Annotated in this window: 45 protein-coding genes (2 of these 45 running past the window's edge); 31 read left to right on the top strand and 14 right to left on the bottom strand. The window is 56.3% G+C overall.

The window, feature by feature from the left end; all coding sequences use genetic code 11:
• Together yhhY and BWI76_RS26260 are read right to left on the bottom strand one after the other, a co-directional pair.
• Positions 1–259, bottom strand: the 5' portion of a protein-coding gene (yhhY, locus tag BWI76_RS26270) for an N-acetyltransferase (RefSeq protein WP_004870206.1). 233 nt of this gene lie to the left of the window's left edge; the window shows 259 of its 492 coding nt (coding positions 1–259); the start codon lies at positions 257–259; its stop codon lies beyond the left edge, outside the window.
• A gap of 247 nt (positions 260–506) precedes the next feature.
• A complete protein-coding gene (locus BWI76_RS26260) occupies positions 507–1145 on the bottom strand; it encodes a bactofilin family protein (protein WP_004870209.1) in 639 nt (212 codons plus the stop codon).
• Between the two features lie 232 nt (positions 1146–1377).
• Between BWI76_RS26260 and BWI76_RS26255 the strand changes: the two genes are divergently transcribed.
• From BWI76_RS26255 to glgP, 13 genes are all read left to right on the top strand, one after another.
• On the top strand, positions 1378–2415 hold the full coding sequence (locus BWI76_RS26255; RefSeq protein ID WP_004870212.1) for an oxidoreductase: 1038 nt from the start codon (positions 1378–1380) through the stop codon (positions 2413–2415).
• Between the two features lie 121 nt (positions 2416–2536).
• Positions 2537–3232 (top strand): pirin family protein, encoded by a 696-nt coding sequence (locus BWI76_RS26250; protein WP_049087563.1) that lies wholly within the window; start codon positions 2537–2539, stop codon positions 3230–3232.
• Positions 3233–3346: 114 nt separating this feature from the next.
• Entirely contained in the window at positions 3347–4342 is a 996-nt protein-coding gene (gene gntR / locus BWI76_RS26245) for a gluconate operon transcriptional repressor GntR (RefSeq protein ID WP_004106498.1), read from the top strand.
• A 180-nt stretch (positions 4343–4522) separates the two neighbouring features.
• Positions 4523–5053, top strand: a complete 531-nt coding sequence (gene gntK / locus BWI76_RS26240; RefSeq protein WP_004126110.1) for a gluconokinase — start codon at positions 4523–4525, stop codon at positions 5051–5053.
• Positions 5053–6393, top strand: a complete 1341-nt coding sequence (gene gntU, locus BWI76_RS26235; RefSeq protein WP_004126107.1) for a gluconate transporter — start codon at positions 5053–5055, stop codon at positions 6391–6393. Before gntK ends, gntU begins: the two co-directional genes overlap by 1 nt.
• A 144-nt stretch (positions 6394–6537) precedes the next feature.
• On the top strand, positions 6538–8637 hold the full coding sequence (locus BWI76_RS26230) for a RecQ family ATP-dependent DNA helicase (RefSeq protein ID WP_004870224.1): 2100 nt from the start codon (positions 6538–6540) through the stop codon (positions 8635–8637).
• Positions 8634–9839, top strand: coding sequence for a DNA-processing protein DprA (locus BWI76_RS26225; protein ID WP_049099268.1), 1206 nt, complete (start codon positions 8634–8636; stop codon positions 9837–9839). The genes BWI76_RS26230 and BWI76_RS26225 overlap by 4 nt, the downstream gene beginning before the upstream one ends.
• A 358-nt stretch (positions 9840–10197) precedes the next feature.
• Positions 10198–11304 (top strand): aspartate-semialdehyde dehydrogenase, encoded by a 1107-nt coding sequence (asd, locus tag BWI76_RS26220; RefSeq protein ID WP_004126104.1) that lies wholly within the window; start codon positions 10198–10200, stop codon positions 11302–11304.
• 247 nt (positions 11305–11551) lie between these two features.
• Positions 11552–13738, top strand: a complete 2187-nt coding sequence (glgB, locus tag BWI76_RS26215; RefSeq protein WP_004870234.1) for a 1,4-alpha-glucan branching enzyme — start codon at positions 11552–11554, stop codon at positions 13736–13738.
• Positions 13735–15711 (top strand): glycogen debranching protein GlgX, encoded by a 1977-nt coding sequence (gene glgX / locus BWI76_RS26210; RefSeq protein ID WP_004870237.1) that lies wholly within the window; start codon positions 13735–13737, stop codon positions 15709–15711. The genes glgB and glgX overlap by 4 nt, the downstream gene beginning before the upstream one ends.
• An 80-nt stretch (positions 15712–15791) precedes the next feature.
• The gene (gene glgC, locus BWI76_RS26205) at positions 15792–17087 is read left to right on the top strand and encodes a glucose-1-phosphate adenylyltransferase (RefSeq protein ID WP_004126094.1); all 1296 of its coding nucleotides are present in this window, start codon (positions 15792–15794) and stop codon (positions 17085–17087) included.
• Positions 17087–18520, top strand: a complete 1434-nt coding sequence (glgA, locus tag BWI76_RS26200; protein ID WP_004126091.1) for a glycogen synthase GlgA — start codon at positions 17087–17089, stop codon at positions 18518–18520. The genes glgC and glgA overlap by 1 nt, the downstream gene beginning before the upstream one ends.
• A gap of 15 nt (positions 18521–18535) precedes the next feature.
• Positions 18536–20983 carry a glycogen phosphorylase gene (gene glgP / locus BWI76_RS26195; protein ID WP_049087561.1) on the top strand — a complete coding sequence of 816 codons (2448 nt, stop codon included), beginning with the start codon at positions 18536–18538 and terminating at the stop codon, positions 20981–20983.
• 52 nt (positions 20984–21035) lie between these two features.
• Here glgP and glpD read toward each other — a convergent pair whose 3' ends face one another.
• Positions 21036–22544, bottom strand: coding sequence for a glycerol-3-phosphate dehydrogenase (gene glpD / locus BWI76_RS26190; protein WP_064371549.1), 1509 nt, complete (start codon positions 22542–22544; stop codon positions 21036–21038).
• 212 nt (positions 22545–22756) lie between these two features.
• Here glpD and glpE point away from each other — a divergent pair, with 212 nt between their 5' ends.
• From glpE to BWI76_RS26175, 3 genes are read left to right on the top strand one after another with little or no spacing between them, the layout of a single operon-like run.
• Positions 22757–23086: a thiosulfate sulfurtransferase GlpE gene (glpE, locus tag BWI76_RS26185; protein WP_004126086.1), complete on the top strand. Its 330-nt coding sequence runs from the start codon at positions 22757–22759 to the stop codon at positions 23084–23086.
• Positions 23087–23145: 59 nt separating this feature from the next.
• Positions 23146–23976, top strand: coding sequence for a rhomboid family intramembrane serine protease GlpG (glpG, locus tag BWI76_RS26180; protein ID WP_004870249.1), 831 nt, complete (start codon positions 23146–23148; stop codon positions 23974–23976).
• Positions 23977–23995: 19 nt separating this feature from the next.
• Positions 23996–24754 carry a DeoR/GlpR family transcriptional regulator gene (locus tag BWI76_RS26175; RefSeq protein WP_024359827.1) on the top strand — a complete coding sequence of 253 codons (759 nt, stop codon included), beginning with the start codon at positions 23996–23998 and terminating at the stop codon, positions 24752–24754.
• 168 nt (positions 24755–24922) lie between these two features.
• Here BWI76_RS26175 and malT read toward each other — a convergent pair whose 3' ends face one another.
• Positions 24923–27628 (bottom strand): HTH-type transcriptional regulator MalT, encoded by a 2706-nt coding sequence (malT, locus tag BWI76_RS26170; RefSeq protein ID WP_004870255.1) that lies wholly within the window; start codon positions 27626–27628, stop codon positions 24923–24925.
• Between the two features lie 619 nt (positions 27629–28247).
• Here malT and malP point away from each other — a divergent pair.
• Positions 28248–30638, top strand: coding sequence for a maltodextrin phosphorylase (gene malP, locus BWI76_RS26165; RefSeq protein ID WP_004870258.1), 2391 nt, complete (start codon positions 28248–28250; stop codon positions 30636–30638).
• Between the two features lie 10 nt (positions 30639–30648).
• The gene (gene malQ / locus BWI76_RS26160; protein WP_049087559.1) at positions 30649–32742 is read left to right on the top strand and encodes a 4-alpha-glucanotransferase; all 2094 of its coding nucleotides are present in this window, start codon (positions 30649–30651) and stop codon (positions 32740–32742) included.
• 58 nt (positions 32743–32800) lie between these two features.
• Here malQ and pckA read toward each other — a convergent pair whose 3' ends face one another.
• The 5 genes from pckA to BWI76_RS26135 form a co-directional block, all read right to left on the bottom strand.
• Positions 32801–34423 carry a phosphoenolpyruvate carboxykinase (ATP) gene (gene pckA, locus BWI76_RS26155; RefSeq protein WP_004870264.1) on the bottom strand — a complete coding sequence of 541 codons (1623 nt, stop codon included), beginning with the start codon at positions 34421–34423 and terminating at the stop codon, positions 32801–32803.
• Between the two features lie 347 nt (positions 34424–34770).
• Positions 34771–35655, bottom strand: coding sequence for an Hsp33 family molecular chaperone HslO (hslO, locus tag BWI76_RS26150; protein ID WP_162685354.1), 885 nt, complete (start codon positions 35653–35655; stop codon positions 34771–34773).
• Positions 35656–35673: 18 nt separating this feature from the next.
• A complete protein-coding gene (gene hslR / locus BWI76_RS26145; RefSeq protein WP_004126060.1) occupies positions 35674–36075 on the bottom strand; it encodes a ribosome-associated heat shock protein Hsp15 in 402 nt (133 codons plus the stop codon).
• On the bottom strand, positions 36072–36755 hold the full coding sequence (yrfG, locus tag BWI76_RS26140; RefSeq protein ID WP_004126058.1) for a GMP/IMP nucleotidase: 684 nt from the start codon (positions 36753–36755) through the stop codon (positions 36072–36074). The genes hslR and yrfG overlap by 4 nt, the downstream gene beginning before the upstream one ends.
• Before the next feature lie 62 nt (positions 36756–36817).
• Positions 36818–38947, bottom strand: coding sequence for an intracellular growth attenuator family protein (locus BWI76_RS26135; RefSeq protein WP_064371550.1), 2130 nt, complete (start codon positions 38945–38947; stop codon positions 36818–36820).
• 331 nt (positions 38948–39278) lie between these two features.
• On the opposite strand from BWI76_RS26135, the gene nudE reads away from it, so the two are divergent.
• Positions 39279–39839, top strand: coding sequence for an ADP compounds hydrolase NudE (gene nudE / locus BWI76_RS26130; protein WP_004854946.1), 561 nt, complete (start codon positions 39279–39281; stop codon positions 39837–39839).
• 44 nt (positions 39840–39883) lie between these two features.
• On the opposite strand, the gene mrcA is transcribed toward nudE, so the two are convergent.
• Positions 39884–42442, bottom strand: a complete 2559-nt coding sequence (gene mrcA, locus BWI76_RS26125) for a peptidoglycan glycosyltransferase/peptidoglycan DD-transpeptidase MrcA (RefSeq protein WP_064371551.1) — start codon at positions 42440–42442, stop codon at positions 39884–39886.
• Between the two features lie 117 nt (positions 42443–42559).
• On the opposite strand from mrcA, the gene BWI76_RS26120 reads away from it, so the two are divergent.
• The 12 genes from BWI76_RS26120 (at position 42560) to trpS (ending at position 52546) form a co-directional block, all read left to right on the top strand.
• Complete coding sequence (locus BWI76_RS26120; protein ID WP_024359833.1) at positions 42560–43351, top strand: hypothetical protein; 792 nt, start codon at positions 42560–42562, stop codon at positions 43349–43351.
• Entirely contained in the window at positions 43348–43881 is a 534-nt protein-coding gene (locus BWI76_RS26115) for a PilN domain-containing protein (RefSeq protein WP_064371552.1), read from the top strand. Before BWI76_RS26120 ends, BWI76_RS26115 begins: the two co-directional genes overlap by 4 nt.
• Positions 43871–44311 (top strand): hypothetical protein, encoded by a 441-nt coding sequence (locus tag BWI76_RS26110; protein WP_004132255.1) that lies wholly within the window; start codon positions 43871–43873, stop codon positions 44309–44311. Before BWI76_RS26115 ends, BWI76_RS26110 begins: the two co-directional genes overlap by 11 nt.
• Positions 44301–44708 carry a HofP DNA utilization family protein gene (locus tag BWI76_RS26105; RefSeq protein ID WP_004132254.1) on the top strand — a complete coding sequence of 136 codons (408 nt, stop codon included), beginning with the start codon at positions 44301–44303 and terminating at the stop codon, positions 44706–44708. The genes BWI76_RS26110 and BWI76_RS26105 overlap by 11 nt, the downstream gene beginning before the upstream one ends.
• The gene (hofQ, locus tag BWI76_RS26100; RefSeq protein ID WP_049087555.1) at positions 44617–45858 is read left to right on the top strand and encodes a DNA uptake porin HofQ; all 1242 of its coding nucleotides are present in this window, start codon (positions 44617–44619) and stop codon (positions 45856–45858) included. The genes BWI76_RS26105 and hofQ overlap by 92 nt, the downstream gene beginning before the upstream one ends.
• A 268-nt stretch (positions 45859–46126) precedes the next feature.
• Positions 46127–46648: a shikimate kinase AroK gene (aroK, locus tag BWI76_RS26090; RefSeq protein WP_004106441.1), complete on the top strand. Its 522-nt coding sequence runs from the start codon at positions 46127–46129 to the stop codon at positions 46646–46648.
• Between the two features lie 54 nt (positions 46649–46702).
• Entirely contained in the window at positions 46703–47797 is a 1095-nt protein-coding gene (gene aroB / locus BWI76_RS26085; protein WP_004132253.1) for a 3-dehydroquinate synthase, read from the top strand.
• An 84-nt stretch (positions 47798–47881) separates the two neighbouring features.
• Complete coding sequence (damX, locus tag BWI76_RS26080; protein WP_004132252.1) at positions 47882–49195, top strand: cell division protein DamX; 1314 nt, start codon at positions 47882–47884, stop codon at positions 49193–49195.
• 78 nt (positions 49196–49273) lie between these two features.
• Positions 49274–50101, top strand: a complete 828-nt coding sequence (gene dam, locus BWI76_RS26075; protein WP_004132251.1) for an adenine-specific DNA-methyltransferase — start codon at positions 49274–49276, stop codon at positions 50099–50101.
• A gap of 17 nt (positions 50102–50118) precedes the next feature.
• Positions 50119–50796: a ribulose-phosphate 3-epimerase gene (gene rpe / locus BWI76_RS26070; RefSeq protein WP_004126039.1), complete on the top strand. Its 678-nt coding sequence runs from the start codon at positions 50119–50121 to the stop codon at positions 50794–50796.
• Entirely contained in the window at positions 50789–51538 is a 750-nt protein-coding gene (gene gph / locus BWI76_RS26065; RefSeq protein WP_004132250.1) for a phosphoglycolate phosphatase, read from the top strand. The genes rpe and gph overlap by 8 nt, the downstream gene beginning before the upstream one ends.
• Before the next feature lie 3 nt (positions 51539–51541).
• Positions 51542–52546, top strand: a complete 1005-nt coding sequence (gene trpS, locus BWI76_RS26060) for a tryptophan--tRNA ligase (RefSeq protein WP_004132248.1) — start codon at positions 51542–51544, stop codon at positions 52544–52546.
• Positions 52547–52635: 89 nt separating this feature from the next.
• On the opposite strand, the gene cysG is transcribed toward trpS, so the two are convergent.
• From cysG to nirB, 4 genes are all read right to left on the bottom strand, one after another.
• Positions 52636–54009 (bottom strand): siroheme synthase CysG, encoded by a 1374-nt coding sequence (gene cysG, locus BWI76_RS26055; RefSeq protein ID WP_024359838.1) that lies wholly within the window; start codon positions 54007–54009, stop codon positions 52636–52638.
• An 11-nt stretch (positions 54010–54020) separates the two neighbouring features.
• A complete protein-coding gene (nirC, locus tag BWI76_RS26050) occupies positions 54021–54830 on the bottom strand; it encodes a nitrite transporter NirC (RefSeq protein WP_004132246.1) in 810 nt (269 codons plus the stop codon).
• A 67-nt stretch (positions 54831–54897) separates the two neighbouring features.
• Entirely contained in the window at positions 54898–55224 is a 327-nt protein-coding gene (gene nirD, locus BWI76_RS26045; protein WP_004132244.1) for a nitrite reductase small subunit NirD, read from the bottom strand.
• On the bottom strand, positions 55221–57671 hold the 3' portion of the coding sequence (gene nirB / locus BWI76_RS26040; RefSeq protein WP_049087553.1) for an NADPH-nitrite reductase large subunit. Its footprint extends 93 nt past the window's final position; 2451 of the gene's 2544 nt are visible here — the last part of the coding sequence; the start codon falls outside the window, past its right edge — the gene reads right to left on this strand; it ends in the stop codon at positions 55221–55223. The genes nirD and nirB overlap by 4 nt, the downstream gene beginning before the upstream one ends.

Genomic DNA, 57671 nt, shown 5'->3' with positions numbered 1-57671 from the left:
CAACGCTAACGCCGAAGGTCGCGACGTGACTGCGGCGAGGATTGGGCTCCACGCTGAGCTTAAGATGGCCCACCACCTGTTCGTCGATTGTCGCGACCAGATGACGGCTACCGGGTTTCGGTTGCAGGCGTTCCTGCCACATTTCCATAGAAGGATGAGGAAGCTGTAGCGTGTCGTGATAGACCTCCGGAAGCGCAGTCATCTGGCGTAAAGGTTCCGCATCCCGTGGCTCGGCGTGGCGTATCACTATGTCGCTCATTCTTCATTTTCCTTTTTGGGTTAATCGTCCCTTTAAACATCACTGACTTTAAAAAAGGGATCAACGACTATTTTTTGCAAAAAGGAGTAGACAAGTGCGAATGAGAATGATTATTATTGCTCTGCATTCAGGGAGACCCTTGCGGAAAGCCTGAAAGCACGACATTGCTCACATTGCTTCCAGTATTACTTTAGCCAGCCGGGTGCTGGCTTTTTTTTGCTTTTTTTCCGCCGCGCCCGGATGGCTGCTACTGCGCCTCAATCTTATCTTTAGTTTCAATAGCGGTATCCGCGATAAACCCCACGACGTTGCTCTTATCTGCCGCCGGCAGCAGTTCTGCCTGGCCGGAAAAAACACCGCCCTTTTTGATGGTCAGCGTGCGGTAGGCCAACGTGCCGGTAACGTTGCCGTTCTTATCGATTTCAATCGTCTCGCTGCGGCACTGGCCGATGACGCAGCCGTCGATAACCAGCTCGCGGCAGGTGATATTCCCCTCTACCAGACCGCCGGTCATGATCTTAATTTGACTCTCGCGCGCGTCGATATTGCCGCTTACGGTGCCGTAAATATCGACGTCTCCCTCGGCGATAATGTTTCCGTCAAAGCGGATACCGCTGGCGATAACCGTGGTGGCCGGTTTTCGGGCCACGGCGGATGGAGATTCACCGTTGAGTACCGCTGTATTCACCGCCGGTGGCGTAGCTTCAATGATTTTGTTTTTTTTAAACATATGGTTAATCCGCTGATATTGAAAATGAAAAACGAAGGAGGATAAGGAGAAAGAGCCCGATAGCCAGGCCAGATACGTGGATTCGAAGCACCAGGCCATCAGGCCAAGCAGCCAAAAGAGAAGGGCGCTATTTAAGGCGATATATTTGCTTTCCATGCGAACGAGATGGCTACTCCTTTAGTCATCGTATTTTGGGAAACGGTGGGCGCGCTGGATAAAAAACGTTCTTTTCCCGAGGGGTCCTCTTATCCAGAATTTAGCCTGCAGGGTCAATAAATTTGCGCGCTAAATTTAACATTTAAGAATTTGTCACACTCATTGAAGGGGTTAAGTTTGCAGCCAGCTTGCGCTATGGTTAACAGCAGAGACCTTAAATAAGGATAGCGTTATGACTTTGCACTGCGCATTTATTGGATTTGGCAAAAGCACCACCCGCTACCATCTTCCCTATGTCCTGCATCGAAAAGACCGCTGGCACGTGGCGCATATCTATCGCCGCAGCGCAAAGCCGGAAGAACAGGCACCGCAGTATTCGCACATCCACTTCACCAGCGACCTCGACGAAGTGCTTAACGACCCGCAGGTCAAACTGGTGATTGTCTGCACCCACGCGGACAGCCATTTTGCCTATGCGAAACGAGCGCTGGAGGCGGGCAAAAATGTGCTGGTTGAAAAGCCCTTTACCCCGACGCTTGAGGAGGCAAAAACGCTATTCGCCCTGGCGAAAAGCAAGGGACTGACGGTCACGCCGTACCAGAATCGTCGTTTCGACTCCTGCTTCCTGACCACTAAGAAAGTGATTGAGAGCGGAAAGCTTGGCGAGATCGTCGAGATTGAAAACCATTTCGACAACTATCGTCCGGTAGATGGAGGGAAGCCCGGGCTGCCTCAGGACGGCACGTTTTACGGCCTGGGCGTCCATACCCTGGACCAAATTATCTCCCTGTTCGGTCGCCCGCACCATGTCTCTTACGACATCCGTAGCCTGCGCAACAAAGCCAACCCGGACGATACCTTTGAGGCCCAGCTGTTCTACGGCAACCTGAAGGCGATTGTCAAAACCAGCCATCTGGTGAAGCTGCCCTACCCAAAATTCATCGTCCATGGCCATAAAGGTTCGTTTATTAAATACGGTATCGACCAGCAGGAGACCAGCCTGAAGGCCAATATTATGCCGGGCGAGCCGGGATTCGGCGCGGATGAGACGGTTGGCCTGCTGGAGTACGTCAATGAGGCGGGTGAAACCGTACGGGAAGAGATCCCGCTTGAAAGCGGCGACTATGGGCGGGTCTATGATTCGCTGTATGAAACCCTGGTTAACGGTCAGCCAAATTTCGTCAAGGAATCTGAAGTTCTCACAAACCTGGAGATCCTCGAACGCGGCTTTGAACAGCCATCACCTGCCACAATTACCCTTAGCCGATAAGCCATCATGGCTCCTCTGTACTCATTCATATTTTTTGAACAGAGGAGTCAATTTTCACCCTCTATGATCGTTTGGCGATTGGGTCCACACTGAGTCCATCGAAAACATACGGGGGTGCAACATGATCTATTTACGCAAAGCTAACGAACGCGGCCACGCTAACCACGGCTGGCTGGATTCCTGGCATACTTTCTCTTTCGCGAACTATTACGACCCTAACTTTATGGGCTTCTCGGCGCTGCGGGTAATCAATGACGACGTGATTGATGCCGGCCAGGGCTTCGGTACCCATCCGCACAAGGACATGGAAATCCTGACCTACGTGCTGGAAGGCGCCGTTGAGCACAAGGACAGCATGGGGAATAAAGAGCAGGTGCCGGCGGGCGAGTTCCAGATCATGAGTGCGGGTACCGGAGTTCGTCACTCTGAGTACAACCCAAGCGCCACGGAAAAACTGCATCTGTACCAGATCTGGATTATGCCGGAAAAAAATGGCATCACGCCGCGCTACGAACAGCGCCGCTTTGACGCCGCGCAGGGCAAACAGCTGGTACTGTCGCCGGATGCTCGTGAAGGTTCGCTGAAGGTGTACCAGGATATGGAGCTGTACCGCTGGGCGCTGCTGAAAGATGAGCAGTCGGTGCACCAGATTGCCGCTGAACGTCGGGTGTGGATCCAGGTGGTGAAAGGTGAAGTCACCATCAACGGAACGAAAGCCACCACCAGCGATGGCCTGGCAATTTGGGACGAGCAGGCGATTTCCGTACACGCCGACAGCGATAGCGAAATTCTGCTGTTCGATCTGCCGCCCGTCTGATCGTTCTCCGATCGGGTCTAAATAAATTGCGCAACCTTCCCGGATGTTAGGGAAGGTTGCGCTTTGTCCGTGATAAACTGGGAAAATGTTTCCCCGTTGATCGCAGTCAGGACGATGAAAAAGAAAAGACCCGTACTTCAGGATGTAGCCGATCTTGTCGGCGTGACCAAAATGACGGTCAGTCGCTATTTACGTAACCCGGAACAGGTTTCCGAAGCGCTGCGTGGCAAGATAGCCGTTGCTCTCGATGAACTGGGTTATATTCCTAATCGCGCCCCTGACATCCTCTCTAATGCCACCAGCCGCGCCATTGGCGTGTTGTTGCCCTCGTTAACCAACCAGGTTTTCTCAGAAGTGCTGCGCGGTATTGAAAGCGTGACTGACTCTTTCGGTTACCAGACGATGCTGGCGCACTACGGCTATAAGCCGGAAATGGAAGAAAAACGTCTGGAATCCATGCTCTCCTGGAACATTGACGGCCTGATCCTCACCGAACGAACCCACACGCCGCGCACCCTGAAGATGATCGAGGTCGCAGGGATCCCGGTCGTGGAACTGATGGACAGCCAGTCGCCGTGTCTCGATATCGCCGTCGGCTTTGATAACTTTGAAGCGGCCCGGCAGATGACCGCGGCGATTATCAATCATGGCCACCGTCACGTAGCCTATCTTGGCGCACGTCTTGATGAACGTACTATCATCAAACAGAAGGGGTACGAGCAGGCGATGCTTGATGCCGGGATGACGCCCTACAGCGTGATGGTTGAGCAGTCTTCCTCTTATTCCTCGGGGATTGAGCTGATGCGCCAGGCGCGTCGTGAATATCCGCAGCTTGACGGCATATTCTGTACCAACGATGACCTTGCGGTCGGCGCGGCGTTTGAGTGCCAGCGCCTGGGGCTGAAAATCCCTGACGATATGGCGATTGCCGGTTTCCACGGCCACGATATCGGCCAGGTGATGGAGCCGCGTCTGGCCAGCGTGCTGACGCCGCGCGAGCGGATGGGGCGGATTGGCGCAGAACGTCTGCTGGCGCGGATACGCGGTGAAGCGGTGACGCCTAAGATGTTAGATTTAGGTTTCACATTGTCACCGGGCGGATCTATTTAAACTGACAAATTTGAAGTAGATCACACATATTCACATCTGGCACGAATGGTTATTGCTTCTCCACAACTCCGGCATGACAATGTTACCGATAACAGTTACCCGTAACAATCAATCTGTACGCCAGTATTTCACGCCGTTAAACGCTGCCAGCTGCGCGTATGTGTCCAGTGGGAGGAAGCTTTGAGCACGACTAACCATGATCACCACATCTATGTCCTGATGGGCGTTTCCGGCAGCGGCAAATCCGCTGTCGCCAGCGAAGTGGCGCATCAACTGCACGCCGCGTTTCTCGACGGCGACTTTCTGCATCCGCGCAGCAACATCAACAAGATGGCTTCCGGCGAACCGTTAAATGACGATGACCGCACCCCGTGGCTGCAGGCGCTGAACGATGCCGCGTTTGCCATGCAGCGTACCAATAAAGTGTCGCTGATTGTCTGCTCCGCCCTGAAAAAGAGCTATCGCGACATCCTGCGTAAAGGCAACCCGAACCTCTCTTTTATCTACCTGAAAGGCGATTTCGAGGTTATCGAACAACGTCTGAAGGCGCGTAAAGGCCATTTCTTTAAAACCCAGATGTTGGTTACGCAGTTTGAAACGCTGCAAGAGCCGGGCACGGATGAAAACGATGTTTTAATCGTCGATATCGACCAGTCATTGGAAGGCGTGGTCGCCAGCACCATTGAGGTGATCAACAAAGGCAGTAAATAGTGAGTACATTAACGCTTGTTTTAACAGCAGTCGGCTCCGTTTTGCTGCTGCTGTTTTTAGTGATGAAGGCGCGTATGCATGCCTTCGTGGCTTTGATGGTGGTTTCTATTGGAGCAGGGCTTTTTTCCGGAATGCCGTTGGACAAGATCGCGGCGACGATGGAAAAAGGCATGGGCGGCACGCTGGGCTTTCTGGCTATCGTCGTCGCGCTAGGGGCAATGTTCGGGAAGATCCTGCATGAAACCGGCGCGGTCGACCAGATTGCCGTCAAGATGTTGAAATCTTTCGGCCATAGTCGCGCCCACTATGCAATAGGCCTGGCCGGCCTTATCTGCGCGCTGCCGTTGTTTTTCGAAGTGGCGATCGTGCTGCTGATCAGCGTGGCGTTCTCAATGGCGCGTCATACCGGTACCAACCTTGTGAAGCTGGTGATCCCGCTGTTTGCCGGGGTGGCCGCCGCGGCGGCGTTCCTGCTGCCGGGGCCTGCGCCGATGCTGCTGGCATCGCAGATGCACGCCGACTTTGGCTGGATGATCCTGATTGGCCTGTGCGCCGCGATCCCGGGGATGATTATTGCCGGGCCGCTGTGGGGTAACTTTATCAGCCGCTACGTTGAGCTGCATACGCCTGACGATATTAGCGAGCCGCACCTCGGCGAAGGCAAAATGCCGTCCTTCGGCTTCAGCCTGGCCTTAATTTTGCTCCCGCTGGTGCTGGTTGGCCTGAAAACCATTGCCGCGCGCTTTGTGCCGGAAGGCTCTACCGCCTATGAATGGTTTGAGTTTATCGGTCATCCGTTTACCGCGATTCTGGTTGCCTGCCTGGTGGCTATCTATGGCCTGGCGGTGCGTCAGGGGATGGCGAAAGACCGGGTGATGGAGATTTGCGGTCATGCGCTCCAGCCAGCGGGCATTATTCTGCTGGTGATCGGTGCGGGCGGCGTGTTCAAACAGGTGCTGGTCGACTCCGGCGTGGGGCCGGCGCTCGGCGAAGCGCTGACCGGGATGGGCCTGCCGATTGCGATCACCTGCTTCGTGCTGGCGGCGGCGGTACGTATTATTCAGGGCTCCGCGACCGTTGCCTGCCTGACGGCCGTCGGTCTGGTCATGCCGGTTATTGAACAGCTGCACTACAGCGGCGCGCAGATGGCGGCGCTCTCCATCTGCATCGCCGGCGGCTCTATCGTCGTCAGCCACGTTAACGACGCGGGCTTCTGGCTGTTCGGTAAGTTTACCGGCGCGACCGAAGCGCAAACGCTGAAGACATGGACGATGATGGAAACTATCCTCGGCACCGTCGGGGCGATAGTCGGTATGATTGCGTTTACGTTGTTGAGTTAACCCTTGCCATACATAGCGCTACGAGCACGCTCGCAGCGCTACTCTTTCCTTTCCTTTTTAGCATCATTTCTTGATTTCAGTCATCTTCGTTTCTTTTCCCTTCCCGCTAAATGCGCATAAATTCATCTGAAAAGGCGCGTGATTATGGACAAATTCGGCGCAGAGCAGCTTTTGCAACGGATGCTGGCAAATCCTGCTGCAAGCTTTCGCGAAGGGCAATGGGAAGCTATTGATACTTTAGTTAATTATGGGCGAAAGTTGCTGGTTGTGCAGCGTACTGGGTGGGGGAAAAGCGCAGTCTACTTTATTAGTACGAAGATTTTCCGCGATCGCGGTAGGGGGCCAACAATAATAGTTTCACCCCTGCTGGCTTTGATGCGAAACCAGGTGCTGGCTGCGGAACGGCTGGGCATTCGGGCTGAAACGCTGAATTCAACGAACAGGGATGAGTGGCTGCTTATCACCCGACAGCTTGTCGCCGGCGAACTCGATTGCTTACTAATTTCACCTGAGCGGCTGGCGAATCAGGATTTCATTCAATCGGTTTTAGCGCCCGTAGGGGATCGCATTTCGATGTTGGTTGTGGATGAAGCCCACTGTATTTCTGACTGGGGGCATGATTTCCGCCCTGATTATCGACGTATTCTGGATATCCTGCGTCAGCTACCCGCTAATACACCTGTTCTGGGTACCACGGCTACGGCGAATCAGCGAGTCGTGACTGATATCCAACAGCAAATTGGCGACATCGTCATTCAACGAGGAACGTTATCGCGTAAAAGCCTGGCGCTGGATGTACTGACTTTGCGCGACCAGCCTTCACGGCTGGCCTGGCTGGCGGGCACGATCCCCGAATTTCCCGGCGCTGGCATCGTTTATACCTTAACGACGCGAGATGCCGATCTGGTCGCTCGATGGCTCAGGCAAAACGCTATTAATGCTCAGGCCTACTATAGCGGCGTGGTCCATCCAGGGTTTAATGATACCAACGCGACCAGAGAATATCTGGAGAATGCGCTACAGGGTAATGAGCTTAAGGTGCTGGTGGCGACGACCGCATTGGGAATGGGTTATGACAAACCGGATTTAAGTTTTGTCATTCATTATCAGGCTCCGGGGTCGATCGTGGGTTACTACCAACAGGTAGGGCGCGCCGGGCGCGGAATAGACCATGCGTCAGGGATCCTGTTGACGGGAGAAGAAGATAGCGCGATTCATGATTATTTTCGCCAGTCCGCTTTCCCAACGCAAAGTCAGATTGCTGAGGTGTTACAGGTGCTTGAAAGCAGCGATGGGCTGACGCTTCGCGATATTGAAGCGCGAACTAATCTGCGCTACGGTCAAATTGAAAAAACGATCAAATTACTGAGTGTTGAATACCCTTCTCCGGTGTTGCTGGAGAACCGGCGCTGGTATCGCACGGCTGTACCATTTGCGTTCAACCAGCAGCGTATTGATCATCTCACCCGGCAGCGGGAGACTGAATGGCAGGAAGTCAGGCAGTATATCGCTACGGATGAATGCAAAATGGCGTTTATCCAACGCGCGCTGGATGAACCAACAACAGAACGTTGCGGGCAATGTAGTTCCTGCCAAAAGCATCATCTTTTAGATTATCGTGAAGATCGTTCTTTGCTTGAGTCGGCAAATCTCTTTCTTCAGCGTGCCGATCTCCCGCTGATACTGAACAGGCAGGTTGCTGCTGGGGCTTTCAGTACCTATGGCTTTCAGGGGAATTTTCCGGATTCGCTACGCGCTGAAGAAGGGCGCGTTTTATCACGATGGGGAGATTCCGGTTGGGGAGCGGAAGTCGCGAGAGATAAACATCGTGGCTTTTTTTCCGATAGTCTGGTTGCCGGGTTGGCTGAAATGATTTCTGACCGCTGGGCACCAAATCCGCCGCCGAGTTGGGTTTGCTGTGCGCCTTCTTTACAGCACCCCGAGCTTGTTCCTGATTTTGCCCGGCGTCTGGCGCAACTTTTAGAACTTCCTTTTGTTGATGCCATTGTTAAGGTCAGGGACAATCAGCCGCAGAAATTACAGCAAAACCGCTATCATCAGTGCCAGAATCTGGATGGCGTTTTTCAGGTAAACTCAGCGCTGCCGGATGGTCCTGTTCTTTTGGTTGATGACCTCATTGACTCTGGATGGACTATGACCGTACTTGCAGCACTGCTGCGTCAGGCCGGATGCGAAAAAGTGTATCCGGTAGCCCTTGCATCAACTTCGGTGAAAAATGGATGAACCTTACCGCGATCGCGCAAGCCACGCTTTTACTCACCTGTCACTTTTCGGCAGGGCAGGCGCATGAGCACCAGCCGTTAAGCCTTGCTGAGTGGGGAAGGCTGGCGCTTTGGTTAAGGCATCAGCGCATGTCGCCAGCGGATCTATTAACGCCAGAGGTCGGTATTCGGTTAATGGCCTGGCAGGATCCGAAAATTCCCGTTACGCGGATTATCGGACTGTTAGCACGCGGTCATAGCCTGGCGCTGGCGCTAGATAAATGGCAGCGGGCAGGGTTATGGGTGGTCACGCGCGCTGACGAGGATTATCCGTGCCGTTTAAAAGCAACGCTAAAAAATGATTCGCCGCCGGTCATTTTTGGCTGTGGTAATCGTGCATTGCTGCAAAGCGGCGGGCTGGCGGTTGTCGGTTCACGCGCGGCGCTTCCTGATGATTTGCATTTTACGCAACAGCTCGCCAGCAAAGCCGCAGCGCAAGGGGTGAATATTGTTTCCGGCGGGGCCCGCGGCATTGATGAGTGTGCCATGATCTCTGCGCTCGAAGCAGGAGGAAGCGCGACCGGCGTGTTGGCGGATAGCCTGCTGCGGGCTTCAACCTCGGCAAAGTGGCGTAAGGGGCTTATGGATGGCAGGCTGGTGCTCATCTCACCTTTTTATCCGGAGGGTGGCTTCAGCGTTGCGAATGCGATGGCGCGAAACCGATATATTTACTCCCTGGCCGAAGCCGCGCTGGTTGTCCATGCGGGTACTAAAGGTGGAACCATCACCGGTGCAAAAGAGGCGCTAAAACATCGCTGGGGAACCGTCTGGGTAAAGCCCTCGGATGATCCTGAATCATCGAATGCGCTTCTGGTTCAACTGGGAGGCGCCTGGTGTAGTGAAGATGCCCTCGATATTGAACCGCAGCAGCTTTTATTACCGCAGCCTAACCCCCCCTCAGCCCTGTTGACTCAAAGCGTCGAGCAATATTCGCTTTATGAATCGCCCGCGGGGTATCACACCTCTTCTGATCCGTTTTATCAGCTCTTTCTGGCTGAAATGCGTCGGCTGGCACAACAGCCGGTTTCTCTGCAAAAGCTGAGCGAGGAGCTGAACGTGCTCCCTTCACAGCTACGTGAGTGGCTGGTTAGAGCCGAGCAGGAGAAAGTTATTAACAAGCTAACCGATCCGCAGCGGTATCAGATAAGCTTTGCATCCCGCTAAAACCTGCGTAATAAGAGATACGACAAACGTCATACGGCTCATAAACCCTTGCCACGCCTGGGTTTGTCGGGTTTGGTCAGGAAAGGTAAAACAACCGAATTTCTGCTGAAATCCATAATCCGGATCAATAAAATAGCGGCGGAAAATATTCCCTTCACCATGTAAATTCCCTGATAATTATTCGGGTATTCCGGGGTGCCAGTGACGGCGGCCATCAGGCAAAATTAGCTGCGTTACTGATTGCCTCGCAATCATTGATTAATTTCACTTGCGACTTTAGCTGCATTTTGTAATGTGAAGGACTAACCAGTAGGAAACTGGCCTGGAACAAACAGCACACACCTCGCAGGAATACGTTATGAAAAATGTTGGTTTTATCGGCTGGCGCGGAATGGTCGGCTCTGTCCTCATGCAACGCATGGTTGAAGAGCGCGATTTTGACGCCATTCGCCCTGTTTTTTTCTCCACCTCTCAGCTGGGGCAGCCTGCTCCATCCTTTGGTGGCAGTACCGGTGGCACGCTTCAGGATGCATTTGATCTGGAAGCGCTGAAGGCGCTGGACATTATTGTCACGTGTCAGGGCGGCGATTACACCAACGATATTTATCCGAAGCTGCGTGAAAGCGGCTGGCAGGGCTACTGGATTGACGCGGCCTCTTCGCTGCGCATGAAGGACGACGCCATTATCATTCTTGACCCGGTGAACCAGGATGTCATTACCGCAGGTCTGAACAACGGCGTGAAAACCTTTGTCGGCGGCAACTGTACCGTCAGCCTGATGCTGATGTCCCTCGGCGGCCTGTTTGCGCAGGATCTGGTCGAGTGGGTGAGCGTGGCGACTTATCAGGCGGCTTCCGGCGGCGGCGCGCGTCATATGCGTGAGCTGCTGACCCAGATGGGCCAACTGCACAGCCACGTTGCGGCTGAGCTGGCGGATCCGGCCTCCGCGATCCTGGAGATTGAACGCAAAGTCACCTCGTTGACCCGCAGCGGCGAACTGGCGGTGGACAACTTTGGCGTTCCTCTGGCGGGCAGCCTGATCCCATGGATCGACAAGCAGCTGGATAACGGCCAGAGCCGTGAAGAGTGGAAAGGCCAGGCGGAGACCAACAAAATTCTCGCGACCGCCTCACCGATTCCGGTAGACGGCCTGTGCGTTCGCGTTGGCGCGCTGCGTTGCCATAGCCAGGCGTTCACCATCAAGCTGAAAAAAGAGGTTTCTATTCCGACCGTTGAGGAACTGCTGGCCGCGCACAACCCGTGGGCCAAAGTGGTGCCGAACGATCGTGATATCACGATGCGTGAGCTGACCCCGGCTGCCGTCACCGGCACCCTGACTACCCCGGTGGGCCGCCTGCGTAAACTGAACATGGGGCCGGAGTATCTGTCGGCCTTCACCGTGGGCGACCAGCTGCTGTGGGGGGCCGCCGAGCCGCTCCGCCGCATGCTAAAACAGCTGGCGTAGCCGTCACAAGATGGGAAAAGGGGTGTTGAAACACCCCTTTTTTTTGCGTAATACAAGGAGTAAACGCGAATGTTAGATTTTTCCCAACGGAGGTAACTCAGCCTTGGCTATGCTTTAAGTAAGGAGTCACGCTGTCTCCTTACCTGAAGGTGGGACGGAGCAGGGGGACGCATAACGTGCTGCGCCGTTCAGGTCAAAAAAAGTCGCCGGATACAGGAAAGGGCGACACCTACAACAGGATGAAACCATGTCTAATCGTATTGATAAGGACGTGATTAATGCGCTTATCGCCGGCCATTTTGCGGATCCTTTTTCCGTGCTTGGCATGCATTACGCCGACGCCGGGCTGGAAGTTCGCGCATTATTACCCGATGCCACCGATGTGTGGGTCATTGAACCAAAAACCGGACGCAAAGTCGGCAAGCTAGAATGCCTCGACTCGCGCGGTTTCTTCTGCGGCGTTCTGCCGCGCCGCAAAAATCCTTTTCGCTATCAGCTGGCCGTCACCTGGCACGGGCAGCAGAACCTGATTGATGACCCGTATCGTTTTGGCCCGCTGTTGCAGGATCTCGATGTCTGGCTGCTGTCGGAAGGCACGCATCTGCGTCCTTATGAAACGCTGGGCGCGCATGCCGACACCATGGACGGCGTGGTCGGCACGCGCTTCTCGGTTTGGGCGCCTAACGCCCGCCGGGTATCGGTTGTCGGCCAGTTCAACTACTGGGACGGTCGCCGTCATCCGATGCGCCTGCGCAAAGAGTCCGGCATCTGGGAGCTGTTTGTTCCCGGCGCGCTGAACGGCCAGCTGTATAAATTCGAGCTTATCGATGCTCACGGCAACCTGCGGGTGAAATCCGACCCTTACGCTTTTGAAGCGCAAATGCGTCCGGAGAGCGCCTCGCTTATCTGCGGGCTGCCGGAAAAGGTCGAGCAGCCGCCGGCGCGCAAGCAGGCGAATCAGTTTGATGCGCCGATCTCGATTTATGAAGTGCACCTCGGATCCTGGCGTCGCCACACCGATAATAACTTCTGGCTAAGCTACCGCGAGCTTGCCGACCAGCTGGTCCCGTATGCCAAATGGATGGGCTTTACCCACCTCGAACTGCTGCCGGTTAACGAGCATCCTTTTGACGGCAGCTGGGGCTATCAGCCAACCGGGCTGTACGCGCCCACCCGTCGCTTCGGCACCCGGGAGGATTTCCGCTACTTTATCAACGCCGCGCACGCCGCGGGGCTTAACGTCATTCTGGACTGGGTGCCCGGTCATTTCCCGGCGGATGATTTTGCCCTCGCCTCGTTTGACGGCACCTCGCTGTATGAACACAGCGACCCGCGCGAAGGCTATCACCAGGACTGGAATACCCTGATCTACAACTATGGCCGTCGCGAGGTCAGCAACTACCTGGTCGGCAATGCGCTGTACTGGATCGAGCGCTTTGGCATTGACGCGCTGCGGGTCGATGCGGTGGCGTCGATGATTTATCGCGACTACAGCCGCAAACAGGGCGAGTGGGTGCCGAACGAGTTCGGCGGTCGGGAAAACCTTGAAGCGATTGAGTTTCTGCGTAATACCAACCGCGTGCTGGGCGAACAGACGCCGGGCGCGGTGACGATGGCGGAAGAGTCGACCGATTTTCCCGGCGTTTCCCGTCCTTCCTCCACCGGGGGGCTGGGTTTCTGGTTCAAGTGGAACCTCGGCTGGATGCACGACACCCTCGACTACATGAAGCTGGACCCGGTGCATCGCCGACATCATCACGACAAGATGACCTTCGGTATGCTCTACAACTACACCGAAAACTTTGTCCTGCCGCTCTCGCATGATGAAGTGGTGCACGGCAAAAAATCGATACTCGACCGCATGCCGGGCGACGCCTGGCAGAAGTTCGCCAACCTGCGCGCCTACTACGGCTGGCTGTTTGCCTTCCCGGGTAAAAAGCTGCTGTTTATGGGCAATGAGTTTGCTCAGGGGCGCGAGTGGAACCACGATGCGAGCCTCGACTGGCATCTGCTGGAGGGCGGCGACAACTGGCACCACGGGGTCCAGCGGCTGGTGCGCGACCTCAACCATACCTATCGTCACCACAAAGCGCTGCATGAGCTGGATTTCGACCCTTACGGTTTCGAATGGCTGGTGGTGGACGATCACGAGCGCTCGGTGTTTATCTTTGTTCGTCGCGACAGGGCGGGCAATGAAATCATCGTCGCCAGCAACTTCACTCCGGTGCCGCGTCATGAGTACCGCTTTGGCATCAACCAGCCCGGCCGCTGGCGTGAAGAGCTGAACACCGACTCCATGCACTACCACGGCAGCAATACCGGCAACGGCGGGGTCGTTGAAAGCGAAGCGATCGCCAGCCACGGTCGTGAGCACTCCCTCTCCATTACCCTGCCGCCGCTGGCGACGGTGTGGCTGGTGCGGGAGGCGCAATGATCGCACTCACGGCAGGAAAGCCCGCGCCTTTAGGGGCCAGCTACGACGGTAAGGGCGTGAATTTCGCGCTCTTTTCCGCCCATGCGGAGCGGGTGGAACTCTGCGTGTTTGACGACCAGGGCAATGAGCGGCGCGTCGATATGCCCGCGCGCAGCGGCGATATCTGGCACGGCTGGCTCGCCGATGCCGGGCCTGGCTTGCGCTACGGCTATCGCGTCCACGGGCCCTGGGACCCGGCGCAGGGACACCGCTTCAACCCGGCCAAGCTGCTGCTCGACCCCTGCTGCCATCAGGTGGCGGGCGGGCTGCCTGACGATGAGCGTCTGCACGGCGGCGACTTCGCTCCCGACAACCGCGACAGCGCGGCGATAGCGCCGAAGTCGCGGGTGATCGACCTGCATTACGACTGGCGCGGCGATAAGCCGCCGCGCACGCCGTGGGGCCAGACGGTGATTTATGAAGCCCACGTCAAGGGGCTGACGTATCTGCACCCCGATCTACCGCAGAATATCCGCGGCACCTACAAAGCGCTCGGTCACCCGGTGATGATCGATTACTTCCGCATGCTTGGCATTACTGCACTAGAGTTAATGCCGGTGGCGCAGTTCGCCAGCGAACCGCGCCTTCAGCGGATGGGGTTAAGCAACTACTGGGGCTACAACCCGCTGGCGATTTTCGCCCTCGACACTCGCTACGCCAGCGCGCCGGAACAGGCGTTAAATGAGTTTCGCGATGCGGTTAAAGCGCTGCATGCGGCGGGCATTGAAGTGATCCTTGATGTGGTGCTCAACCATAGCGCGGAGATAGACCTGGAAGGGCCGACCTTCTCCCTGCGCGGAATCGATAACCGTAGCTATTATTGGATCAGGGAAGACGGTGATTACCACAATTGGACCGGCTGCGGGAACACCATCAACCTCAGCCACCCCGGCGTGGTGGAGTATGCCCGCCAGTGCCTGCGCTTTTGGGTCGATGAGTGTCACGTCGACGGCTTTCGTTTCGACCTGGCCTCGGTGATGGGGCGGACGCCGGCGTTTCGTCAGGATGCGCCGCTGTTTGAGGCCATCCGTAACGATCCGCGCCTGGCGGAGGTGAAGCTGATCGCGGAACCCTGGGATATCGGCCCCGGCGGCTACCAGGTGGGGAATTTTCCGCCGCTGTTCGCTGAGTGGAACGACCATTTCCGCGATACCGCGCGTCGTTTTTGGCTGCAGCAGAGTGTCTCGCTGGGCGACTTCGCTCAGCGTTTTGCCGCCTCCAGTGACGTCTTTCAGCGTCACGGACGAGCACCTGCGGCGGCGGTGAATCTTATCACCGCCCATGACGGTTTTACCCTGCGCGACTGCGTTTGTTTCAATCAGAAACACAATGAGGCGAACGGGGAGGAGAATCGCGATGGGACTAACAATAACTACAGCAACAATCATGGTATAGAAGGATTAGAAGGGAGTCTTGCCGTGATTGAACGGCGTCGTGCCAGCGTTCACGCGCTCCTTGCGACGCTGCTGCTGGCGCAGGGAACGCCGATGCTGCTGGCGGGTGACGAACACGGTCACAGCCAGCATGGCAACAATAATGCTTACTGTCAGGACAATGCGTTGACCTGGCTGGACTGGAACCATACTAACCGCGGGCTGACCGCGTTCACCGCCGCGTTAATTCATCTGCGCCAGCGTATTCCGGCTTTAACCGAGAATCGCTGGTGGCAGGAGGGAGACGGCCGCGTTCGCTGGTTAAACCAACATGCGCAGCCGCTGTCCGCCGATGAATGGCAGCACGGTGCGCCGCGTATGCAGATCATATTGTCCGATCGCTGGCTGATGGCGCTCAACGCCACCGCCGAGGTGGCGGAGATGGTTTTACCTGCGGGGGAATGGCGCGCCATTCCACCTTTCGCCGGAGAGGATAATCCGGTCACTATGGCTGTCTGGCATGGGCCCGCGCACGGAGTGTGCGTATTTCAAAGGTCGTAACCTCGAGGCTTCCGGTTGGTCTCGAAGCGACGGCGCGGCGAGAAGGGCAGGCAAGCTGGGGAGTAAAAAAGGAGTTAATTATGGTTGGGGTAGAAAAGAACGATCCGTTGATGCTGGCGCGTCAGTTGCCGATCAAATCCGTTGCGCTGATCCTTGCCGGGGGACGTGGTACCCGTCTGAAGGATCTGACCAATAAACGCGCGAAACCTGCTGTCCATTTTGGCGGCAAGTTCCGCATTATCGATTTTGCGTTATCTAACTGTATTAACTCAGGCATTCGCCGTATCGGCGTCATCACCCAGTATCAATCGCATACGCTGGTGCAGCATATCCAGCGCGGCTGGTCGTTCTTCAATGAAGAGATGAACGAGTTTGTTGACCTGCTGCCCGCCCAGCAAAGGATGCAGGGCGAAAACTGGTATCGCGGCACGGCGGACGCGGTGACGCAGAACCTCGACATCATTCGTCGCTACAAGGCGGAGTACGTCGTTATCCTCGCGGGCGACCATATTTACAAACAAGACTACTCGCGGATGCTTATCGACCACGTCGAAAAAGGCGCGCGTTGCACCGTCGCCTGTATGCCGGTGCCTATTGAAGAAGCACGGGCGTTCGGGGTGATGGCGGTGGACGAGAGCGATAAGATTATCGATTTCGTCGAAAAGCCGGCTAACCCTCCGGCGATGCCGGGCGATGCCAGCAAATCGTTGGCGAGTATGGGTATCTATGTCTTTGATGCGGATTACCTTTATGAGCTGCTGGAAGACGACGATAACGACGAAAGCTCCAGCCACGATTTTGGTAAAGACATCATCCCGAAAATCACTAAAGCTGGCATGGCTTATGCACATCCTTTCCCGCTCTCCTGCGTACAGTCCGATCCGCAGTCTGAACCCTACTGGCGCGATGTTGGGACCCTGGAAGCGTACTGGAAAGCCAACCTCGATCTGGCTTCGGTGACCCCGGAGCTGGATATGTACGACCAGAACTGGCCGATTCGCACCCATATGGAACCTTTGCCACCGGCAAAATTCGTTCAGGACCGCTCGGGTAGCCACGGGATGACCCTGAACTCGCTGGTCTCCGGGGGCTGTATTATCTCTGGTTCGGTGGTCGTGCAGTCGGTGCTGTTCCCGCGCGTGCGGGTGAATTCATTCTGTAACATTGATTCGGCAGTTTTGTTGCCAGAGGTTTGGGTTGGCCGTTCGTGCCGCCTGCGTCGCTGCATTATTGACCGCGCCTGCGTGATCCCGGAAGGTATGGTTGTTGGGGAGAACGCGGAAGAGGATGCACGCCGTTTCTACCGCTCGGAGGAAGGTATCGTGCTGGTCACCCGCGACATGCTGCGGAAATTGGGGTACCCACAGGAGCGCTAATGCAGGTATTACATGTATGTTCAGAGATGTTCCCGCTGTTAAAAACCGGTGGACTGGCGGATGTGATCGGCGCGCTGCCTGCAGCGCAAATCGCAGGGGGCGTCGACACGCGCGTGCTGCTGCCCGCGTTTCCCGATCTTCGTCGTGGCGTAACGGATGCGCAGGTGGTGACGCGCCGGGAGACCTTTGCCGGGCGCATCACTCTGCTGTTCGGGCACTTTAACGGCGTGGGCATCTATTTGATTGATGCCCCGCATCTCTACGATCGGCCAGGGAGCCCTTACCACGATACCAATCAGCACGCCTATACCGACAATGTGCTGCGCTTTGCGCTGCTGGGATGGGTAGGCAGCGAGATGGCCTGCGGCCTGGATCCTTTCTGGCGCCCTGATGTTGTTCACGCCCACGACTGGCATGCGGGCCTGACGCCGGCCTATCTGGCGGCGCGCGGCCACCCGGCTAAGTCGGTCTTTACGGTGCATAACCTGGCCTACCAGGGGATGTTCTATTCGTGGCATATGAACGACATTGAACTGCCGTGGTCGTTCTATAACGTTCATGGCCTGGAGTTTAACGGCCAAATCTCTTTTCTGAAGGCTGGTCTCTACTACGCCGATCATATTACGGCGGTCAGCCCGACCTATGCCCGCGAGATAACCGAGCCGCAGTTCGCTTATGGGATGGAAGGGCTGCTGCGTCAGCGTCAGCACGAGGGCCGCCTCTCCGGGATCCTCAACGGGGTGGATGACCATATCTGGAATCCGGAAAGCGACCTGCTGCTGGCCGCGCGCTATGACCGCGATCGGCTGGAAGAGAAAGCGGAGAATAAACGCCAGCTGCAAATCGCCATGGGGCTGAAGGTGGACGACAAAGCGCCGCTGTTTGCCGTTGTCAGCCGTCTGACCAGCCAGAAAGGGCTGGACCTGGTGCTTGAAGCGCTGCCGGGCCTGCTTGAACAGGGCGGCCAGCTGGCGCTGCTGGGAGCGGGCGATCCGGTGCTGCAGGAGGGGTTCCTTGCCGCCGCGGCCGAACATCCGGGCAAAGTCGGCGTACAGATTGGCTACCATGAAGCCTTCTCGCACCGCATTATGGGCGGCGCCGATGTGATTCTGGTGCCGAGCCGTTTTGAACCGTGCGGCTTAACCCAGCTGTACGGCCTGAAGTACGGCACGCTACCGCTGGTGCGGCGTACCGGCGGCCTGGCGGACACCGTTTCCGACTGCTCGCTGGAGAACCTCGCCGATGGCCTGGCTACCGGCTTTGTGTTTGAAGATAGCAACGCCTTGTCGCTGCTGCGGGCGATTCGACGCACGTTCGTTCTGTGGTCGCGCCCATCGCTCTGGCGCTACGTCCAGCGTCAGGCGATGAATATGGATTTTAGCTGGCAGGTTGCCGCGAATTCTTACCGCGAACTTTATCAACGCTTGCTGTAACCAGGAGCCAAAGCTATGAATGTACCTTTTAGCTACTCGTCACCCACCCTGAGCGTTGAGGCGTTAAAGCACTCTATTGCTTATAAGCTGATGTTTATCATCGGCAAAGACCCGGCTATCGCTAACAAGCATGAATGGCTCAACGCCACGCTGTTCGCCGTTCGCGATCGTATGGTTGAGCGCTGGCTGCGCTCAAACCGCGCGCAGCTCTCTCAGGAAGTTCGCCAGGTTTACTACCTGTCGATGGAATTTTTGATTGGCCGTACGTTGTCCAACGCGCTGTTATCGCTCGGCATTTATGAGGATGTGAACAGCGCGCTGGAAGAGATGGGGCTGAACCTTGAAGAATTAATTGATGAAGAAAACGACCCGGGCTTAGGCAACGGCGGTCTTGGTCGTCTGGCGGCCTGCTTCCTCGATTCGCTTGCGGCGCTGGGGTTACCGGGCCGCGGCTACGGTATTCGCTACGACTACGGGATGTTTAAGCAGAATATCGTCGATGGGCGGCAGAAAGAATCCCCGGATTACTGGCTGGAATACGGTAACCCGTGGGAGTTCGAGCGCCATAATACGCGCTACAAAGTGCGCTTCGGCGGACGCATTCAGCAGGAAGGTAAATACTCCCGCTGGGTGGAGACCGAAGAGATTATTGCCGAAGCCTATGATCAGATTATCCCTGGCTTCGACACCGACGCCACCAACACGCTGCGCCTGTGGAGCGCCCAGGCCAGCAGCGAGATTAACCTCGGTAAATTCAACCAGGGCGACTACTTCGCGGCGGTGGAAGATAAAAACCATTCCGAGAACGTGTCGCGGGTACTCTATCCGGATGACTCGACCTATTCAGGACGCGAGCTGCGCCTGCGGCAGGAGTACTTCCTCGTTTCGGCGACGGTGCAGGACATCCTCAGCCGCCACTACCAGCTGCATAAAACCTACGCCAACCTGGCGGACAAAATCGCGATTCATCTCAACGACACGCACCCGGTGCTGTCGATTCCGGAGCTGATGCGCCTGCTGATTGACGAGCATAAGTTCAGCTGGGATGAGGCGTTCGAGGTGACCTGCCAGGTCTTCTCCTATACCAACCATACCCTGATGAGCGAAGCGCTGGAGACCTGGCCTGTCGATATGCTGGGTAAAATCCTGCCGCGTCATTTGCAGATTATCTTCGAGATCAACGACTATTTCCTGAAGACCCTCCAGGAGCAGTACCCCAACGATACGGCGATGCTGGGCCGGACGTCGATTATCGACGAGTCCAACGGTCGTCGCGTACGCATGGCGTGGCTGGCGGTGGTGGTGAGCCACAAGGTCAACGGCGTGTCGGAGCTGCACTCCCGGCTGATGGTCGAGTCGCTGTTCGCCGAATTTGCCAAAATCTTCCCGATGCGCTTTACCAACGTCACGAACGGCGTGACTCCGCGCCGCTGGCTGGCGCTGGCGAATCCGCCGCTATCGAAAGTGCTGGATGAAAATATCGGCCATACCTGGCGCACGGATTTGAGCCAGCTGAAGGAGCTGGAGCAGCATATTGACTATCCGAAGGTCAACCAGGCGGTGCGTCAGGCTAAGCTGGAAAACAAGCAGCGGCTGGCGAACTACATTGGTCAGCAGCTTAATGTGGTAGTGAATCCGAAGGCGCTGTTTGATGTGCAGATCAAGCGTATTCACGAGTACAAACGTCAGCTGATGAACGTGCTGCACGTAATTACTCGCTACAATCGCATTAAGGCCAACCCCGACGCCGAGTGGGTGCCGCGGGTGAATATCTTCGCCGGAAAAGCGGCGTCGGCTTACTACATGGCCAAACATATAATTCATTTAATTAACGACGTCGCGGCGGTGGTGAATAACGATCCGCAGATTGGCGATAAGCTGAAAGTGGTGTTTATCCCTAACTACAGCGTCAGCCTTGCGCAGCTGATCATTCCGGCGGCGGATCTCTCCGAGCAGATTTCGCTGGCGGGAACGGAGGCCTCCGGGACCAGTAATATGAAGTTCGCGCTTAACGGCGCGTTAACCATCGGTACTCTGGACGGCGCTAACGTTGAGATGCAGGAGCACGTAGGGGCGGATAATTTCTTTATCTTCGGTAATACGGCGGAAGAGGTGGAGGCCCTGCGTGCCGACGGCTACAAACCGCGTGATTACTATGAGCAGGATGAAGAGCTGCACCAGGCGCTGACGCAGATCGGCACCGGCCTGTTCAGCCCATCGGAGCCGGGCCGCTATCGCGATCTGCTGGATTCGCTGATCAACTTCGGCGACCACTATCAGGTGCTGGCGGATTTCCGTAGCTACGTGGATTGTCAGGATAAGGTGGATGAGCTGTATCTTCACCCGGAAGAGTGGGCCAACAAAGCAATGCTCAATATCGCCAATATGGGCTACTTCTCTTCTGACCGTACGATCAAGGAGTATGCCGACCATATCTGGCATATCGATCCGGTACGCTTGTAACGGGTTAGCCATAACAAAACGGGGCCACCAGGCCCCGTTGCTATTTACGGTTTTACGACGCTAACGACAGTTCAGACTTTCCCGCGTGCTGCGCCAGCCACTCGCTGATACGCGCCTGCTGCTCGGCATTCAGCCACATACCTTGTTTGGTCCGGCGCCAGATAGCGTCGTCCAGACGGCGTACCCACTCGTGTTCTACCAGATAGCGCAGCTCGGCTTCATAAAACTCGTGGCCGAAATCTTCGCCCAGATCGGCAAGTGAAGTCGCTTCGCCGAGGATCCACTCGCTATTGCTGCCGTAAGTCCGCGCATAGTGGCGGGCCATCGATTCGCTAATGAACGCGAAGTGCCGGCGCAGCTTCGCCGCGTAGTCGTCACGATCGCCGCCGATATCGCCGCCGGGCAGTACCGCGGTTTTGGTCCATGCCGGGCCGATGCCTTTGTAGTAAGGCGTCAGTTTTTCCAGCGCATGCTCGGCCAGCTTACGATAGGTCGTGAGCTTGCCGCCAAAGACCGACAGCAGCGGAGCCTGTCCGTTTTCATCGTGAATATCGAGAGTGTAATCACGGGTGATCGCCTGCGGTGAGTCGGATTCATCGTCGCACAGCGGGCGCACGCCGGAGTAGGTCCAGACAATATCGTCCCGCGTGAGCGTCTTTTTAAAGTGGGCGTTATAGACGTTCAGCAGATAGTTAATCTCTTTACCGTCGATCGCCACGGCTTTTGGGTCGCCTTTATATTCAACGTCAGTGGTGCCGATGATGGAGAATTCATCCATCCACGGGATCACAAAAACAATACGCTTATCTTCATTTTGCAGGATATAGGCCTGCTTCTGCGCATGCACGCGCGGTACGACGATATGGCTGCCCTTAATCAAACGGATACCGTAAGGTGAGCGCAGGTGCATCCCTTCGTCGAAGAACTGTTTAACCCACGGGCCGGTGGCGTTAACCAGACCGCGCGCCTGCCAGGTAAACCTCTCGCCGCTATCAATATCTTCCGCTTCAACAATCCACAAACCGTTTTCACGTTTTGCCGAGATGGCGCGGGTACGGGTACGCACTTCTCCGCCTTTACGCACAACCATCTGGGCGTTGGCCAGCACCATGCGTGCATCGTCGACCCAGCAGTCGGAATATTCGAAACCGCGCACGATTTCAGGTTTAAGTACCGATTCTGTGCCAAAACGCAACCCGGTTGAGCTGGGTAAACTGGTGCGCTTGCCCAGATGATCGTACATAAACAGGCCAATGCGGATCATCCACGCCGGGCGCAGGTGCGGACGATGCGGTAAACGAAAGCGCATCGGAAAGGCGATGTGCGGGGCCATTTTTAACAATACTTCACGTTCGGCCAGCGCTTCGCTCACCAGGCGGAACTCATAGTGTTCAAGGTAGCGCAGCCCGCCGTGAATCAGCTTTGAGCTGGCGCTGGATGTGGCGCAGGCCAGATCGTTCGCCTCCAGCATCAGCACGGATAAACCACGCCCTGCGGCGTCTGCCGCGATACCGGCACCGTTGATGCCTCCCCCTATCACAATCAGATCTTTGGTTTCCACGCTCGCCACCTCTTACACTTTCGTTTAAGCTCATAAATGTTCGATATCGCTCAATATAGCAAACAATCGCGCTATTGGTAACATCAAAAAAACATTTCAGAGTGATGCGTGTAACATATTGGCGTTTATTTAGCGCCAGGCTGTACACTAGACGCTAAAATCCAGGGCGTTTCGCCGCCTGCCTGTATATCCGTATATAAAGAAGAGAGCTTATGGATCGCTTTGAATGTATTAACGTAGAAGAAGCCCACCAGAAAATGCACCAGCAGACGGCGGTGCTGGTCGATATTCGCGACCCGCAAAGCTATGCGATGGGCCACACGCCGGGCGCATTTCATCTGACTAACGATACGCTGGGCGCGTTTATGCGCGACAACGATTTTGATACGGCGGTCATGGTGATGTGCTATCACGGCAACAGCAGCAAAGGCGCCGCGCAGTACCTGCTGCAGCAGGGTTACGACAAGGTTTATAGCGTGGATGGCGGGTTTGATGCCTGGCATCGGCATTTCCCGGCGGAAGTCGCGCATGGCGCACTTTAGGCGTTAGCGTCGGTTGTGGCTATAATATCTCCCTTTGTGTGGAATAAGCGATCCGCTGCATGTTAATGATTACCTCTTTTGCCAACCCGCGCGTGGCCCAGGCGTTTGTCGACTATATGGCGACGCAGGGGATTATTCTGACTATTCAGCAGCATACGCAGAGCGATATCTGGCTGGCCGATGAGTCCCAGGCCGGACGCGTGCAGGCCGAGCTGGCCCGTTTTCTGGAAAATCCCGCCGATCCGCGTTACCTCGCCGCCAGCTGGCAGTCGGGGCACACCAACAGCGGGCTGCACTATCAGCGCTTCCCCTTTTTAGCGACGCTTCGCCAAAACGCCGGGCCGTTTACCTGGAGCGTGCTTATCGCCTGCATCGCCGTCTTTGTCCTGCAAACGGTCATTGGCGATCAACCGATCATGCTGCTGCTGGCCTGGCCCTACGATCCTTCGCTGAAATTTGAAGTCTGGCGCTACTTTAGCCATGCGCTCATGCACTTCTCGCTGATGCATATTCTGTTCAACCTGCTATGGTGGTGGTACCTCGGCGGAGCGGTAGAAAAGCGCATTGGCAGCGGCAAGCTGGTGGTGATTACCGTAATCAGCGCCTTGCTGAGCGGCTTTGTTCAGCATCAGTTTAGCGGACCGTGGTTTGGCGGACTGTCCGGCGTGGTCTATGCGCTAATGGGCTATGTCTGGCTGCGAGGCGAGCGCGATCCGCAGAGCGGCGTTTATTTACAGCGCGGCTTGATACTCTTCTCTTTAGTGTGGTTAATTGCTGGCTGGTTTGATGTTTTCGGCATGTCGATTGCGAACGGCGCGCACGTGGCCGGTCTGGTAACCGGGCTGGCGATGGCGTTTGTTGATACGCAGAATGTGCGAAAACGAACGTAGAGATTCCCAGGGATATTTCATGAAACAAACACAACGTCATGACGCGATTATCGAGCTGGTAAAAAAACAGGGATACGTCAGTACCGAAGAGCTTGTCGAGCAGTTTGCCGTCAGCCCGCAGACCATTCGCCGCGATCTGAATGACTTAGCCGATCAGAAAATGATCCTGCGTCATCACGGCGGCGCCGCGCTTCCTTCCAGCTCGGTGAATACTTCCTGGCACGACAGGAAATCGACCCAGACCCAGGAAAAAGAGCGCATCGCCCGCAAGGTGGCGAGTGAAATCCCCGACGGCGCGACGCTGTTTATCGATATCGGTACCACGCCGGAAGCGGTAGCCCATGCGCTGCTTAACCATAACGATCTGCGTATCGTCACCAATAACCTCAACGTCGCCAATACGTTGATGGTGAAAGAGGACTTCCGCATTATCCTTGCCGGCGGCGAGCTGCGCAGCCGGGATGGCGGTATCATCGGTGAAGCCACCCTGGACTTTATCTCCCAGTTTCGTCTTGATTACGGCATTCTCGGCATCAGCGGTATCGACACCGATGGCTCGCTGCTGGAGTTCGACTACCATGAAGTGCGCACCAAGCGGGCGATTATTGAAAACTCCCGTCACGTGATGCTGGTCGTTGACCATTCTAAGTTTGGCCGTAACGCGATGGTCAATATGGGCAGCATCAGTATGGTTGATGCGGTCTACACCGATGTAATGCCGCCGGCTGGCGTGCTGAAGGTGATTACCGACAATAATCTTCAGCTGGAGCTGTGCTGATTCATTAACATTTCCCGCGGCAGACCAACGCGCGCCGCACGGCGTGATGCCGCGGGTGATACGTCACACGCTTATCTCCGGTGATGGAGAGGGAGAACGCCAGGCGGAGGGACATTTTCCGCCGGCGATGAATCAGGGTGGCGATGCATAAGGCCAGCCGATTGCGGCTTATACGCCGTATCCCATCATTTTCAACAGCTGCTGGGCATGCTGAACGGCATCCTGGCGGTGCGCCACGCCCAGCTTCTGATACAAATTGCGAATATGCGTTTTGATGGTGGTGGCGGCCACGTCCAGCTCACCGGCGATCTGCTCGTTGCTGTAGCCGGAATAGATGAGCCCCAGCACCTGCCATTCGCGCTGGGTCAGCGGGCTGGTACGGATAAGTTCCGGCACTTCCGGATGGTTCAGCAGCCGCTCGACGAAGCTCTCGTCAAAGTGGGCGAACTTATGGCGATGATGCTGGTTGATATCGCGCAGAATACGCTGGGCGCGGTGCTGCTCCAGCTCCGGCAGCGTATTAAGCTGAATCAGCTGGCGCAGCTGCTGCGCCATCGCTTCGCCTTCAATGACAAAATGATTGATAAACCCGGTGCGGTTAGCGAGGGTGAGCGCTTCCAGCAGCGCTTTCTGCGCTTCGCTCTTACGCCCGGCCTGCCAGTAGAGCTGGTTGAGCAGCAGCAGGTTGCGGTTCAGATCGCTCATCAAACGCAGCGAGCGGGCGTTATCGTTTAACTCATCCAGCACCATTTCGGCGGAATCAAAATCGCCGAGCAGAATTTGCGCGCGGGCGATATTGCGCCACTGGCTCTGCAGGAAGTGGTTATTGGCGAACTCCGGTTTTGGCGTCTGGCGCAGCCAGTTCGCCGCGGCGGCCTTGTCGCCGATCATCTGCCAGTAGATCACCCGCACTTTATCGGCATTGGATACCCAGTCGCTATGGTAATGACCGTTGCCCAACAGGTTTTCCAGGCGATTCAAATGGCTGCGGGCGTTATCCAGATCGCCGCGCGCCAGCGAGCATTGCACCATCAGCGTCAGGCACTGCAGCTGCTGCTGCGGTTGATAGGAGGAGAGTACGTTCATGCCGCTGCGCGCGGAGGTTTCCGCTTCATCCAGCCGCGCCCAGGCCCACAGCAGCTGGGAACGAATACGCAGCAGGAACTCATGCATCGGCAGCTGTTCCAGATGCTGTTCGCGAATGAGCTGGAATGCTTTTTCCTGAATTTCCCAGGCGGCCTGCAGGAAGCCCTGCGCGAAGAGAATTTCGCTTTGCTGGATCATGCTCCATAACGCGTAGTGCCAGACGTCATGACGGCGGGCCATCTGTTCCGTCTGCTGCATGACCGCCAGCGATTTGCTCAGCTGGCCTTTGCAGTGCAGAACTTCGCCGTGTACGGATGTGGCAACGATGCGGCTGTAGTAGCTGGCCAGCGGCAGTTCATCAAGGGCCACCATCGCCAGGCGCTCGGCTTCGTCCTGATCGCCGGCGTTAATCGCCACCTGGGCACGCAGGGCGTTGAAATCACCGTGCATGGCGGTGTCCATTTCTGTATCCATCTCCTGCTCGGCGCGCGCCAGCAGGGTATTGACTTCGCTATAGCGGTGCTGGCTCTGCATCAGCCAGGCCTGCAAAAGAATCAAACGCGGGTTTTCCAGCAGGTTTGACCACGGCAGCGCGGCGAGGGACTGTTCCAGCAAACTCAGCTCGCTGTGGTTAAACATGCCCCACGCGTGGTTGAGCAGAATATCGCGCAGCATTTTGGCGTCGCCCGCGGCCAGGGCGTGATGAATCGCTTCGCTCGGGAAGCCTTGGGCCATCCAGCTCTCAGCGGCCGCACGGTGAATTTCCGGCAGTTCGACCGCCAGCTCCCACTGGCAGCGCTGGCGCAGGAAGTTGCCGAATAGCGGATGGTAGCGGAACCATTCGCCGGAGTCGTCCATCCGTTGCAGGAATAATCCCTGACGCTCAATTTCTTCCAGCTGCATCTGGCCATTCTCTTCGCCGGTGACGCGGACGATGAGCGCATCGTTCATCGAGCGCAGCAGCGAGCTTTTCAGCAGGAAGTTACGCGTCCGCGGGTCAACGTTATCCAACACCTCATCGACCAGATAGTCAGAAAGATGGCTGGCGTTTATACCGGCAAGACGGCGGGCGGAGTGATGGGCGGAAGTATTGTTCTGACGCGCCGAGAGGGCAATCAGCTGCAGCGCGGTGGCCCAGCCGGCAACATCGTCGCACAGCCTTTTGCTATCGTCGGCCTCAATAGGCGAACTGAGACGACAGTCGAAAAACTGTTTCGCTTCCTGATGGGTAAAAGCCAGCTGTTGGCTGCCGATCTCCAGTAGCTGATCGCGCACGCGCAGGTTGGCGATGCCCAGCTGCGGCAGATTACGCGACAGCACCACCAGCGTCATATTTTCCGGCTGATGGCGGAGGAAGAAACGCATCGCATCATGAATAACCGGATTGGTGATCAGATGATAATCATCAATCACCAGGAATAACGGGCGCTGCCAGTCGGCCAGCTCAATAAACAGTTGCGCAAAGAGAGAGGGCAGGCTGGCGTACTGGCGCTTTTGCACCATCGCTTCGCTGGCCGCACAGTGGCCGCCGGTGGCCTGCTGAACGGCGGCGATAAGATAGCTGGCAAAACGCTCCTGTTGGTTATCGCCTTCATCCAGCGAGAACCAGCCGAGATCGTTTTTCCCCGCAGCCCATTGAGAAACGAGCGTGGTTTTACCGTATCCAGCCGGACTGGTCACCAACGCGAGACGATAATTGTTCGCGCCGGAAAGTTTCGCCAGCAATCGCTCACGAACCACAGTGTGTTCAAGGCGGACCGGGCGACTTAATTTAGACGGAATCAACATAGTTCTTCATTTCGCTGTGCAAGGGAGGAATTGCGAATTTTTTTGCGCTTCGTAATTAATATCCAATAAGGTCGGCCATAATGAATTTTATTGCAAGTTATGTCCGAGTTTTATGCTCTTGAATTTGCTCTATGTCACAAATTTGCATAGTGAGAGAAATTCATATAAATGCGCGTCAGCGGGCGCGGTTATTGGGATTGCGGAAGTTTTAGGCACGATAAGCTAATCTTTTATTACAAAATTAGTAGCTGTTTGTTTTTAATAAAATATTATCAGTGAAATCTTATAAGTCATCTTTTTGAGCTATTTCTGCATTACAGTCCGTTTATTCTGCGGATATTTACTTTTATTTGGCAATATTAACAAAACGGCGTTTTGCCCGCTTTTATCGTCCTGGCTTGTAACAAAATTGTGCGCGCCAGACAGGCTGATTTGTGGTTCCAGCGTGGCGAATTTTGCAGCATAATTTTTGCCGGTAAGCTAACGTAATAGTGGCCACGATCACACTTTTCGCTCATCCCTGCTACTCCTCCCCGGCTAATCCCTGGCGGGATGAGGACGTGACTCCGGGAGGTCGGCACACTAACGCTAACGTTTTAGTAAAGGACCCGGATTACTTATGTCACAGACTTCTTTTAACAAAGCTCAGTTTCAGGCTGCACTGACGCGTCAGTGGCAGCATTTTGGTTTACAGTCCGCTTCCGAGATGACCCAGCGTCAATGGTGGCGCGCCGTAAGCGGCGCGCTGTCCGAGCTGTTGTCGGCTCAGCCGGTAGCAAAAGCGACCGAAGGAGAGCGCCACGTAAACTATATCTCAATGGAGTTTTTGATTGGTCGCCTGACCGGCAACAACCTGCTCAACCTCGGCTGGTATCAGCAGGTCAGCGATGAGCTTCAGGCGCATGACGTTAACCTGACCGACCTGCTGGAAGAGGAAATCGACCCGGGCCTGGGCAACGGCGGCCTCGGTCGTCTGGCGGCATGTTTCCTTGATTCAATGGCCACCGTGGGACAATCGGCGACCGGCTACGGCCTGAACTACCAGTACGGCCTGTTCCGCCAGTCTTTCGCTGACGGTCAGCAGATGGAAGCGCCGGATGACTGGGGGCGTAATAGCTACCCGTGGTTCCGCCACAACGAAGCGCTGGACGTGCAGGTTGGCCTCGGCGGTAAAGTGACCAAAGGCGGTGAGTGGGTTCCGGCATTCGTCATTACCGGGGAAGCCTGGGATCTGCCGGTGCTGGGCTACCGCAACAACGTGGCTCAGCCGCTGCGCCTGTGGCAGGCTAAACACGCGCATCCGTTTAACCTGACCAAATTCAACGACGGTGATTTCCTGCGTGCTGAACAGCAGGGCATTGATGCCGAAAAACTGACGAAAGTTCTCTATCCGAACGATAACCATCAGGCGGGTAAAAAACTGCGTCTGATGCAGCAGTACTTCCAGTGCGCCTGTTCGGTCGCCGATATTCTGCGTCGCCATCACCTGGCGGGCCGTAAGCTGGCGGAGCTGGCGGATTATGAAGTTATCCAGCTTAACGATACTCACCCGACGATTGCGATTCCGGAACTGCTGCGCGTACTGATTGATGAGCATCAGCTGAGCTGGGACGAGGCCTGGGCGATTACCAGCAAAACCTTCGCGTATACCAACCACACCCTGATGCCGGAAGCGCTCGAGTGCTGGGATGAGAAGCTGGTAAAAGCGCTGCTGCCGCGCCACATGCAGATCATCAAAGAGATTAACGATCGCTTTAAAACGCTGGTCGATAAAACCTGGCCCGGCGATAAGCAGGTATGGGCGAAACTGGCGGTGGTGCACGATAAACAGGTTCGCATGGCGAACATGTGCGTGGTCAGCGGCTTTGCGGTTAACGGCGTGGCCGCGCTGCACTCCGACCTGGTGGTGAAAGATCTGTTCCCGGAATATCACCAGCTGTGGCCGAATAAATTCCATAACGTCACCAACGGCATTACCCCGCGCCGCTGGATCAAACAGTGTAACCCGGCTCTGGCCGCGCTGCTGGATAAAACGCTGAAGAAAGAGTGGGCCAACGATCTCGACCAGCTGATCAACCTCGAAAAATATGCCGATGACGCGAAGTTCCGTCAGACGTATCGCGACATTAAGCTGGCCAACAAGGTTCGTCTGGCGGAGTTTGTGAAGCGGCGTACCGGTATCGAGATCAACCCGCAGGCGATTTTCGATATCCAGATCAAGCGTCTGCACGAGTACAAACGTCAGCACCTGAACCTGCTGAACATTCTTGCGCAGTACAAAGAAATTCGTGAGAACCCGCAGGCGGACCGCGTACCGCGCGTGTTCCTGTTCGGTGCGAAAGCGGCGCCGGGCTACTACCTGGCGAAGAATATTATCTGGGCGATCAACAAGGTTGCCGCCGCGATCAACAACGATCCGCTGGTCGGCGATAAGCTGAAAGTGGTGTTCCTGCCGGACTACTGCGTCTCGGCGGCGGAAATGCTGATCCCGGCGGCGGATGTCTCCGAGCAGATCTCAACGGCGGGTAAAGAGGCCTCCGGTACCGGCAACATGAAGCTGGCGCTGAACGGCGCGCTGACCGTGGGAACCCTTGACGGGGCGAACGTGGAAATCGCTGAGCAGGTAGGCGAAGAAAACATCTTTATCTTCGGTCATACCGTGGAAGAAGTGAAAGCGCTGAAGGCCAAAGGCTACGATCCGCTGAAATGGCGTAAGAAAGACAAGCTGCTGGACGCTGTGCTGAAAGAGCTGGAGAGCGGTAAATACAGCGATGGCGATAAGCATGCTTTCGACCAGATGCTGCACAGTCTGCTGAAAGGCGGCGACCCGTACCTGGTGCTGGCGGATTTTGAAGCCTACGTGGCGGCGCAGAAGCAGGTTGATGAGCTGTATCGCGACCAGGAAGCCTGGACGCGCGCGACGATTCTGAACACCGCGCGCTGCGGCATGTTCAGCTCCGACCGCTCGATTCGCGATTATCAGCAACGTATCTGGCAGGCAAAACGCTAAGGACAGGCCTATGGAGACTAAACGCCTTGATAACGCAGCCCTGGCGGCGGGAATAAGCCCAAGCTATATCAACGCGCACGGTAAGCCGCAGTCCATTGCTGCGGCCACTAAGCAGCGGCTGCTTGATGCGATGCATCGTACCACTGTCACCCCGAAGGTGGCGGTTAACCCGCTGCCAGCGGTGCAGGTATTCACCCACGGCAAAAAGATGTCTCTGCCGGTAGCGGGCCAGGGGGAGTTCCACTGGATCCTCACCACCGAAGAAGGGAAACAGTATCAGGGCCAGGCGCGCGGCGGTGAAACGCTGCCGCTGCCGGCAAGATTACCGGAAGGGTACCATACGCTGACGCTGACTCAGGACGGCGATCGCTGGCACTGCCGGGCGATCGTCGCGCCCGCGCGCTGCTACGAACCGCAGGCGCTGAAGGATGGCCAGAAGCTGTGGGGAACCTGCGTGCAGCTGTATACGCTGCGCTCGGAGAAGAACTGGGGGATTGGCGACTTCGGCGATTTACGCGCGATGCTACCGGAAATCGCCCGCCGGGGCGGCTCGTTTATCGGACTTAACCCGATTCACGCCCTCTATCCGGCTAACCCGGAGAGCGCCAGTCCGTACAGCCCCTCTTCGCGCCGCTGGCTCAACGTTATCTATATTGACGTCAATGCGGTAGAGGATTTCCGTCACAGCAAAGAGGCGCAGAAATGGTGGCATTCACCGGCTACGCAGCAGACTTTACAGGCGGCGCGTCAGACCGATGATGTTGACTATACCGCCGTGACCACCCTCAAGCTCACCGCGCTGCGCATGGCCTGGAAAGGTTTTTCCGCGCGCAACGATGAGGCGATGGCGGAGTTCCGCCAGTTTGTCACGCGCGAGGGCGACAGCCTGTACTGGCAGGCGGCGTTTGACGCGCTGCACGCCTGGCAGGTTAAGCAGGATCCGATGCGCTGGGGCTGGCCCGCGTGGCCGAAGGCTTATCAGGATACCGATAGCCCGGAGGTTAAAGCGTTCTGCGCCGAACATGCCGACGAGGTGAATTTTTACCTGTGGCTGCAATGGCTCGCTTACACCCAGTTCGCCGAGTGCTGGCATACCAGCCAGAACGATTCCATGCCGATCGGCCTGTATCGTGACCTGGCGGTGGGCGTTGCGGAAGGCGGGGCTGAGACCTGGTGCGATCGCGAACTGTACTGCCTGAAGGCTTCCGTCGGCGCGCCGCCGGATATCCTCGGCCCGCTGGGGCAAAACTGGGGCCTGCCGCCGATGGATCCGCATATCATGGTGGCGCGCGCCTATGAGCCCTTCGTCGAGCTGCTGCGCGCGAATATGCAAAACTGCGGGGCGCTCCGCATCGATCACGTGATGTCGGTACTGCGTCTGTGGTGGATCCCTTACGGCGAGACGGCCGATCATGGCGCCTATGTGCAGTATCCGGTAGACGATCTGTTGTCGATTCTGGCGCTGGAGAGTAAGCGTCATCGCTGTATGGTGATCGGCGAGGATCTGGGAACCGTACCGGTTGAAATCGTCGGCAAGCTGCGTAAAAGCGGCGTTTACTCCTACAAAGTGCTCTATTTCGAAAATGACCACGAAAAGACTTTCCGTGCGCCGAAGGCGTATCCGGAGCAATCAATGGCTGTGGCTACGACGCATGACCTGCCAACGCTGCGCGGCTACTGGGAAAGCGGCGACCTGACGCTGGGTAAATCGCTCGGCCTGTATCCGGATGAGGTGGTACTGCGCGGACTGTATCAGGATCGCGAGCTGGCGAAGCAGGGGCTGCTGGATGCTCTGCACCGCTACGGCTGTCTGCCGAAGCGTACCGGGCATAAAGCGTCGCTGATGGCGATGACGCCGACCCTGAATCGTGGGATGCAGCGCTATATCGCCGACAGCAACAGCGCGCTGCTGGGCCTGCAGCCGGAGGATTGGCTGGTGATGGCCGAGCCGGTCAATATTCCCGGGACCAGCACCGAATATCCAAACTGGCGTCGTAAGCTTTCCACCACGCTTGAGGCGATGTTTGCCGATGAGCAGGTGAATAAGCTGATTAAGGATCTGGATAAGCGGCGTAAGGCGGCAAGTAAGAAGAAGCCTGCCTGATGTAAGCCTAAAAAAAGCCGGGAAGCGATTCCCGGCTTTTTCATATCTGCGGACCCGATTAGCGTTTCGGCCCTGCGGCCACCAGCGCAGCGCCCGCTGGCGTATCGGTGTACTTCTCGAAGTTCTCAATAAACAGCTTCGCCAGCTGCTCCGCTTTCTCCTGCCACTGCTCTGGCGAGCCGTAGGTGTTGCGCGGGTCGAGGATATGGGTATCCACCCCCGGCAGCTCGGTCGGGATCTGCAGCTCAAACATCGGCAGAGTGAAGGTTTCGGCATTGTCCAGCGAACCATCAAGAATCGCATCGATTATGGCGCGGGTATCTTTGATCGAGATACGTTTGCCGGTGCCGTTCCAGCCGGTGTTGACCAGATAGGCCTGGGCGCCGGAAGCCTGCATACGTTTCACCAGCACTTCTGCGTACTGCGTCGGGTGCAGCGACAGGAAGGCGGCGCCAAAGCAGGCGGAGAAGGTTGGCGTCGGCTCCGTGACGCCGCGCTCGGTACCGGCCAGCTTGGCGGTGAAGCCAGACAGGAAGTGGTACTGGGTCTGGTCGGCGGTCAGACGAGAAACCGGCGGCAGAACGCCAAACGCGTCGGCGGTCAGGAAGATAACCTTGGTGGCATGACCGGCTTTAGAGATCGGCTTAACGATGTTCTCGATATGATTGATCGGATAAGAGACGCGGGTGTTTTCGGTCTTTGAACCGTCGTTAAAATCGATGGTGCCATCGGCCAGCACGACCACGTTCTCCAGCAGCGCATCGCGGCGAATCGCATGATAAATATCCGGCTCCGCGGCTTCGGAAAGCTTAATGGTCTTGGCGTAGCAGCCGCCTTCGAAGTTGAATACCCCGTCGTCATCCCAGCCGTGTTCATCATCGCCAATCAGGCGGCGTTTCGGATCGGTAGAGAGGGTGGTCTTGCCGGTACCGGAAAGGCCGAAGAAGATAGCGACATCCTCTTTTTCCCCGACGTTGGCGGAGCAGTGCATGGAAGCGATGCCCTTCAGCGGCAGCAGGTAGTTCATGATCGAGAACATCCCTTTTTTCATTTCGCCGCCGTACCAGGTTCCGCCGATAAGCTGGATGCGCTCGGTCAGATTGAACGCGACGAAGTTTTCGGAGTTCAGACCCTGTTCTTTCCACTGCGGGTTGGTGCACTTAGCGCCGTTCATCACGATGAAATCCGGCTTGAAGTTCGCCAGCTCTTCATCGCTTGGGCGAATAAACATGTTCTTCACGAAATGCGCCTGCCAGGCGACTTCGGTAATAAAGCGGACGCTCAGGCGGGTGTCGGCGTTGGCGCCGCAGAAGGCGTCAACGATAAACAGGCGCTTGCCGGAGAGCTGGCGGGTCACCAGCCCCTTCAGGTGCTGCCACGTTTCCTCAGAAAGCGGCTTGTTGTCGTTCTTACCTTTGCCTTTATCGGCCCACCACACGGTATCGCGGGTGGTGTCGTCACGAACGATATACTTATCTTTTGGAGAACGGCCGGTAAAAATACCGGTATCTACGGCGATTGCACCAAGATTTGTTAATACGCCACGTTCATAACCTTGAAGATTGGGGGCGAGCTCTTCCTGATACAAAGTATCGTAGCTGGGGTTATGGACGATATCCTGGACGTCATTGATACCATAAGCCTTGAGATCCTGCGGGGTTAAACCATTATTAACGCGCATGTCACTGCTCCTTAGCCAATATGTACTGCTTTAAATTGTAGGGTTTATTACGGGGTATAGACCGCGACCAGGCTCATAGATTTACGTATCTCGACAAACGGCGGACTTACGAAAAACGTTGTGACTCCTGTCACGAGGCGCAGGGGATTATCTCAGGAATTAGGGCTACAGTGGGGGTAGATGTTTCTTAATGGTTAAAAAGTAATTAAAAAACTGTTGAAATGTGAATGTAATCGCTTACCTGAAAGAAAATTACGTAACTCTTTCATGGGGAATCGATTCACCACGCGAAGAAAAATTGTTGACGCCAGGCGCGAGGAGGAAAACCGCGCCTGACAAAGTGAGGATTAGTGGATTTGCGGGTCGGCCGGGGAGGCGTTGTTACGAATTTCGGCGATATCCATCGCATTAAAGATGTAATGATTACCGCAATAGTCGCAGTGCATATCGATTTCTCCTTCGTCGGCCAGGATGCTATCGATCTCCTCATCCGGCAGCGTTTTCAGCGCGCCGGCGCAGCGCTCGCGGGAGCAGGTGCATTTAAACTCAACGCCCTGCGGCTCGTATACGGTAACTTCTTCTTCGTGATACAGGCGCCAGAGCACATCGTTTGCGGGCAGGGTAAACAGCTCTTCAGCTTTGATGGTTTCGGTCAGCGTGCTCAGATGTTCGAAATCAGCCGCCTGCGCGTCCTGCGCCGGCAGAACCTGCAGCAGCATGCCGCCGGCCATCGGTTTACCTTCGTGTTCACCGCTACGGATAATCAGTCGGGTTGGCAGCTGTTCGGAGCGCTGGAAGTAATCTTCGAGGCAGGCCGCCAGCGTATCGCCTTCAAGACCGACCACCCCCTGATAGCGCTCGCCCTCTTCCGGAGAGATGGTAATGACCAGATATCCGTTGCCGACCATGGTTTTCAGGTCCGCCCCTTCCGGGATCTCACCCTGGGTGCGGGCGACACCGCGCATCTGCTGCTGGTTGTTGCCGTTGATCACCGCCAGCGACAGCGGGCCATCGCCCTGCAGCTGAACGGTAATATCGCCCGCGAACTTCAGCGTGGCGGTCAGCAGGCTGGTGGCGACCAGCAGTTCCGCCAGCACGGTTTTCACCGGCTGCGGGTAGCTATGGTTGGTCAGAATCTGTTCTAAAGTTTCTGAAACTGTTACCAGCTCACCGCGTACGGCATAGTTTTCAAACAGATAGCGGTGTAATTGATCGTGTTGAGTCATAATCATCTCTCTTGCGGGCCACAGTTATTCACTATCGCCGTGTTTAAATCTCATCAGGTCGCGCCGCTCTTTCTTATCCGGTCGCCTGTCGGGATGCGGCATGGTTAAGGCGTTCATTTTGCGCGCCAGCGCCACTTTCTCGCGTTTCTCGATGCTCTCAGCCGTCTCTTCATAAAGCGCGACGGCTTCACTGGCGGGTCTGCGCTGTTCGGTAATGCCTTTTACCACGATGGTGCGTTCGTCATTGCCCTGGCGGAGCATCAGGGTCGCATTCAGCTCGACTACCTTTCCCGGCTTACTGCGCTGTCCGTTATAGTGCACCTTGCCGCCTTCAATCATCTCGCGCGCCAGCGCACGGGTTTTATAAATGCGGGCTGCCCACAACCATTTGTCCAGCCTGACGGCTTCGACGGGTTTTTCTTTCATGGCCTCTCCTGTAGGGTCAGCGAGGGGATCAGGTGCCGGTAATCGTTCAACCCTGGATGGCGAGCGTAGCTTTTTTCCGCCAGCCCGGAGTCGGGATTGGTGATACCGAGGCAATAGCGGATGCCGTACTCCGCCGCCGCGTCCAGAATTGCCTCGTTATCATCGACGAACAGCGTATTGCGCGCGTCGAAGCCGGTTTCTTCAGCTACCGCGTGCCACAGCCGCTGATCCTCTTTCGGATAACCAAATGTGTGGGTGGAAAGCAATAAATCAAGGTGCGCGTCCAACCCGGTATGCTTTAGCTTCACCGCCAGATTATGCGGATGGGCGTTGGTCAGCAAAATCCGCCGTTTACCGCTGGTTTTAAGCGCCTCAAGGAACGGCACGGTATCTTCACGCAGCGCGGCCCTTGGCCCCTGCTCGCTGGTCATCGCACAAATATCCAAACCCAGTCGCTCGCTCCAGTAGTCCAGGCAGTACCAGTTTAGCGTATGTTGTACCGCATGATACTCCTGGCGCATCGCGTCTCTGGCTTCCTGCAGGTTGAGCCCCCGCGCGGCGCCCCAGGTTTCCGGAACCAGTTTTTGCCAGAAGTAGTTGTCGAAGGCGAGGTCGAGTAGCGTGCCGTCCATATCCAGCAGAACGGTATCAACCTCTTGCCAGGCGATATCAAAATGCATGGTCAGTCTCCAGCGAGGGGGAAAATTGCGCGACAGGTTATCACACCCCGTCGCGCAGAGAATTATTCTTGCGGGTCGGGTGAGGAAAGCAGAACCGGATTCAGGCAGCTTTCATAGTATTTCTGGATCTCTTCCTGTCGCTGGCGATGGCGCTGATAGCGACGAAAAGCCTGGATACCGTGATACGCCGAACAGCCCAGCATGGCCAGCAGCAGCAGCGTTGTGCCGAGGTAACGCCACAAACCGGAGCGGTCAGGAATACGATGCAGGTTGATATGCTGCGTGCCGTTGGCGTCGGTGTAAAGATTGGTGACGATGCCTTCTGCCTGGAACGGCGTGTGCATTAGCATACCCGCCAGACGCTGCAGTTCGCTCCATTGCTGGTGGGCAGGGAAGTCGTATAAGCCGGTGCCTGGCCACGGCTGGTTCACCAGGTCGCTGCCTTCATCGCTGGCAATCAGGAAACCGCCGGGCGCCGGGCTATTCAGCGCCTGCGCCGCGCGCGAGGTTTCACGGCTGATGAACGGCGCGGTGGAGGTGGTGACCAGGTTCTCCAGCGACTCCGCGCTTACCGGGCGTAACAGGACGTTGACGCCGTCCAGTTTGCCGGCGCTGGCGCGTTTGGTCAGGGCTTCCCAGTTGCGGGTGTTGCCGAGGTTAACCAGCGCATTCTTCAAACGAACGCAATCGTCTTTCGCTGAGCACAGGTCGTTGGTTTTTGTGACGATATCGCCAAAGTCATCCAGCAGCACCATGCCTGACTTCTGAATGGCGGAACGCAGCGCCGGGCTGACGCGCGAATCGTCATCGGATTCGGGATGGAGCTGGCGCTGGACGGTCTGCATCAGGGCGGTGGCCTTACTGACGATATCTGATTCCGGCAGCGGCAGGGGAGGGGCATCATTCCAGACGATTTGCGAACAATCGAACGGCATAAACGGCGAGTTTTCTTTTGCCGTCCAGGCGCCCGGCGAGTGGATGTTGCACATTCCTGTGCCTTTCAGGCGCAGCGTGTCGCCGATGCGAATCTTTGACTTCTCCAACTGGGCAACCGTCGTGGCTTCGATAGTTTGCGCGCCCTTGAGCCATGAAAGGGTGAATTTAAAAGGCATATTCAGCGGTACGCTGGCCCACAGCATCACGACGATCAGCAGCGCGCCGAGGGCGATAATCGCGCTGCGGAGCCAGTACTGAAGCGGGAAGTTTTTGACCTCATCATGCAGCGACAGGAAGCGCCCCTGGCGGACAACGTGGCGGCTGAGGTAGATATCGATATCCGTTTGCTGGCCGAGGTCCTGCGCAATCCATGGTTGCCAGTGGCGCGGGTAGATAAGGTCGATAATGCCGAGGGAAATATTATTGATATGTTCCTGGTTATTTTCGCCAAACAATCCCCAGCGTTTCGGCATGCCGCGCAGGCAGTGAATTTCCCGCAGCGATGTTTTGCGCGGGGGAGCGTAGATCCCCCATACGCCTGCCAGCAGCAGGAGTACCCCGCCGCCCAGCAGCCAGGGCGAAAAAACGTTCGGGGTTATCAGGCTGCAATAAAACAGCAGGAAAGCGGCAACCACCAGAATGGCTTCGCGCAGACTCTCAGGGCGGCTGAGCGCATGCTCTTCCGGTGTTTCCTGGCGGATGTTCAGCAGCTCAATTTGCTCGCTCTCTTCCCCGCGGATGGATGCCTGAGGCACCGCGGCTTTTTCAAGCGCAAACCCCCGAGATTCCTGCGGATAGTCGCTGAGCGTTTGCCCATTGAGAGCAATCACCAGCGGAAGGCTATCGGTGGAGATTAACTCGACGCTGTTTTCATCATTGATATGTTGCTCCCAGAAGGGAGGTAGATGAATTTCAACTGAATCAAGGAAGTAGCGCCATTTATTGAGGTCATCGGTGGTGATGCCGTAGCGCGTAATGGCGCGGGTGACGCTATAAACGGTGCCGCTCTGTTCGTTCAGCGTCAGGTTGACCGGCGCGGTGCTGGCGCCAGACGCCGGCAACTGCTGGTTGCGGCTGAGGCTTTCGAGGTATTTTTCAACGGCGCTGCGCTCTTCATCGGAAAGCTTGCGCGTCGCGGCATCGCTAAAGGCGTGCAGCAGCGGCAGGCGACGACGTCTTGTATGCGTGCGATACCACCAGCCGATAAGCAATACGCAGATTAGCAGAGCTAACAAAAATATCAGAAAGGTGCCCATGCCCATCCCATCATAGTTATTCTTTTCTTACTGGTATCGTCGGTTGCCATGCATCAATGGAGGTAAAACAGCCGTCGAAATCGGCACTTATTACGTCAACGGGAGAAAATCTATTATGCAATGCAGCAGCATACAACCTTATCAAAAGCGTTAAAATCCAGGAATCAGTATATTCTCAAATACCGTTCAACCTATTGACTTTTTAGTCTTTGTGATACCAGTGGTCAAGACGAAAAAGTTGCAATTATGTAAATTAGTGGCGATTAGGATTGCCGAAACCGTGCTGCGTATCGCACAATGACCGCTGTAATCACAGCATAGACCGATGACAATGAGCAAATCATTACAAAAACCCACCATTCTCAATGTTGAAACAGTCGCGCGCTCGCGCCTTTTTAATGTTGAAAGCGTGGACCTTGAGTTCAGCAACGGCGTGCGCCGGGTGTATGAACGGATGCGGCCTTCTACCCGTGAAGCCGTGATGATTGTGCCGATTGTCGATGACCATATAATCCTGATTCGCGAATATGCAGTTGGTACGGAGTCCTATGAGCTGGGTTTTTCAAAAGGCCTGATCGATCCGGGCGAAAGCGTACTGGAAGCCGCCAACCGTGAGCTGAAAGAAGAGGTTGGGTTTGGCGCGCAGAAGCTGACGTTTTTGAAAAAGCTGAGCATGGCCCCGTCCTACTTCTCCAGCAAGATGAATATCCTGGTGGCGGAAGACCTTTATCCGGAGTCGTTGCCCGGCGATGAGCCCGAGCCGCTGCCGCAGGTGCGCTGGCCGCTGTCGCAGCTGATGACGCTGCTTGATGAAGAAGATTTCAACGAAGCGCGTAACGTTAGCGCGCTTTTCCTGCTGCGCGAATGGCTGCAGGCGCAGGGGCGGCTGTAGCGCCTCTCTCAGATAAAAAAAGCGCCCGCAGGCGCTTTTTTTTGTCAGAACAGTTCGTGGGTCTCGCCCCCGCCATCGGTAATGGTGGTGCCGACTTCATGAACCGCCTGTTGGGTCGGCTGGGTGCCGTCAATAAAGTACTCGGCGCGGCTGTTACCGCCGCTGGCCAACTGGCCGGTGCTGCGATCGATGTTCACCGTAATAATACCCGGCGGCGGCGTTAGCGGCTCTTCCGGTACGCCTTCCAGCACCCTTTTCATAAAGTCATCCCAGGCCGGCTGGGCGCTTTTAGCGCCGCCTTCATAGCCGGATATCTGATCTTTGATTGCTCCGGAGGCGGTGGTGCGGCCCAGATCGCGGCGGTGGTCATCAAAGCCAATCCATACCGACGTTACGACGCCAGGACCATAGCCTGAGAACCACGCATCTTTTGAACTGTTGGTGGTCCCGGTTTTGCCGCCGATATCGTGACGCTGCAGGTCGCGGCCCGCCCGCCAGCCGGTACCCATCCAGCCCGGTTCGCCGAAGATGTTGGTGTTCAGGGCGCTTTTAATCAGGAACGCCAGCGGCGTGTTGATCACGTGCGGCGCGTACTCCGGAGCGCCACTTTGCGCCACCAGAGACTGGTTCGCCTGCGCAAGCTGCGGCTGTGGAGGAACGCCGGGGTTTTGCGGGTCCTGTGAGGTCGCGACGTCCTCAACATCTTTATTATCCAGTACATCAGACTTCGGCGTATCGCCGTAAATCACCGGAATATCGCACTGTGGGCAGGCAACTTTTGGCCGCTCTTCAAAAATGACGCCGCCCTGATCGTTCTCGATTTTGCTGATGAAATAAGGGCTCACCAGGAAACCGCCGTTAGCCATCACCGAATAACCGCGAGCAACCTGAAGCGGGGTGAAAGAGGCTGAACCCAGCGCCAGCGATTCGGTCCGAACGATGTTCTGTGCCGGGAAGCCAAAGCGCTGGAGATACTCAGCCGCGTAGTCCACGCCCATGGCCCGCATCGCGCGAACCATCACCACGTTCTTTGATTGACCCAGCCCCTGACGCAGGCGGATAGGGCCCGCATACTGCGGCGGTGAGTTTTTGGGGCGCCAGTCGGAGCCGGAGCCGGCATCCCAACGGGAAATTGGCACATCGTTGAGCATGCTCGCCAGCGTTAAGCCTTTATCCATTGCTGCAGTGTAGAGGAACGGCTTAATGTTAGAACCGACCTGGCGCAGCGCCTGTGTCGCACGGTTGAACTTGCTCTGGTTGAAATCGAAGCCGCCAACTAGCGCAATGATCGCCCCGTTTTGCGGGTTGATCGAGACCAGCGCTGAGTTGACATCCGGCACCTGCGACAACCACCAACTGCTACCCACCTGACGTACCCAGACCTGTTGCCCGGTCTGCACCACATCGTTTACTTTACGCGGCGTGGCGCCCTGCTGGGTATCAGAAATAAACCGACGCGCCCAGCGGACGCCTTCCATATTCAGCGACACCGAGGTTCCATTGCTCATTAGCGCGACGGCTTCCTGCGGATTTGCCGACGTGATGACCGCCGGCGAGAGCGGTCCGGTATTCGGGGTTTTTTTCAGCGTATCGAGGATTTTCTGGTTATCCCACGGCGTTTCACCCACCTTCCACAGCACCTTGTCCGGGCCGCGATAGCCGTGGCGCATGTCGTAATCCAGCACGTTTTTACGCACGGCCTCCTGGGCCGACTGCTGATTTTTACGGGTAATGGTGGTGTAGACGCGATAACCGTCTTCATAAGCCTGCTCGCCGTAGCGGCTGACCATTTCCTGACGCACCATTTCGCTGAGATACGGGGAGGAGAAGGCGATTTCCGGCGTATGGTAGCTGGCGTCAATCGTCTGGCTACGCGCCTGATCGTACTGCGACTGCGTGATGTAGCCTTCGCTCAGCATCCGTGAGAGAACAACGTTGCGGCGGGCGGTTGCACGATCCATGGAGTAGAGCGGGTTAAACGTCGAAGGCGCTTTAGGCAGGCCCGCAATGACCGCCATCTCGCTCAGCGTCAACTGGTCGACGGATTTACCGAAATAGACCTGCGCGGCCGCGCCGACGCCGTAGGCGCGGTAGCCAAGATAGATTTTGTTCAGGTACAGCTCAAGGATTTCATCTTTATTGAGCAACTGCTCGATGCGGATCGCGAGGAAGGCTTCTTTTACCTTACGCATCAACGTCTTTTCAGGGCTCAGGAAGAAGTTGCGCGCCAGCTGTTGAGTAATCGTACTGGCCCCCTGAGAGGCGTGACCGGAGAACATCGCGACGCTGGCGGCGCGGAAAATCCCGACCGGGTCAACGCCATGATGCTCATAAAAACGGCTGTCTTCGGTGGCGATAAACGCTTTTATCAGCTCTGGCGGCATTTGCTGTAGCGTGACGGGAATACGGCGTTTCTCGCCATATTGCGCAATCAGCTCACCATCCGCGCTATAGACCTGCATCGGGATCTGCAGGCGCACATCCTTCAGGGTTGCGACGTCGGGGAGCTGGGGCTCTATATATTTATAGAGACCAAAAATCGAGCCTGCTCCCAGCAGTACGCAACATACTGCAAGGATAAAAAGATACTTTACGAACTTCACCGGAGATTTCTCATTTAGTTTTCATTGGGCAGTTTATAAACAAACGCGCAGTAGTATAAAGGCAAGCCTGGAGCATTGATATAGCGAAGCATATCGGCGGATAAGGAGATCGTAAGCATGGCGTTTAGAAACTGGCGCATAGGAATGCATATCCAGCAGGACCACATTGCTATTGTCGCGTTATTACATGAGCGCTCACGCTGGGCGCTACGCCGCTGGTGGAGTATCCCGCTCATGCCCGGTAGCGTGCGGCAGGGAATGGTGGTGGACGTTGAATCGCTGGCCCGTCAGCTGCAAAGCTGGCGGCGGGAGCTGCCTTTGCAGCATCAGGTCTGTATCGCCTTCCCGGCGGCGCGAACCCTGCAAAAGCAGCTCCCGCGCCCGCAGATTTCATTAAGAGAAAGCGAACAGGCGACCTGGATTGCCAGCGCGATGGCGCAGCAGCTGGAAATGCCCGCATCTTCGCTATGCGTTGATTATGCGCAAACCGGAGCGGTTGATGGCTGGCGGGTTACCGCCGCGCAGCGGTTGGACGTTAACCTTCTGTGCCGCCTGGCAAGTCGACTCAAGCTGAGGGTGGTGGGGATTGTGCCGGATGCCAGCGCGCTTAGCGCCTTTCTCCCCTGGCAACCTGATGACGTTCAGGGGCTGGCCTGGCGTGACGAAGCGAGCTGGCTTTGGGCCACCGCCGATAGCTGGGGATGCTGTCCGTGCAGCGACGCTCCCTCTTTTCCAGACCTGGTATCCCGGGTGAATGGCGGTACGTTTCGCCTCTGCGCCTCCGCATCGCCCGACGGGCGGAATTTTGACGCCTGGAGCGCTATCCATCGCCTGCAGCCCCCGCTCCCGGCACGTGGCGATAGCTTTACCGTTGCCCTCGGCCTGGCGCTGGGAGCGCGTCAGTCATGAGCCATATAGTCAACTTCCTTCCCTGGCGCGAAACGCGTCGACGGCAACGTCTGCAGATGGCGGGGCTGCTGATTCTTGGTTTGCTGCTTATTCTGCTGGCGGCGCTCCTCACTTCACGGCTCAACCAGCGGGTCAGCCACTCGCTTGAAACCGCGAAGATTAGCGCTGAAGAGCAGCTGTATACCGCCTTTCAGCAGCGTGAGCGCGCCATGCGCCAACGGTTACAGCAGCAGGAACAACGACGCCTGCGCGCTCTGCGGCGGGAGAAAACCGCCGCGTGGCAGTCGAGGTTGCAGGCGATAGCGGCGCTTATGCCGGAACACGCCTGGTTAACCCAACTGGAATACCGCCAGAATACCCTGGTACTGAGCGGACTCACGTTGCATCTAAAGGGGCTGGCTGAGCTTGAAAAAGCGCTGGGGAGTGTTGCCGGCTTGCGTCCGCCAAAGGCGGGAGAAACGCACCGCGACGGTGAAGGGCGCTGGTTATTTCACTTTTTCATGGCCGGAGAGGACGACAATGCGGGTTGAGATTGAACGCTGGCTGACGGGGCGCAAAAGCCTGTTAACAATACCTGTCGTCCTGGTTCTCATTGCCGGAGTCTGGGGATGGCTACTGCAGCCCCCCCAACCAGACATTAACGCGGGCGGCACGCCGCGCATACAAGCACAGTGGCGCAAATTGTTGCCGCTGCGGGCTGCGCTACAAAACGTTGGTATTGATGAGCAACAAACCCAGGTTTTCTCTCCCATTGACCTCCCGGTGACGGGCGCTGCACTTATGGACTGGCGGCCGATAGGGCGCGGTGGCGAGATGCAGCTGGCGGTTGACTGGCAAGCGGTACCGGCGCTTTTTTCCTGGCTGGCCCGCTGCGGGATGCGCGCCACGGCTTTCTCAATGCAGCCGGAAAATCAGGCTCTACGGCTGATCCTGCAACTGGAGGCGGAAGATGCGCCGTAAAGGCTGGTGTTTACTGCTGTTTCCTCTGCCGCTGCTGGCTGCGGAACGCGATCCCTTTCAGCCTCCGGTCGATAGTTGCCGGACTGCGCAGCTTAATCAATGGCGCTACGGTGGGGCGATAGGCGATCCGCGAGAGTTGATTGGCATCCTGCAGGATAGCGCCGGGAAATGGCGCCGCGTGAGGGATGCGGAGACGCTGCCTACAGGCTGGCGGGTGACGCTTCTGACATCTGAAAAAATGGCTATATCAACCAGCGCCGGGTGTGAACCCGCGCAGTGGGTCTGGCTGCGAAAGGGAATAAAGAATGATGCGATGGATAAGCCTGCTGTTTCTACTCCTGCCGATGATGGTCGACGCGGTAAAAAAGGATCTTCCCGTGTCGCTGGTCGTCGATGATGCGCCGGTGGCCCAGGTACTCCAGTCGTTGGCGGAGCTAAAGCAAAAAAATCTCGTGGTGGCGCCGGACGTCAGCGGAACGGTATCTCTCCAACTGAAGGAAGTGCCGTGGCAGCAGGCGCTGCGATCGGTTATCGATAGCGCCGGTCTGACTCTGACCCAACAAGGCTCGGTACTGTACGTGCATACTCTGGTCTGGCAAAAGGCGCAGCAGGCACAGCTTGAGGCGGAGAGAGCAAAGCGTCTACAGAATCTCCCTCTACAGGGGCATAGCATGAGCCTGCGTTATGCTGATGTAGAGGATCTGGCCAAAGCGGGCGAAAAACTGCTGAGCGCTCGCGGGCATCTGACGGTCGATAAACGAACCAACCGCCTGTTGATTCGCGATGACGCCCAACACCTCCCGGCGTTAATAGCATGGGTTCAGGAGATGGATGTGCCTGTCGGCCAGGTTGAGCTGGCGGCGCATATTGTCTCAATGAGCGAAACCAGCCTGCGTGAACTGGGCGTGAAGTGGAGCCTGGCGGACGCCAGCAGCCCACCAGGATCCGGTAAACTGACGACCCTGAGCAGCAACCTGGCGGTAGGGGATGCCAGTACGAGGGCCGGGTTTAACATCGGCCGCATCGGCGGGCGGCTCCTGGAGCTGGAGCTTTCCGCACTTGAGCAGAAACAGAAGGTGGACATTATCGCCAGCCCCCGTCTGCTGGCTTCACATATGCAGCCCGCCAGCATTAAGCAGGGCAGCGAGATACCCTATCAGGTCTCCAGCGGCGAAAGCGGCGCGACCTCCGTTGAGTTTAAAGAGGCGGTGCTGGGGATGGAGGTGACGCCGACGGTGCTACATCACGATCGCGTGCGGTTAAAACTGAGGATCAGTGAAAATACGCCGGGCCAGGTGCTCAAACAGGAAAATGGCGAAGTGCTGGCTATCGATAAACAAGAAATAGAAACGCAGGTGGAGGTGAAAAGCGGAGAGACCCTGGCGTTAGGCGGTATCTTTGCGCAAAAAAATAAAACGTCTCGCGATGGTATTCCTCTACTTGGCGATATCCCCTGGCTTGGCCAGCTGTTTCGCCGTGACGGTAAGGATAACGAACGACGTGAACTGGTTGTCTTCATTACTCCACGTATTCTGGCAGTGCATTAAGCGGTTTTTCTTGCTAAACACGTTTCAGGTGTTTGACGTGAGGACGGATTTAGCATACAAGGGGTACCGATTTGAGAGTCGGGTACGACATCAATCCTCCCTTTCTTGTCCGGTGATTTATTCTGTTGCCAAACCAGCCGGAGTATTGAGATAATTTTTAGTCTGACTCTCGCTCTATTGCATATGAGGTTTCAGTTCATGTCCTGCTGCGCTGGGTGTCTGCGAAGCGGGTTTACCATTAACGAATAGTCTTAGTAGTACCGAAAAAATGGCAGAGAAACGCAATATCTTTCTGGTTGGGCCTATGGGTGCCGGCAAAAGCACTATTGGGCGCCAGTTAGCCCAACAGCTCAACATGGAATTTTACGATTCCGATCAAGAAATTGAGAAACGCACTGGCGCAGATGTGGGTTGGGTCTTTGATGTAGAAGGCGAAGACGGCTTCCGCGACCGTGAAGAAAAAATTATCAATGAGTTGACGGAAAAACAGGGAATCGTGCTGGCAACCGGCGGTGGCTCTGTAAAATCCCGTGAAACGCGTAACCGTCTCTCCGCCCGCGGCGTGGTGGTCTACCTGGAAACAACTATCGAAAAGCAGCTTGCCCGTACGCAGCGCGATAAAAAGCGTCCTTTGCTACAAGTTGATGCGCCGCCTCGCGAAGTACTGGAAGCGTTGGCGGATGAGCGTAATCCGCTGTACGAAGAGATTGCTGACGTCACTATCCGTACTGACGATCAAAGCGCGAAAGTGGTAGCAAACCAGATTATTCATATGCTGGAAAGCAACTGATTCTGGCTTAATAAAGTGCGTCAGAGTAAAAGCAACTGAGGTGGACGTCGCGTTATGGAGAGGCTTACTGTAACCCTCGGGGAACGTAGTTACCCGATTACCATCGCGGCTGGTTTGTTTAACGATCCAGCTTCCTTCCTGCCATTGAAATCAGGCGACCAGGTTATGCTGGTCACCAATGAGACGCTGGCGCCGCTTTATCTGGATACCGTACGCTCCGCACTTGAGCAAGCGGGAGTAAAAGTCGATAGCGTGATCCTTCCCGACGGCGAGCAGTTTAAAAGCCTGGCGGTGATGGATACCGTTTTTACCGCGCTATTGCAAAAACCACACGGCCGCGACACCACATTAGTGGCGCTCGGCGGTGGGGTAATTGGTGATTTAACGGGATTTGCAGCGGCCAGCTACCAGCGTGGCGTGCGCTTTATTCAGGTTCCGACCACTCTGCTGTCGCAGGTGGATTCTTCGGTCGGCGGCAAAACGGCCGTCAACCATCCTCTCGGCAAAAACATGATTGGCGCCTTCTGGCAGCCGGTTTCTGTTGTTGTCGATCTCAACTGTCTCAAAACGCTGCCGAAGCGTGAGCTCTCTTCCGGCCTGGCTGAAGTGATCAAGTACGGCGTTATTCTTGACGGCGAATTCTTCGACTGGCTGGAAAATAACATTGATGCATTGATGGCGCTGGATGAAACCGCAATGGCGTACTGTATCCGTCGCTGTTGTGAGCTGAAAGCCGAAGTTGTCGCCGCCGACGAGCGCGAAACCGGGTTACGTGCTTTACTCAATCTTGGCCATACTTTTGGTCATGCTATCGAAGCTGAAATGGGCTACGGTAACTGGTTGCATGGTGAAGCGGTCGCGGCCGGTATGGTGATGGCGGCGCATGCGTCCGAGCGTTTGGGGCGCTTTGATCCGCAGGATACGCAGCGAATTATTCATCTGTTGCAGCGTGCTGGTTTGCCGGTATGCGGGCCGCAGGAGATGGCGGCAGAGGCGTATTTGCCCCACATGATGCGTGATAAAAAGGTGCTGGCAGGCGAGATGCGGCTGGTGCTACCCCTCGCGATAGGGAAGAGCGAGATACGCGGCGGAGTACCGCACGATGTTGTTCTTGGCGCGATTGCTGATACTCAGCAGGCGCAACAATAAGAAGGTCTGGCCGCGTTCGCGCGGCGTTATCATTTCGGGTGATGTGCAATAGTCGTGAGCATAAGCCTTTTAGTGGGGTGTTAAATGGATGAATTAAAACCAGAAGACGATATGAAAGCCGATCGCAGCGATCGTCGTACTGGTCGTTCTCGTCAGTCTTCAGAGCGTGATGCCGATCCGCAAATCAATTTTGATGATGTCGATCTTGATGATGCTGACGATGGTCGCCCGACGCGCGGCAGCAAAGCACGCCGTGAGCGCGACGAAGAACAGTATGAAGAGTACGAAGAAGAGGTAGAGTCTGACGAAGGCGATGACGAAGAGCGTCAGGTTGAGCGTCGTCCTCGCAAGCGTAAGAAGGCGCCTGCGAAACCCGCCTCTCGTCAGTACATCATGATGGGGGTGGGGATCCTCGTTCTGCTGCTGCTGATTGTTGGCGTGGGTTCCGCGCTGAAATCACCATCCTCATCCAACGAGCAAACGGCTTCCGGTGAGAAGAGCATCAACCTCTCCGGCGAGCAGGACAATAATAATACTCAGCCTGCTGCTCAGGATTCATCAGCGGCTAGCAGCTCGCAGCCGCAGGATGTTTCTCTGCCGCCTATCGCCTCTAACCCGACTCAAGGTCAGGCTACGGCTGAACCGCAAGGGCAGCAGCGCGTTGAGGTTCAGGGCGATCTGAACAATGCGCTGACCCAGCAGCAGGGTCAGATTGATAGCGCGGTAGCGAACTCTACTCTGCCAACTGAGCCTGCTACCGTTGCGCCAGTGCGCAATGGCGCCACTGCCCCGCGTCAGGCGACGACAGAGCGTCAGACGGCGGCGACACCGCGCCCGGCTGAGCGTAAGCATACGGTTATCGAACCGAAACCGCAGGCCACGGCGAAAGCGCCGACCCAGCCGAAACCGGCTCCGGTCCAGCCTAAGCGTACAGAAAGCGTCGCGACTACGGCTCCGGCAAAAGCTCAGCCGACCACTAATTCTACCGCTACTGCACAGGCTAAACCGGCTGCGACTACCGCTCCTGCGGCAACGGCCGCAACTGCATCTACTGCTCCGACTGCGACTGCAACTGCCGCTCCGGCAGCAACGGCTGCTGCGGGTAAAAGTGCCGGCGACGTCAGCTCGATGAAGTCTGCGCCGTCCGGTCACTACACGCTGCAGCTCAGCAGCTCTTCTAACTACAACAACCTCAACAGTTGGGCGAAGAAAGAGAAGCTGGAAAAATATGTTGTCTATGAGACTACGCGTAACGGTCAGCCCTGGTATGTTCTGGTGAGCGGCATTTACGCTTCGAAAGATGAAGCGAAACGTGCTGTTGCTACGCTGCCAGCAGATGTACAGGCGAAAAACCCGTGGGCAAAACCGCTGCATCAGGTTCAGTCTGACCTGAAATAATGCCGCAGAGTAGTCTGAAGCGCAGGATGCTGTCGGAGCTTTCTCCGCAGCCGGAGAATGTGTAATTAGTTAGGCAGCATGAAAAAGAATCGCGCTTTTCTGAAATGGGCAGGGGGTAAATACCCCCTGCTTGACGATATTAAAAAGCATTTGCCGCAGGGCGACTGCTTGATTGAGCCTTTTGTGGGCGCCGGGTCGGTATTTCTTAATACCGACTTTTCTCGTTATATCCTCGCTGATATCAATAGTGATTTGATCAGTCTGTATAACATCGTCAAGCTGCGTACCGATGACTATGTTGCGGCGGCGCGTGAGATGTTTACACCAGAGAACAACGTCGCAGAGCAGTATTATCGGTTCCGGGATGAGTTCAACCAGAGCCAGGAGCCGCTGCGTCGCGCGGTGTTGTTCCTGTATTTGAACCGTCATGGCTACAATGGCCTGTGTCGCTACAATCTGCGCGGTGAGTTTAACGTGCCGTTTGGTCGCTATAAAAAGCCCTATTTTCCCGAAGCTGAGCTGTATCATTTTGCGGAGAAGGCGCAGCATGCAGAGTTTCATTGTGAATCTTATGAAGAGTGCATGAAGCGGGCAGATAACCGCTCCGTTGTTTACTGCGATCCGCCCTATGCGCCGCTGTCGTCTACGGCGAATTTTACGGCTTATCATACGAATAGCTTTAGCCAGGAGCAGCAGGAGCTGCTGGCTAAAAAAGCGGAATCGCTGATGAAAAAGCGTATTCCTGTGCTTATTTCAAACCATCGCACGCCGCTCACTCAGGAGTGGTACAAAAACGCCGCTGAGACGCATATTGTGAAGGTTCGACGCAGCATCAGCAGCAACGGTGGTACACGTAAGAAGGTGGACGAGCTTCTGGCTCTGTACCGTCCGCCCAAGACCAAATAAATTTCAAGGAGATGCGGATGAAGCAGTATTTGATTGCCCCTTCGATTCTGTCGGCTGATTTTGCCCGTCTGGGCGAGGATACCGCCAATGCGTTGGCTGCGGGTGCCGATGTTGTGCACTTTGACGTGATGGACAACCACTACGTGCCGAATCTGACCATTGGTCCGATGGTGCTGAAATCACTGCGAAATTACGGTATCACCGCGCCGATTGACGTGCATTTGATGGTCAAGCCGGTTGACCGCATCGTCCCTGATTTTGCCGCCGCGGGCGCCAGCATCATTACTTTCCATCCGGAAGCTTCCGAACACGTTGACCGCACGCTGCAGCTTATCAAAGAGCACGGCTGTAAAGCCGGTCTGGTGTTTAACCCGGCCACCTCCCTGAGCTACCTCGACTACGTGATGGATAAGCTGGATGTCATCCTGCTGATGTCCGTCAATCCGGGCTTTGGCGGTCAGTCTTTTATTCCACACACTCTGGAAAAACTGCGTGAAGTTCGTCGTCGCATTGACGAATCCGGCTACGACATCCGTCTGGAAGTCGATGGCGGCGTAAAAGTCAGCAATATCGCTGAGATTGCCGCAGCCGGTGCGGATATGTTTGTTGCCGGATCGGCCATTTTCGATCAGCCTGACTATAAAAAAGTGGTCGATCAAATGCGTAGCGAATTAGCAAAGGTTAGCCATGGATAAGTTACAAAACATTCGCGGCGTGGCGTTCGATCTCGACGGGACGCTGGTCGATAGCGCGCCGGGCTTGACCGCAGCCGTTGATAACGCCCTGTATGCGCTGGAGCTCCCGATGGCGGGAGAAGAGCGAGTCGTGACCTGGATTGGCAACGGCGCGGACGTCTTGATCCAGCGAGCCCTGACCTGGGCTCGTCAGGAGCGCGCGGCGTTAAGAGCCTCTCAGGGCAAACCTTCCGTCGATCATGACGATATTCCGCAGGCTGAACAGCAGACCATTTTGCGCAAGCTGTTCGATCGCTACTATGGTGAAGTGGCGGAAGAGGGGAGCTTTTTATTTCCAGCCGTTGCCGATACGCTGGGCGCGCTGCACGCAAAAGGCCTGCCGCTGGCGCTGGTGACCAATAAACCGACGCCGTTTGTCGCGCCGATTCTGGCGTCGCTGGATATCGCCAAATATTTTACCGTTGTTATCGGCGGCGATGATGTAAAAAACAAAAAACCGCATCCGGAACCGCTGCTTATGGTTGCGGAGAAACTGGGGCTGGCGCCCGCGGAGCTGCTGTTCGTTGGCGACTCGCGCAATGATATTCAGGCCGCGAAGGCCGCGGGCTGCCGCTCAATCGGTCTGACCTACGGCTACAACTACGGCGAGCCGATTTCGCAGAGCGAGCCGGATTATATCTTTGACCAATTTAATGAACTCTTGCCCGCTTTCGGGCTACCGTACAGTGAAACTCAGGAATAAAAAATGACTAAGCCCATCGTTTTTAGTGGCGCACAGCCCTCAGGTGAATTGACCATTGGCAACTACATGGGTGCGCTGCGTCAGTGGGTAAACATGCAGGACGATTACCACTGCATTTACTGCATCGTTGACCAGCACGCGATTACCGTCCGTCAGGACCCGCAGCAGCTGCGTAAGGCCACGCTGGACACGCTGGCGCTGTATCTGGCGTGTGGTATCGACCCGCAAAAAAGCACCATCTTCGTTCAGTCCCACGTGCCGGAGCACGCGCAGCTCGGCTGGGCGCTGAACTGCTACACCTATTTCGGCGAACTGAGCCGTATGACCCAGTTTAAAGACAAGTCATCGCGCTATGCGGAAAACATTAACGCCGGTCTGTTTGACTATCCGGTGCTGATGGCTGCCGACATCCTGCTGTATCAGACTAACCAGGTCCCGGTCGGCGAAGATCAGAAACAACATCTGGAGCTGAGCCGCGATATCGCCCAGCGTTTTAACGCGATCTATGGCGATGTGTTTAAAGTCCCTGAGCCGTTTATTCCAAAATCCGGCGCGCGCGTGATGTCGCTGCTGGAGCCGACCAAAAAGATGTCCAAGTCAGATGATAACCGCAACAACGTTATCGGCCTGCTGGAAGACCCGAAATCGGTGGTGAAGAAAATCAAACGCGCGGTCACTGACTCCGACGAGCCGCCGGTTGTTCGCTACGACATTCAGAATAAAGCGGGTGTCTCCAACCTGCTGGACATCCTCTCTGCCGTTACCGGTCAGAGTATTCCAGAGCTGGAGCAGCATTTTGAAGGCAAAATGTACGGTCACCTGAAGGGCGAAGTGGCGGAAGCCGTTTCCGGCATGCTGACCGAACTGCAGGAGCGCTATCACCGATTCCGCGGTGATGAAGCCTTCCTGAATCAGGTCATGAAAGAGGGCGCGGAGAAAGCCAGCGCTCGCGCTTCTGTTACCCTGAAAGCGGTCTATGAAGCGATTGGTTTCGTCGCTAAGCCCTGAGTAATCTGCTGGCCGCAGCGCAATAAAAAGCCGGGTGCAATGCATCCGGCTTTTTTATATGTGAGCCGTTTTGAGCTCAATCTTCGCCATTAATGGTTTGAGAACCAGTTCAGCTTGTCGCGCAGGCCAACCACGCGGCCGACAATGATCAACGCCGGGCTGGCCATTTGCTTCGCCAGAATATCCAGCTGCTCTAAGGTTCCGGTGACAACCTTCTGAGTGATTGCCGTTCCGTTTTCAACGATGGCGGCGGGCATATCCGCCGCCATGCCGTGGGCAATCAGTTTTTCCCGGATCGCCGGGGCCTGGTTCAGGCCCATATAGAACACCAGGGTTTGCTTTTCTACCGCCAGGTTTTCCCAGTCCAGCTCGCCGCCGGTCTTGAGGTGGCCGGTGACCAGACGCACGCCCTGGGCGAAATCCCGATGGGTCAGCGGGATGCCCGAGTAGGCCGAACAGCCGGAGGCCGCGGTAATCCCCGGTACGACGGAGAATGGAATACCGGCATGGCACAAGGTTTCCAGCTCTTCGCCGCCGCGGCCAAAGATAAACGGATCGCCGCCCTTCAGGCGTACAACGCGTTTTCCGCCCTGGGCTTCGCGCAGCAGAATCTGGTTGATCTCCTCCTGCGGTACGCAGTGGTAGCCCGAGCGTTTACCCACGAAGACCCGATCGGCATCGCGGCGCACCAGATTCATAATGTCGTCGGAGACCAGGCGGTCATAAACCACGACATCGGCCTGCTGTATTTGCTGCAGGCCTTTGAGGGTCAGCAGTCCGGCATCGCCGGGGCCGGCGCCTACCAGCACTACTTCGCCGCGATGATCCAGCGGCTCGGTCAGCAGCTGCTCCGTCGCGTCCGCGACGGCCTGGCGGTCCTCATTGGCCAGCGACTGCGCCAGCCTGTCGTTAACAAACAGTTTCTCCCAAAAGCGGCGGCGTTCGCCAACAGTGGCAAACTGTTTCTTCACCCGGGAGCGCAGCTGACCTGCGTAGTGGGCTAATTGACCTAAATGTAGCGGCAGAACCGACTCCAGCTTTTCACGCAGCAGGCGCGCCAGCACCGGCGAGGTGCCGCCAGAAGAGACGGCAACCATCAGCGGCGAGCGGTCGATAATCGACGGCATAATAAAGCTGGCTTGCTGAGGAGCGTCGACCACGTTGCAAAATATTCGCCTTTCTTCCGCGGATTTGCTGACTTGCTGATTAACCGCTTCGTTGTCGGTGGCAGCAATCGCCAGCCAGCAGTTATCCAGCAGCACAGGATTAAACTCACCTTGTACCAAAGTCAGCATGTTCGAATCGGCCCAGACCTGGAACTGCGGTACGAAATCCAGGGCATTGACCGTTAATCTGGCTCCCGCATCCAGTAACAGGCGAGCTTTACGCTCAGCCACATCGCCACCGCCGACTAACAGGCAGTCGCGATCGCGTAGTTGGCAAAATATAGGCAAATGGTCCACGACATTACCTCTTAATTATTGGCAGCAGCCTCTGATTGTTTGATTTTTTCCGGAGCAGGGCGCTCCGATTGCGGCGTAGCATACCAATAACCCAACCCCATAAATACGACACCGGACAAAGTATTGCCGAGTGTTACCCATAACAGATTGTGACCGATACCCGCAAGGGTATAGGCATCGCTGTGATGGCCGAACCAGGAGAGGGCAAACAGCGTCATGTTGGCGACCGAGTGTTCGTAACCGGAGGCGATAAACGCCAGCAGACACCACCAGATAGCGATAAATTTTGCCGCGCCCTCGGTGCGGATTGCCATCCAGATTGCCAGACACACCAGCCAGTTACACAGCGCGCCTTTGAAAAAGAGCGCCATCGCCGACTGGCTGGTTTTTGCCAACGCGACGGTATGGACGAGGCTGGTATCGACCGGCAGCAGGCCGCCGCCGCCCCAGCTATACAGCAGCGCCACGAAAACAGAACCTAAAAGGTTACCTACCCAGGTTTGCGGCAAAATCGCCCACATTTGGCCCTGGCTGATGGTGCCCGCTTTTACGCCCAGGGTCAGGAACATCGTATGGCCGGTAAATAGTTCAGAACCGGCGATAATCACCAGGGTTAACGCAATGCCAAAGGTTGCTCCCATCACCAGCGGGCGAACGGAAGGGTCGAGTAGATTGCCGAGGGTGAAAATAAGGATGATGCCAAGGCCAACATAGGCGCCCGCCATCATCGAACTGACCCAGAAGCTCAGCGGATTGTTTGCCGAGAGGCGTGCGATGCGCGCAGCGTTAGCCGCGCACTTGTTGATAGTGTCCGTAAACATAGGTTTCCTTGAGAGATAAAGATAAAAAATGCAAAAAAAAGGAGGCATTGCGCCTCCCATAAATTGATTAACCGCGTAGCTGCACGACGCCGTCTTTCACTCTGGCCTCATAGTGCGCCACCGAATGGCTTTCATCTTCCATACACAGGCCGTCGCGCAGGCGGAAGCGCTGCTTTTTCAGCGGACTGGCAACCCACAGCTCGCCCTGATGCTCGGCGATCAGGCCGCGAGACAGGACGCTGGATTCAAAGAACGGGTCGATATTGCTAATCGCAAACACCTGGTCGCCGTGATACGGGCGGAAAATCGCCACTTGTTTATCGCCTAACAGCGCGCAGACGCCGGTTTCCGGCAGGATGTCATCGATTTTACAGATGTTTTTCCACTGGCTCATGCGTTTTCCTCCACCAGAGTTACCGGGATACGTTCGTAGGGCGCGGCCGGGCGATGCTGTTCACGCTCAGGGACCACCTGGACGTTCGGGTCGCGCTTATCGCTGTTGATGAAGTGTTTAAAGCGAACCTGGGCCGCTGGGGTGTTGACGGTTTCCGTCCACTCGCAGACTACCGCTTCACGCAGGCGGGCCATCTCTTCTTCCAGATGCGCGTTCAGGCCCAGCTTGTCATCAATGATGACCGACTTCAGGTAATCGATGCCACCTTCCAGGTTATCCAGCCACGGCGCGGTACGGGTCAGTTTGTCGGCGGTGCGGATGTAGAACATCATGAAGCGGTCGAGGTATTGCATCAGCGTTTCGCGGTCAAGATCCGCCGCCAGCAGATCCGCGTGGCGCGGCTTCATGCCGCCGTTGCCGCAGACGTAAAGGTTCCAGCCTTTCTCCGTGGCGATGATGCCGACGTCTTTACCCTGGGCTTCCGCACATTCGCGGGTACAGCCGGAGACGCCAAACTTCATTTTGTGCGGCGTACGAATGCCTTTGTAGCGGTTTTCCAGCTCGACGCCGAAGCCGACGCTGTCGCCTACCCCGTAGCGGCACCAGGTGCTGCCGACGCAGGTTTTCGCCATCCGCAGCGCTTTGGCGTAGGCATGACCGGTTTCGAATCCGGCTTCGATCAGCTGACGCCAGATTTCCGGCAGGTCGTCTTTTTGCGCGCCGAACAGGCCAATACGCTGAGAGCCGGTTATCTTGGTGTACAGATTAAATTCACGGGCGATGCGGCCCACCGCCACCAGGCCTTCCGGGGTGATTTCGCCGCCCGCAGAGCGCGGGATAACGGAGTAGGTGCCGTCTTTCTGGATATTCGCCAGGAAGTTGTCGTTAGTATCCTGCAGCGGGGTGTGCTGCGGCTTGAGGATATATTCGTTCCAGCAGGAAGCCAGCAGGGAACCAACGGTCGGTTTACACACTTCGCAGCCGTAGCCTTTACCGTGTTTCGCCAGCAGCTCTTCGAAGGTTTTGATGCCTTCCACACGGATGAGGTGGAACAGTTCCTGGCGGGAGTACGCGAAGTGCTCGCACAGGTTATTGTTGACTTCTATGCCCTGTTTCGCCAGTTCGGCGTTGAGCACCTGAGTTACTAGCGGGATGCAGCCGCCGCAGCCGGTACCGGCTTTGGTTTCCGCCTTCAGCGCCGCCACCGTGTGGCAGCCTTTATTAATGGCGGCAATCAGTGCGCCTTTGGTGACATCGAAGCAGGAACAAATTTGCGCGCTGTCCGGCAGCTTATCCACGCCGATGGACGGCTTACCGCTGCCCGCGTGCGCCGGCAGGATCAGCGAGTCCGGGTTTTCCGGCAGTTCGATGGCGTTCAGCACCAGCTGCAGCAGGTTGCCGTAATCGCTGGTATCGCCCACCAGCACCGCCCCGAGCAGGGTCTTGTTGTCAGGGCTGACGATAAGGCGTTTATAGACCTCTTTGCTTTCGTCGAGATAAACATAGCTGCGCGCGCCCGGCGTACGGCCGTGGGCGTCGCCAATCCCACCGACATCAACGCCCAGCAGCTTCAGCTTGGCGCTGAGATCCGCGCCTTCAAAGGCGTTTTCGGTCTGGAGGATATGGTCAACGGTAACCTGGGCCATTTTGTAGCCTGGCGCGACCAGGCCAAAAACGCGGTTGTTCCAGCTGGCGCATTCACCGATGGCGTAGATATCCGGGTCAGAGGTCTGGCAGGCGTCGTTGATCACAATACCGCCGCGGGGAGCGACTTCCAGACCGCACTGGGTGGCCAGCTTATCGCGCGGGCGGATACCGGTAGAGAAGACGATAAAGTCGACTTCCAGCTCGCTGCCGTCGGCAAAACGCATGGTTTTACGCGCTTGCGTCCCTTCCTGAACGATCTCTTTGGTGTTTTTGCTAGTGTGAACGCGTACGCCCATGCTTTCGATTTTACGGCGCAGCTGTTCGCCGCCCATCTGATCCAGCTGTTCAGCCATCAGCATGGGAGCGAATTCAATCACGTGGGTCTCAACGCCGAGGTTTTTCAGCGCGCCCGCGGCTTCCAGCCCTAGCAGACCGCCGCCGACGACCGCGCCGCGTTTGCTGCGACGGGCACAGGCTTCAATAGCGTTAAGGTCTTCAATGGTGCGATAAACAAAGCAGTCCTGAGTTTCAGAACCTTTAATCGGCGGGATCCACGGATAGGAGCCGGTCGCCATAATCAGCTTGTCATAGAATACGGTACGGCCCGCGCTGGAGTGGATAACCTTCTCCTGGCGGTTGATGGTGATGGCGCGTTCGCCGACCAGCACCTTAACGCCGTGCTTCTCGTAGAAACCTTCCCGTACCAAAGAGAGCTCTTCGGCGGTATGGTGAGAGAAGTAAGAGGAGAGGTGCACGCGGTCGTAGGCGATACGGGGTTCTTCACAGAACACGGTAATATC

It is taken from the genome of Klebsiella sp. M5al (genome assembly GCF_002090195.1).
Taxonomy (GTDB): domain Bacteria; phylum Pseudomonadota; class Gammaproteobacteria; order Enterobacterales; family Enterobacteriaceae; genus Klebsiella; species Klebsiella grimontii.
This window is presented reverse-complemented; position numbering and strand designations above follow the sequence as displayed.

What these genes read in the sequence shown, in the direction of transcription:
- BWI76_RS26260 (WP_004870209.1), bottom strand. Translation starts at nt 1,145, where the DNA reads ATGGAAAGCAAATATATCGCCTTAAATAGCGCCCTTCTCTTTTGGCTG.
- BWI76_RS26255 (WP_004870212.1), top strand. Translation starts at nt 1,378, where the DNA reads ATGACTTTGCACTGCGCATTTATTGGATTTGGCAAAAGCACCACCCGC.
- BWI76_RS26250 (WP_049087563.1), top strand. Translation starts at nt 2,537, where the DNA reads ATGATCTATTTACGCAAAGCTAACGAACGCGGCCACGCTAACCACGGC.
- gntR (WP_004106498.1), top strand. Translation starts at nt 3,347, where the DNA reads ATGAAAAAGAAAAGACCCGTACTTCAGGATGTAGCCGATCTTGTCGGC.
- BWI76_RS26230 (WP_004870224.1), top strand. Translation starts at nt 6,538, where the DNA reads ATGGACAAATTCGGCGCAGAGCAGCTTTTGCAACGGATGCTGGCAAAT.
- BWI76_RS26225 (WP_049099268.1), top strand. Translation starts at nt 8,634, where the DNA reads ATGAACCTTACCGCGATCGCGCAAGCCACGCTTTTACTCACCTGTCAC.
- asd (WP_004126104.1), top strand. Translation starts at nt 10,198, where the DNA reads ATGAAAAATGTTGGTTTTATCGGCTGGCGCGGAATGGTCGGCTCTGTC.
- glgB (WP_004870234.1), top strand. Translation starts at nt 11,552, where the DNA reads ATGTCTAATCGTATTGATAAGGACGTGATTAATGCGCTTATCGCCGGC.
- glgX (WP_004870237.1), top strand. Translation starts at nt 13,735, where the DNA reads ATGATCGCACTCACGGCAGGAAAGCCCGCGCCTTTAGGGGCCAGCTAC.
- glgC (WP_004126094.1), top strand. Translation starts at nt 15,792, where the DNA reads ATGGTTGGGGTAGAAAAGAACGATCCGTTGATGCTGGCGCGTCAGTTG.
- glgA (WP_004126091.1), top strand. Translation starts at nt 17,087, where the DNA reads ATGCAGGTATTACATGTATGTTCAGAGATGTTCCCGCTGTTAAAAACC.
- glgP (WP_049087561.1), top strand. Translation starts at nt 18,536, where the DNA reads ATGAATGTACCTTTTAGCTACTCGTCACCCACCCTGAGCGTTGAGGCG.
- glpE (WP_004126086.1), top strand. Translation starts at nt 22,757, where the DNA reads ATGGATCGCTTTGAATGTATTAACGTAGAAGAAGCCCACCAGAAAATG.
- glpG (WP_004870249.1), top strand. Translation starts at nt 23,146, where the DNA reads ATGTTAATGATTACCTCTTTTGCCAACCCGCGCGTGGCCCAGGCGTTT.
- BWI76_RS26175 (WP_024359827.1), top strand. Translation starts at nt 23,996, where the DNA reads ATGAAACAAACACAACGTCATGACGCGATTATCGAGCTGGTAAAAAAA.
- malT (WP_004870255.1), bottom strand. Translation starts at nt 27,628, where the DNA reads ATGTTGATTCCGTCTAAATTAAGTCGCCCGGTCCGCCTTGAACACACT.
- malP (WP_004870258.1), top strand. Translation starts at nt 28,248, where the DNA reads ATGTCACAGACTTCTTTTAACAAAGCTCAGTTTCAGGCTGCACTGACG.
- malQ (WP_049087559.1), top strand. Translation starts at nt 30,649, where the DNA reads ATGGAGACTAAACGCCTTGATAACGCAGCCCTGGCGGCGGGAATAAGC.
- pckA (WP_004870264.1), bottom strand. Translation starts at nt 34,423, where the DNA reads ATGCGCGTTAATAATGGTTTAACCCCGCAGGATCTCAAGGCTTATGGT.
- hslO (WP_162685354.1), bottom strand. Translation starts at nt 35,655, where the DNA reads ATGATTATGACTCAACACGATCAATTACACCGCTATCTGTTTGAAAAC.
- hslR (WP_004126060.1), bottom strand. Translation starts at nt 36,075, where the DNA reads ATGAAAGAAAAACCCGTCGAAGCCGTCAGGCTGGACAAATGGTTGTGG.
- yrfG (WP_004126058.1), bottom strand. Translation starts at nt 36,755, where the DNA reads ATGCATTTTGATATCGCCTGGCAAGAGGTTGATACCGTTCTGCTGGAT.
- BWI76_RS26135 (WP_064371550.1), bottom strand. Translation starts at nt 38,947, where the DNA reads ATGGGCACCTTTCTGATATTTTTGTTAGCTCTGCTAATCTGCGTATTG.
- nudE (WP_004854946.1), top strand. Translation starts at nt 39,279, where the DNA reads ATGAGCAAATCATTACAAAAACCCACCATTCTCAATGTTGAAACAGTC.
- BWI76_RS26120 (WP_024359833.1), top strand. Translation starts at nt 42,560, where the DNA reads ATGGCGTTTAGAAACTGGCGCATAGGAATGCATATCCAGCAGGACCAC.
- BWI76_RS26115 (WP_064371552.1), top strand. Translation starts at nt 43,348, where the DNA reads ATGAGCCATATAGTCAACTTCCTTCCCTGGCGCGAAACGCGTCGACGG.
- BWI76_RS26110 (WP_004132255.1), top strand. Translation starts at nt 43,871, where the DNA reads ATGCGGGTTGAGATTGAACGCTGGCTGACGGGGCGCAAAAGCCTGTTA.
- BWI76_RS26105 (WP_004132254.1), top strand. Translation starts at nt 44,301, where the DNA reads ATGCGCCGTAAAGGCTGGTGTTTACTGCTGTTTCCTCTGCCGCTGCTG.
- hofQ (WP_049087555.1), top strand. Translation starts at nt 44,617, where the DNA reads ATGATGCGATGGATAAGCCTGCTGTTTCTACTCCTGCCGATGATGGTC.
- aroK (WP_004106441.1), top strand. Translation starts at nt 46,127, where the DNA reads ATGGCAGAGAAACGCAATATCTTTCTGGTTGGGCCTATGGGTGCCGGC.
- aroB (WP_004132253.1), top strand. Translation starts at nt 46,703, where the DNA reads ATGGAGAGGCTTACTGTAACCCTCGGGGAACGTAGTTACCCGATTACC.
- damX (WP_004132252.1), top strand. Translation starts at nt 47,882, where the DNA reads ATGGATGAATTAAAACCAGAAGACGATATGAAAGCCGATCGCAGCGAT.
- dam (WP_004132251.1), top strand. Translation starts at nt 49,274, where the DNA reads ATGAAAAAGAATCGCGCTTTTCTGAAATGGGCAGGGGGTAAATACCCC.
- rpe (WP_004126039.1), top strand. Translation starts at nt 50,119, where the DNA reads ATGAAGCAGTATTTGATTGCCCCTTCGATTCTGTCGGCTGATTTTGCC.
- gph (WP_004132250.1), top strand. Translation starts at nt 50,789, where the DNA reads ATGGATAAGTTACAAAACATTCGCGGCGTGGCGTTCGATCTCGACGGG.
- trpS (WP_004132248.1), top strand. Translation starts at nt 51,542, where the DNA reads ATGACTAAGCCCATCGTTTTTAGTGGCGCACAGCCCTCAGGTGAATTG.
- nirC (WP_004132246.1), bottom strand. Translation starts at nt 54,830, where the DNA reads ATGTTTACGGACACTATCAACAAGTGCGCGGCTAACGCTGCGCGCATC.
- nirD (WP_004132244.1), bottom strand. Translation starts at nt 55,224, where the DNA reads ATGAGCCAGTGGAAAAACATCTGTAAAATCGATGACATCCTGCCGGAA.